The 54,139-nt window shown below is 61.4% G+C and carries 58 protein-coding genes (2 of these 58 running past the window's edge); 23 read left to right on the plus strand and 35 right to left on the minus strand.

Translation table 11 applies throughout. From position 1 onward, the window contains the following. The 6 genes from hglS to V5E99_RS05030 form a co-directional block, all read right to left on the minus strand. Positions 1 to 163, minus strand: partial view of a 2-oxoadipate dioxygenase/decarboxylase HglS gene (hglS, locus tag V5E99_RS05005; RefSeq protein ID WP_499801417.1) — the 5' portion only. The gene continues 1,217 nt to the left of window position 1, outside the view; the window shows 163 of its 1,380 coding nt (coding positions 1-163); it begins with the start codon at positions 161 to 163; its stop codon lies off the left edge, out of view. An 88-nt stretch (positions 164 to 251) separates the two neighbouring features. After that, positions 252 to 1,472 (minus strand): glycolate oxidase subunit GlcF, encoded by a 1,221-nt coding sequence (gene glcF, locus V5E99_RS05010; protein ID WP_499801418.1) that lies wholly within the window; start codon positions 1,470 to 1,472, stop codon positions 252 to 254. Position 1,473: 1 nt separating this feature from the next. Then, positions 1,474 to 2,523 carry a glycolate oxidase subunit GlcE gene (gene glcE, locus V5E99_RS05015; RefSeq protein ID WP_499801419.1) on the minus strand — a complete coding sequence of 350 codons (1,050 nt, stop codon included), beginning with the start codon at positions 2,521 to 2,523 and terminating at the stop codon, positions 1,474 to 1,476. Continuing rightward, the gene (gene glcD / locus V5E99_RS05020; RefSeq protein ID WP_499801420.1) at positions 2,523 to 4,022 is read right to left on the minus strand and encodes a glycolate oxidase subunit GlcD; all 1,500 of its coding nucleotides are present in this window, start codon (positions 4,020 to 4,022) and stop codon (positions 2,523 to 2,525) included. The genes glcE and glcD overlap by 1 nt, the downstream gene beginning before the upstream one ends. Before the next feature lie 46 nt (positions 4,023 to 4,068). Beyond that, on the minus strand, positions 4,069 to 4,995 hold the full coding sequence (locus tag V5E99_RS05025; protein WP_499801421.1) for an alpha/beta fold hydrolase: 927 nt from the start codon (positions 4,993 to 4,995) through the stop codon (positions 4,069 to 4,071). 22 nt (positions 4,996 to 5,017) lie between these two features. After that, a complete protein-coding gene (locus V5E99_RS05030) occupies positions 5,018 to 6,472 on the minus strand; it encodes a flavin-containing monooxygenase (RefSeq protein WP_499801422.1) in 1,455 nt (484 codons plus the stop codon). Positions 6,473 to 6,798: 326 nt separating this feature from the next. Between V5E99_RS05030 and V5E99_RS05035 the strand changes: the two genes are divergently transcribed. From V5E99_RS05035 to V5E99_RS05045, 3 genes are all read left to right on the plus strand, one after another. Beyond that, complete coding sequence (locus tag V5E99_RS05035; RefSeq protein WP_499801423.1) at positions 6,799 to 7,869, plus strand: diguanylate cyclase; 1,071 nt, start codon at positions 6,799 to 6,801, stop codon at positions 7,867 to 7,869. 270 nt (positions 7,870 to 8,139) lie between these two features. Next, the gene (locus V5E99_RS05040) at positions 8,140 to 9,363 is read left to right on the plus strand and encodes a M20/M25/M40 family metallo-hydrolase (protein ID WP_499801424.1); all 1,224 of its coding nucleotides are present in this window, start codon (positions 8,140 to 8,142) and stop codon (positions 9,361 to 9,363) included. 500 nt (positions 9,364 to 9,863) lie between these two features. Continuing rightward, a complete protein-coding gene (locus V5E99_RS05045) occupies positions 9,864 to 10,163 on the plus strand; it encodes a hypothetical protein (protein WP_499801425.1) in 300 nt (99 codons plus the stop codon). A 128-nt stretch (positions 10,164 to 10,291) separates the two neighbouring features. Here V5E99_RS05045 and V5E99_RS05050 read toward each other — a convergent pair whose 3' ends face one another. From V5E99_RS05050 to V5E99_RS05085, 8 genes are all read right to left on the minus strand, one after another. Next, positions 10,292 to 11,161, minus strand: coding sequence for an isocitrate lyase/PEP mutase family protein (locus V5E99_RS05050; RefSeq protein WP_123513478.1), 870 nt, complete (start codon positions 11,159 to 11,161; stop codon positions 10,292 to 10,294). Between the two features lie 338 nt (positions 11,162 to 11,499). Next, positions 11,500 to 12,534 (minus strand): arginine N-succinyltransferase, encoded by a 1,035-nt coding sequence (gene astA, locus V5E99_RS05055; protein WP_499801426.1) that lies wholly within the window; start codon positions 12,532 to 12,534, stop codon positions 11,500 to 11,502. A gap of 61 nt (positions 12,535 to 12,595) precedes the next feature. Then, positions 12,596 to 13,612, minus strand: a complete 1,017-nt coding sequence (locus V5E99_RS05060; protein WP_499801427.1) for an arginine N-succinyltransferase — start codon at positions 13,610 to 13,612, stop codon at positions 12,596 to 12,598. A 120-nt stretch (positions 13,613 to 13,732) separates the two neighbouring features. Beyond that, complete coding sequence (locus tag V5E99_RS05065; RefSeq protein WP_499801428.1) at positions 13,733 to 15,082, minus strand: APC family permease; 1,350 nt, start codon at positions 15,080 to 15,082, stop codon at positions 13,733 to 13,735. Between the two features lie 74 nt (positions 15,083 to 15,156). After that, positions 15,157 to 15,909 (minus strand): N-formylglutamate amidohydrolase, encoded by a 753-nt coding sequence (locus tag V5E99_RS05070; protein WP_499801429.1) that lies wholly within the window; start codon positions 15,907 to 15,909, stop codon positions 15,157 to 15,159. Continuing rightward, a complete protein-coding gene (locus tag V5E99_RS05075; protein ID WP_499801430.1) occupies positions 15,893 to 17,224 on the minus strand; it encodes a type I glutamate--ammonia ligase in 1,332 nt (443 codons plus the stop codon). Before V5E99_RS05075 ends, V5E99_RS05070 begins: the two co-directional genes overlap by 17 nt. Beyond that, entirely contained in the window at positions 17,221 to 17,865 is a 645-nt protein-coding gene (locus V5E99_RS05080; RefSeq protein ID WP_499801431.1) for a cysteine hydrolase family protein, read from the minus strand. Before V5E99_RS05080 ends, V5E99_RS05075 begins: the two co-directional genes overlap by 4 nt. Positions 17,866 to 17,867: 2 nt before the next feature. Continuing rightward, positions 17,868 to 18,722, minus strand: a complete 855-nt coding sequence (locus V5E99_RS05085; RefSeq protein ID WP_499801432.1) for a MurR/RpiR family transcriptional regulator — start codon at positions 18,720 to 18,722, stop codon at positions 17,868 to 17,870. Positions 18,723 to 19,127: 405 nt separating this feature from the next. Here V5E99_RS05085 and V5E99_RS05090 point away from each other — a divergent pair, with 405 nt between their 5' ends. Next, positions 19,128 to 19,700: a histidine phosphatase family protein gene (locus V5E99_RS05090; protein WP_499801433.1), complete on the plus strand. Its 573-nt coding sequence runs from the start codon at positions 19,128 to 19,130 to the stop codon at positions 19,698 to 19,700. Beyond that, the gene (gene cobF, locus V5E99_RS05095) at positions 19,700 to 20,455 is read left to right on the plus strand and encodes a precorrin-6A synthase (deacetylating) (protein WP_499801434.1); all 756 of its coding nucleotides are present in this window, start codon (positions 19,700 to 19,702) and stop codon (positions 20,453 to 20,455) included. The genes V5E99_RS05090 and cobF overlap by 1 nt, the downstream gene beginning before the upstream one ends. 106 nt (positions 20,456 to 20,561) lie before the next feature. On the opposite strand, the gene ftrA is transcribed toward cobF, so the two are convergent. Continuing rightward, positions 20,562 to 21,536: a transcriptional regulator FtrA gene (ftrA, locus tag V5E99_RS05100; RefSeq protein WP_499801435.1), complete on the minus strand. Its 975-nt coding sequence runs from the start codon at positions 21,534 to 21,536 to the stop codon at positions 20,562 to 20,564. A 100-nt stretch (positions 21,537 to 21,636) separates the two neighbouring features. Here ftrA and V5E99_RS05105 point away from each other — a divergent pair, with 100 nt between their 5' ends. Further along, positions 21,637 to 22,071, plus strand: a complete 435-nt coding sequence (locus V5E99_RS05105; RefSeq protein ID WP_499801436.1) for a rhodanese-like domain-containing protein — start codon at positions 21,637 to 21,639, stop codon at positions 22,069 to 22,071. 85 nt (positions 22,072 to 22,156) lie between these two features. Here V5E99_RS05105 and V5E99_RS05110 read toward each other — a convergent pair whose 3' ends face one another. Then, positions 22,157 to 22,789, minus strand: a complete 633-nt coding sequence (locus V5E99_RS05110) for a type 1 glutamine amidotransferase (RefSeq protein WP_499801437.1) — start codon at positions 22,787 to 22,789, stop codon at positions 22,157 to 22,159. Positions 22,790 to 23,134: 345 nt separating this feature from the next. Between V5E99_RS05110 and V5E99_RS05115 the strand changes: the two genes are divergently transcribed. The 3 genes from V5E99_RS05115 to V5E99_RS05125 all read left to right on the plus strand — a co-directional run bounded on the left by V5E99_RS05115 (position 23,135) and on the right by V5E99_RS05125 (position 26,110). Continuing rightward, the gene (locus tag V5E99_RS05115; RefSeq protein ID WP_499801438.1) at positions 23,135 to 23,917 is read left to right on the plus strand and encodes an ABC transporter substrate-binding protein; all 783 of its coding nucleotides are present in this window, start codon (positions 23,135 to 23,137) and stop codon (positions 23,915 to 23,917) included. Between the two features lie 194 nt (positions 23,918 to 24,111). Continuing rightward, positions 24,112 to 25,224, plus strand: a complete 1,113-nt coding sequence (locus V5E99_RS05120) for a succinylglutamate desuccinylase/aspartoacylase family protein (protein ID WP_499801439.1) — start codon at positions 24,112 to 24,114, stop codon at positions 25,222 to 25,224. A 169-nt stretch (positions 25,225 to 25,393) separates the two neighbouring features. Then, positions 25,394 to 26,110, plus strand: coding sequence for an alpha/beta hydrolase (locus tag V5E99_RS05125; protein WP_499801440.1), 717 nt, complete (start codon positions 25,394 to 25,396; stop codon positions 26,108 to 26,110). 10 nt (positions 26,111 to 26,120) lie between these two features. Here the strand turns inward: V5E99_RS05125 and V5E99_RS05130 are convergent, their stop codons facing one another. From V5E99_RS05130 to V5E99_RS05140, 3 genes are all read right to left on the minus strand, one after another. Continuing rightward, a complete protein-coding gene (locus V5E99_RS05130; RefSeq protein WP_499801441.1) occupies positions 26,121 to 26,684 on the minus strand; it encodes a DcrB/PsbP domain-containing protein in 564 nt (187 codons plus the stop codon). Positions 26,685 to 26,905: 221 nt separating this feature from the next. Continuing rightward, positions 26,906 to 27,577, minus strand: a complete 672-nt coding sequence (locus V5E99_RS05135; protein ID WP_499801442.1) for a glutathione S-transferase family protein — start codon at positions 27,575 to 27,577, stop codon at positions 26,906 to 26,908. A gap of 80 nt (positions 27,578 to 27,657) precedes the next feature. Then, a complete protein-coding gene (locus tag V5E99_RS05140; RefSeq protein WP_499801443.1) occupies positions 27,658 to 28,443 on the minus strand; it encodes a hypothetical protein in 786 nt (261 codons plus the stop codon). A 166-nt stretch (positions 28,444 to 28,609) separates the two neighbouring features. Between V5E99_RS05140 and V5E99_RS05145 the strand changes: the two genes are divergently transcribed. The 3 genes from V5E99_RS05145 (at position 28,610) to V5E99_RS05155 (ending at position 31,166) form a co-directional block, all read left to right on the plus strand. Then, a complete protein-coding gene (locus V5E99_RS05145) occupies positions 28,610 to 29,143 on the plus strand; it encodes a chalcone isomerase family protein (RefSeq protein ID WP_499801444.1) in 534 nt (177 codons plus the stop codon). Positions 29,144 to 29,153: 10 nt separating this feature from the next. Next, positions 29,154 to 29,684, plus strand: a complete 531-nt coding sequence (locus V5E99_RS05150; protein WP_499801445.1) for a DUF3833 domain-containing protein — start codon at positions 29,154 to 29,156, stop codon at positions 29,682 to 29,684. 159 nt (positions 29,685 to 29,843) lie between these two features. Further along, positions 29,844 to 31,166: an Nramp family divalent metal transporter gene (locus tag V5E99_RS05155; RefSeq protein WP_499801446.1), complete on the plus strand. Its 1,323-nt coding sequence runs from the start codon at positions 29,844 to 29,846 to the stop codon at positions 31,164 to 31,166. A gap of 86 nt (positions 31,167 to 31,252) precedes the next feature. On the opposite strand, the gene V5E99_RS05160 is transcribed toward V5E99_RS05155, so the two are convergent. After that, a complete protein-coding gene (locus V5E99_RS05160) occupies positions 31,253 to 32,143 on the minus strand; it encodes a LysR family transcriptional regulator (RefSeq protein WP_499801505.1) in 891 nt (296 codons plus the stop codon). A 113-nt stretch (positions 32,144 to 32,256) separates the two neighbouring features. On the opposite strand from V5E99_RS05160, the gene V5E99_RS05165 reads away from it, so the two are divergent. Then, complete coding sequence (locus V5E99_RS05165; protein ID WP_499801447.1) at positions 32,257 to 32,859, plus strand: NADPH-dependent F420 reductase; 603 nt, start codon at positions 32,257 to 32,259, stop codon at positions 32,857 to 32,859. Between the two features lie 213 nt (positions 32,860 to 33,072). On the opposite strand, the gene V5E99_RS05170 is transcribed toward V5E99_RS05165, so the two are convergent. Genes V5E99_RS05170 through V5E99_RS05180 form a run of 3 tightly spaced genes read right to left on the minus strand, consistent with a single transcriptional unit; the run spans position 33,073 to position 35,666 of the window. Beyond that, positions 33,073 to 34,254, minus strand: a complete 1,182-nt coding sequence (locus V5E99_RS05170) for an acetyl-CoA C-acetyltransferase (protein WP_499801448.1) — start codon at positions 34,252 to 34,254, stop codon at positions 33,073 to 33,075. Positions 34,255 to 34,265: 11 nt separating this feature from the next. Next, on the minus strand, positions 34,266 to 34,931 hold the full coding sequence (locus tag V5E99_RS05175; protein ID WP_499801449.1) for a CoA transferase subunit B: 666 nt from the start codon (positions 34,929 to 34,931) through the stop codon (positions 34,266 to 34,268). Positions 34,932 to 34,967: 36 nt separating this feature from the next. Beyond that, positions 34,968 to 35,666: a CoA transferase subunit A gene (locus V5E99_RS05180; protein WP_499801450.1), complete on the minus strand. Its 699-nt coding sequence runs from the start codon at positions 35,664 to 35,666 to the stop codon at positions 34,968 to 34,970. 251 nt (positions 35,667 to 35,917) lie between these two features. Here V5E99_RS05180 and V5E99_RS05185 point away from each other — a divergent pair, with 251 nt between their 5' ends. Next, positions 35,918 to 36,817, plus strand: coding sequence for a LysR family transcriptional regulator (locus V5E99_RS05185; protein ID WP_499801451.1), 900 nt, complete (start codon positions 35,918 to 35,920; stop codon positions 36,815 to 36,817). Between the two features lie 96 nt (positions 36,818 to 36,913). Here V5E99_RS05185 and V5E99_RS05190 read toward each other — a convergent pair whose 3' ends face one another. Both V5E99_RS05190 and V5E99_RS05195 read right to left on the minus strand, forming a co-directional pair. Next, a complete protein-coding gene (locus V5E99_RS05190) occupies positions 36,914 to 37,756 on the minus strand; it encodes an NAD-dependent protein deacetylase (protein ID WP_499801452.1) in 843 nt (280 codons plus the stop codon). A gap of 208 nt (positions 37,757 to 37,964) precedes the next feature. Then, a complete protein-coding gene (locus V5E99_RS05195; protein ID WP_499801453.1) occupies positions 37,965 to 39,011 on the minus strand; it encodes a class I SAM-dependent methyltransferase in 1,047 nt (348 codons plus the stop codon). Positions 39,012 to 39,411: 400 nt separating this feature from the next. On the opposite strand from V5E99_RS05195, the gene V5E99_RS05200 reads away from it, so the two are divergent. Then, positions 39,412 to 40,251, plus strand: coding sequence for an HvfB family MNIO-type RiPP peptide maturase (locus V5E99_RS05200; RefSeq protein ID WP_499801454.1), 840 nt, complete (start codon positions 39,412 to 39,414; stop codon positions 40,249 to 40,251). Continuing rightward, on the plus strand, positions 40,244 to 40,987 hold the full coding sequence (locus V5E99_RS05205) for an HvfC family RiPP maturation protein (protein WP_499801455.1): 744 nt from the start codon (positions 40,244 to 40,246) through the stop codon (positions 40,985 to 40,987). The genes V5E99_RS05200 and V5E99_RS05205 overlap by 8 nt, the downstream gene beginning before the upstream one ends. A gap of 81 nt (positions 40,988 to 41,068) precedes the next feature. Here V5E99_RS05205 and V5E99_RS05210 read toward each other — a convergent pair whose 3' ends face one another. Next, positions 41,069 to 42,361 (minus strand): ATP-binding protein, encoded by a 1,293-nt coding sequence (locus V5E99_RS05210; RefSeq protein WP_499801456.1) that lies wholly within the window; start codon positions 42,359 to 42,361, stop codon positions 41,069 to 41,071. Then, positions 42,358 to 43,098: a response regulator gene (locus V5E99_RS05215; protein ID WP_499801457.1), complete on the minus strand. Its 741-nt coding sequence runs from the start codon at positions 43,096 to 43,098 to the stop codon at positions 42,358 to 42,360. Before V5E99_RS05215 ends, V5E99_RS05210 begins: the two co-directional genes overlap by 4 nt. Positions 43,099 to 43,392: 294 nt before the next feature. On the opposite strand from V5E99_RS05215, the gene V5E99_RS05220 reads away from it, so the two are divergent. Both V5E99_RS05220 and V5E99_RS05225 read left to right on the plus strand, forming a co-directional pair. After that, the gene (locus V5E99_RS05220; protein WP_499801458.1) at positions 43,393 to 43,656 is read left to right on the plus strand and encodes a DUF2790 domain-containing protein; all 264 of its coding nucleotides are present in this window, start codon (positions 43,393 to 43,395) and stop codon (positions 43,654 to 43,656) included. A 172-nt stretch (positions 43,657 to 43,828) separates the two neighbouring features. After that, the gene (locus tag V5E99_RS05225; protein ID WP_499801459.1) at positions 43,829 to 45,028 is read left to right on the plus strand and encodes a cytochrome c biogenesis protein DipZ; all 1,200 of its coding nucleotides are present in this window, start codon (positions 43,829 to 43,831) and stop codon (positions 45,026 to 45,028) included. A gap of 17 nt (positions 45,029 to 45,045) precedes the next feature. Here the strand turns inward: V5E99_RS05225 and V5E99_RS05230 are convergent, their stop codons facing one another. The 3 genes from V5E99_RS05230 to V5E99_RS05240 form a co-directional block, all read right to left on the minus strand. Continuing rightward, complete coding sequence (locus tag V5E99_RS05230; protein ID WP_499801460.1) at positions 45,046 to 45,507, minus strand: GNAT family N-acetyltransferase; 462 nt, start codon at positions 45,505 to 45,507, stop codon at positions 45,046 to 45,048. Positions 45,508 to 45,589: 82 nt separating this feature from the next. Next, entirely contained in the window at positions 45,590 to 46,180 is a 591-nt protein-coding gene (locus tag V5E99_RS05235) for a GIY-YIG nuclease family protein (protein ID WP_499801461.1), read from the minus strand. Positions 46,181 to 46,352: 172 nt separating this feature from the next. Next, the gene (locus V5E99_RS05240; RefSeq protein ID WP_499801462.1) at positions 46,353 to 47,315 is read right to left on the minus strand and encodes an AraC family transcriptional regulator; all 963 of its coding nucleotides are present in this window, start codon (positions 47,313 to 47,315) and stop codon (positions 46,353 to 46,355) included. A gap of 182 nt (positions 47,316 to 47,497) precedes the next feature. Here V5E99_RS05240 and V5E99_RS05245 point away from each other — a divergent pair, with 182 nt between their 5' ends. Together V5E99_RS05245 and V5E99_RS05250 are read left to right on the plus strand one after the other, a co-directional pair. After that, complete coding sequence (locus V5E99_RS05245) at positions 47,498 to 47,770, plus strand: DUF4242 domain-containing protein (RefSeq protein WP_499801463.1); 273 nt, start codon at positions 47,498 to 47,500, stop codon at positions 47,768 to 47,770. A gap of 51 nt (positions 47,771 to 47,821) precedes the next feature. Beyond that, a complete protein-coding gene (locus tag V5E99_RS05250; protein ID WP_499801464.1) occupies positions 47,822 to 48,634 on the plus strand; it encodes a class I SAM-dependent methyltransferase in 813 nt (270 codons plus the stop codon). A gap of 119 nt (positions 48,635 to 48,753) precedes the next feature. Here V5E99_RS05250 and V5E99_RS05255 read toward each other — a convergent pair whose 3' ends face one another. Further along, positions 48,754 to 49,188: a GNAT family acetyltransferase gene (locus tag V5E99_RS05255; protein ID WP_499801465.1), complete on the minus strand. Its 435-nt coding sequence runs from the start codon at positions 49,186 to 49,188 to the stop codon at positions 48,754 to 48,756. Between the two features lie 99 nt (positions 49,189 to 49,287). On the opposite strand from V5E99_RS05255, the gene V5E99_RS05260 reads away from it, so the two are divergent. Together V5E99_RS05260 and V5E99_RS05265 are read left to right on the plus strand one after the other, a co-directional pair. Continuing rightward, positions 49,288 to 49,887, plus strand: a complete 600-nt coding sequence (locus tag V5E99_RS05260) for a SagB/ThcOx family dehydrogenase (RefSeq protein WP_499801466.1) — start codon at positions 49,288 to 49,290, stop codon at positions 49,885 to 49,887. Positions 49,888 to 50,014: 127 nt separating this feature from the next. Then, positions 50,015 to 51,088 carry an NAD(P)-dependent alcohol dehydrogenase gene (locus V5E99_RS05265; protein WP_499801467.1) on the plus strand — a complete coding sequence of 358 codons (1,074 nt, stop codon included), beginning with the start codon at positions 50,015 to 50,017 and terminating at the stop codon, positions 51,086 to 51,088. Between the two features lie 122 nt (positions 51,089 to 51,210). Here the strand turns inward: V5E99_RS05265 and V5E99_RS05270 are convergent, their stop codons facing one another. From V5E99_RS05270 to V5E99_RS05280, 3 genes are all read right to left on the minus strand, one after another. Further along, positions 51,211 to 51,597: a DUF488 domain-containing protein gene (locus V5E99_RS05270; RefSeq protein ID WP_499801468.1), complete on the minus strand. Its 387-nt coding sequence runs from the start codon at positions 51,595 to 51,597 to the stop codon at positions 51,211 to 51,213. Between the two features lie 6 nt (positions 51,598 to 51,603). Further along, positions 51,604 to 52,326 (minus strand): phosphatidylcholine synthase, encoded by a 723-nt coding sequence (gene pcsA / locus V5E99_RS05275; RefSeq protein ID WP_499801469.1) that lies wholly within the window; start codon positions 52,324 to 52,326, stop codon positions 51,604 to 51,606. Between the two features lie 201 nt (positions 52,327 to 52,527). Continuing rightward, a complete protein-coding gene (locus tag V5E99_RS05280; protein WP_499801470.1) occupies positions 52,528 to 52,893 on the minus strand; it encodes a VOC family protein in 366 nt (121 codons plus the stop codon). 189 nt (positions 52,894 to 53,082) lie between these two features. On the opposite strand from V5E99_RS05280, the gene V5E99_RS05285 reads away from it, so the two are divergent. Continuing rightward, entirely contained in the window at positions 53,083 to 53,808 is a 726-nt protein-coding gene (locus V5E99_RS05285; RefSeq protein WP_499801471.1) for a tellurite resistance TerB family protein, read from the plus strand. Positions 53,809 to 53,943: 135 nt separating this feature from the next. On the opposite strand, the gene V5E99_RS05290 is transcribed toward V5E99_RS05285, so the two are convergent. Then, a protein-coding gene (locus V5E99_RS05290; protein ID WP_499801472.1) for a DUF3313 domain-containing protein crosses the window boundary here: on the minus strand, positions 53,944 to 54,139 show its final stretch. 479 nt of this gene lie beyond the right edge of the window; only the last 196 of its 675 coding nucleotides appear in the window; its start codon lies beyond the right edge, outside the window; its stop codon occupies positions 53,944 to 53,946.

Consider the following 54,139-nt stretch of genomic DNA (forward strand, 5'->3'; position numbering starts at 1 on the left):
GGCGGGCGATCTGCGGATCGCTGGCCAGCACGTGGCGGTTGGTTTGCTCCACCAGTTCCATCAGCGCGCCGTACAGCGGCACTTCTTCGCGGTACATGTCGGACATCGCTTTGGAGAAGCGTTGGCGGATCAGGTCGGGGCTAACGAAGCTGGGGTGGTTCATGAAAAAAATTCCTGGCGCGGTGACAGAGAGGATGGAAGGAAAGATCGCAGCCTTCAGCGGCGACGACAAACGAAGATTCCTACGGACTTCATTCTCCCAGCGACTGGTCCACCCATTCGATCCAGTGTCTGACCGGCGTTCGCCCGGCGCTGGCGAGGTGGCTCTGGCAGCCGATGTTGGCGGTGACGATCAATTCGGGGCGGCCGCTTTCCAGGGCGTTGAGCTTGTTGTCGCGCAGTTGCCGGGCCAGTTCCGGCTGGGTCAACGAGTAAGTTCCGGCTGAACCACAACATAAATGACTGTCCGGCACGGCGGTGAGGTTGAAACCGAGCCGGGTCAACACGGCTTCCACTGCACCGCCGAGCTTCAAAGCGTGCTGCAAGGTGCAGGGGCAGTGGAAAGCGATGCGCTGATCCGTCGCGGCGCAGACCCGCTCCAAGGGTTCGTCGGCCAGCACTTGCACCAGGTCCAGCGCCAGCGCACTGACCCGCGCAGCCTTCGCCGCGTAGGTCGGGTCGCCCTCCAGCAAATGCCCGTAATCCTTGATGAACGCGCCGCAACCGCTGGCGGTCTGGACGATGGCTTCGGCGCCGTTTTCCAGGTGCGGCCACCACACGTCGATGTTGTGCCGGGCGCGATCCAGGCCTTTGGCTTGGGCGTCGAGGTGATAATCCAGCGCGCCGCAGCACCCGGCCTCCGGCGCCGCAATCACGCTGATTCCGAGCCGATCCAGCACCCGCGCCGTCGCCGCATTGGTGTTGGGCGACAAAACGGGTTGCACGCAACCTTCCAGCAGCAATACTCGCCGGGCATGCCGGGGGGCAGGGCGCACGCCGCTGGCGGGCAGGTCATGGGGCAACTTCGCTTCAACATGGCGCGGCAGCAACGGTCGGAACGTGGCACCGATCCGCAGCAGGGATTTGAACAACCCCGGATTAGGCGCCAATGCCCGCAACCCCTTGCGCAACAAACGCTGGGCGGCCGGGCGCGGCACCGCTTGATCGACCACCGCGCGGCCGATGTCCAGCAGGTTGTGATAATCGACCCCGGACGGGCAGGTGGTTTCGCAGTTGCGGCACGACAGGCAGCGGTCCAGGTGCAGTTGGGTTTTTGCGGTGGCTGGCGCGCCCTCGAGCACTTGTTTGATCAGATAAATGCGCCCGCGCGGGCCGTCCAGTTCATCGCCCAGCAGTTGATAGGTCGGGCAGGTGGCGTTACAAAACCCGCAATGCACGCAGGTACGGAGAATTTTTTCCGCTTCCTCGGCCCGTGGCAGTTTCCGCGCTTGCTCGCTGAGGGTGGTTTGCATGCTAGAGCTCCGCGTACATCCGGCCCGGGTTGAACAGCCCTTGCGGGTCCAGTTGCGCCTTGAGTTGCCGGTGGTAACGCAATAGCGCCGGGGCCAGTGGCTGGAACGGGGTTTGCGTGGCGCCGTGGCTGAAACAGGTGGCGTGACCGCCCAGTTCATGGACTTTTGACTGAATATCCTGGGCGTCGGATTTCAACCAGCGTTGCGCCCCGGCCCAGTCGATCAGTTGCTCGCCGGGCAGCGATAACGGCCCGAGGTGGTTGGGCAGCGACAGTCGCCACAACGGCAAGCCTTCATCGAAAAACCCCAGCCGTTGTTCGTTCAGATCAGTCCAGTAACACGAGTCCAACGGTTCGCCGCCCAGTCGCTGATGGGCCGCCGTCACCGAGCCCTCACCACCCTCCAGCCGCAGAAACAAACGCTGACCATCATGACTCGCTGCGCTGATCGGCAACGGTTGCTGGCCCCATTCGGCGAGTTTGCTCAGGGCCTGGGCGCTGTCGAGTTCCAGGCTGATGCTCAAGCATCGGCGGGGCTTGGGCAGCACTTTGAGCGAGACTTCGGTCAGCACCCCGAGGCAACCGTAGCTGCCCGCCAACAGCCGCGAAAGGTCATAACCGGCGACGTTTTTCATCACTTCGCCGCCGAACCGCAGGTGTTTGCCGAGACCGGTAATCACCCGTGTACCGAGGACGAAATCCCGCACCGAACCCGACCACGGACGCCGTGGCCCGGACAGCCCGGCCGCGATCATCCCGCCCACCGTGGCGCCTTCGCCAAATGCCGGCGGCTCGCAGGGCAGCATTTGCCCGGCGGCGTCGAGGGTGGCCAGCAGTTCGCTCAGCGGCGTACCGGCGCGAACGCTGATCACCAATTCTGTCGGGTCATAACTGACGATGCCGCGATGGGCCCGGGTGTCGAGCAGTTCCCCGGCGACCTCGCGGCCCAGAAAGGCCTTGCTGTTGCTGCCCTGAATCCGCAGCGGCGTAGCGTTTTCCCGGGCCTGATTGACCTGCGCCAGCAACGTTTCGCTGGCATCGAATGCCAGCATCAGAAACGCTCCAGCTCGGGAAACGGCAATTGCCCGGCGTGGATGTGCATCGCGCCGAATTCGGCGCAGCGGTGCAGGGTCGGGATGTTCTTGCCGGGGTTGAGCAGGCCTTGGGGGTCGAACGCGGCTTTGACCGCGTGAAACAGGGTCAACTCGTCGCTGTTGAACTGCGCGCACATCTGATTGATTTTCTCTCGGCCCACGCCGTGTTCGCCGGTGATGCTGCCGCCCACCTTCACGCACAGTTCGAGGATTTGCCCGCCCAACGCTTCGGCCCGGGTCAGTTCGCCGGGCTGGTTGGCGTCAAACAGGATCAGCGGATGCATGTTGCCGTCGCCGGCATGGAACACATTGGCGACCCGCAAACCGTGCTCGGCGGCGAGGCGGGCGATGCCTTCCAGGACGCCGGGCAATTCGCGGCGGGGGATGGTGCCGTCCATGCAGTAGTAATCCGGCGACAATCGACCGATGGCCGGGAAGGCATTTTTGCGCCCGGCCCAGAAACGTACGCGTTCGGCTTCGTCCCGGGCCTGGCGCACTTCAGTGGCGCCGGCCTGCTGCATGACCTCGCGTACGCGCAGGCAATCGTCATGGACATCGGCTTCGACGCCGTCCAGTTCGCACAACAGGATGGCTTCGGCGTCCACCGGGTAACCGGCGTGGATAAAGTCTTCGGCGGCGCGGATGGCCAGGTTGTCCATCATTTCCAGGCCTCCGGGGATGATCCCGGCCGCGATGATGTCGGCCACGGCGCGGCCGGCCTTTTCCACGGCGTCGAAACTGGCGAGCAGGACTTTAGCGACTTGCGGTTTGGGCAGCAGTTTGACCGTGACTTCGGTGATGATCCCCAGCAAACCTTCGGAGCCGGTGAACAGTGCGAGCAGGTCGAAACCCGGGGAATCCAACGCTTCAGAGCCCAGGGTCAGGCGTTCGCCTTCGACGGTGAGCACTTCCAGTTTCAGCAGGTTGTGCACGGTCAGGCCGTACTTGAGGCAATGCACGCCACCGGCGTTTTCCGCGACGTTGCCGCCGATGGAACAGGCGATTTGCGAGGACGGGTCCGGCGCGTAATACAAACCAAACGGCGCCGCCGCTTGTGAGATCGCCAGATTGCGCACCCCCGGCTGGACCCGCGCGGTGCGGGCGGCGGGGTCGATGTGCAGGATGTTGTTGAAGCGCGCCATCACCAGCAGCACGCCTTTGTCCAGAGGCAAGGCGCCGCCAGATAATCCGGTGCCGGCCCCGCGCGCCACCACCGGCACCTGTTGGGCGTGGCAGATTTCCAGAAGTTTTTGTACCTGCTCCAATCGCCGGGGCAGGGCCACCAGCATCGGCGTGGTGCGATAGGCCGAGAGCCCGTCGCATTCGTAGGGTTTGAGTTCTTCTTCGCGCCAGAGCATATCCAGGTCGGGGATTTGCTGGTGCAGCAGATTGAGCAGGGCGGCTTTGTCGACGTCGGGCAACGGGCCGTCGATAAGTTCGTCGTACAGAATGTTCATCGCGCTGATCCATCAATGCCTTTCCAGCCAGGCGCAGGAGTACTCATTAGTTTTTCTGCCCCAGAAACTCCCGATACAACCGCGCCGCCCGGGTCGGTTGTTCAACCATCGGCATATGCCCAATGCCTTCCCAAATGTCCACGCGCAAATTGGCAATGCCCTTGCTCCACACCGCCACGCTGCTGACATCGATCAGCCGATCCTTGCGCCCCCACAACAACAGCGCCGGGCATTTGATGTCGGGGAGTTTTGCTTCCATCGGCGGGCTGGCGCGGAAGTCCTGGAAGATTTCCGCCAGTTCGTCGCGGCTTTGTTCATAGCGCTGGGCCACGGCGTCCAGCACCACCCCCGGCACCCATGGCGGGTTGGCCATGGTCATGGCGTAGAAGTGCTGGAACTCTTCTCTGGAGTGAATCAAAAACGGGTTGTGCCCCTTGGCCAGTTGGCGCTCCAGGTCGCTGACTTCCGGGGCGGTGACGCCCGCCGGATCGATCAGCGCCACCGAGGCGATGCGCTCGGGGTAAGTGGCCGCCAGCCACGCCGCAATGTAGCCGCCCATGGAGTTGCCGATCACATGCACTTTCTCGACCCCGCAGACGTCGAGCAACTGGATCATCCGTTTGGCCTGCACGCCGATGTCGTAGCCGCCGCCAGCCTTGAACCCGGTTTCGCCATGGCCGGCGAGGTCGGGGATGATCACCCGGTAGTCGCCGACAAAGTGCCGGGCAAAGCGCAGCCAGAGGTTCTTGTCGGCGCTGTAGCCGTGCAGCATCAATATGGCGCTGGAGGCTTCATACGGTCCGCCCTGCCAGGTTGAGACGGTCATTTCGCTGATCGGCACGACAATCTTGTGCAGCCGATACAGCTTGGCCTCCAGGGCCATGCTCAGGTCATACAGCCAGTGGCCGACGGCGGGGTAACTCAACCAGCTCCAGGCCACGAAAACCGCAATTGCGACAACCAACACAAGCATCAGACGTGTTCCTTCTACGTGATCAGGACAGAATGTGGTCAGCGGGTTTCAGCGTTCGGGTCAAGCGGTGATAGCTGAAACTGAATCCCGGAAACATGGCGATCACATGACCGCTCTTGCTTTGATACCAACTGTGGCAGCCCCCGGACTTCCACACTGTGCGTTCCATTTCCCGGTGGATCATTTGAGTGTAGGTACGTTCCGCCTCGGGGCGCACCTCAATGCTGCGCAGGCCTTGTTCTTTTAAGGCGCGGATGCAGCCGAGGATGTAATTCATCTGGGATTCGATGATGAACAGCGCCGAGGTATGGCCGATGCCGGTGTTGGGCCCGGTGACGATAAACAGGTTGGGGAAGTCCGGCAGGCTGGTGCCCAGATACGCCCGAGGGTACTGGGCCCAGAAGTCTTTCAGGCGTTTGCCGTGCTTGCCGGTGACCGGGTAGGAAATCACCCCGTCGGTGGCGTCGTAACCGGTGGACCAGACGATCAGATCGACGTCGATGTGCTGGCCGTCCAGGGTGTTGATCCCGGTTTCATCGAGGGAGGCAATCCCCTGTTCGCGACTGTGCAGCGTTACATTCGGCCGGCTGAGCGCCGGGTACAGCGTGCTGGAAACCACCACCCGTTTGCAGCCGATGGTGAAATCCGGGGTCAATTTACGGCGTAATTCGGGGTCGGGCACCTGGCGCTTGAGGAAGCGCAGGGCCTGCTGCTGAACCAGATGAATTGCCGGTTTGGAGTACTTGAAGGCAATTACCCGGGTTTCGAATTGCCAGTAAATCATCCAGCGCAGCAGCTTGTAGGCCGGTTTCAATCCGAGCAGCCAGCGCTGGAAGCGCCCGAACGTGCGGTCGGCCCGGGGTAAAACCCAGTGTGCCGAGCGCTGGAACACGTGCAGGTGCTCGACATCGGGCGCAATCGCCGGGATCACCTGCGCCGCACTGGCACCGCTGCCGACGATGGCGACGCGTTTACCGCTGTAGTCGTAGGAATGGTCCCAATGATTGGTGTGAAAGGTTTTGCCTTGGAAGCGCTCCATGCCGTCGAAGTGTGGGATCACCGGTTGGCTCAGCGGTCCTGTCGCGTTAATCAGGAACTGCGCGTAGAACGTGCCTTTCGTAGCGGTGTGCACCGACCAGCGTTTTGCGGTGTCATCCCATTCAATGGCCTCGACATTGGCGTCCAGTTCCACTTTTTCGCGCAGGCCGAAGTGCTCCACCACATGTTGGGTGTAGCGGTGCAGTTCAGCCTGTTCGGCGAACATCTGCGTCCACCGGTACGGGGCGAAGGACAGCGAATACAGCGGCGAGGGTACGTCGACGGCGGCACCGGGGTAGGTGTTCTGGCACCAGGTGCCGCCGAAAAAGTCCCGCCGTTCCAACAGGCGAAAATCACTGATCCCCGCCTTGAGCAAATTGACCGCCGCACACTGGCCACCAAAACCGCTGCCGATGATCAACACCTGATAGGTCTGCATGGGTCTCCTTTTTTGTGGTTGTTTAACGAACCCTCCCATCATGTATAGCCAATCTGCGCGCCCATGCCCCCGCTTTTGTTTGTAGGAGCAAGGCTTGCCCGCGATCAACGATAACGCGGTGAACCTGATAGACCGCCTTATCGTTGATCGCGGGCAAGCCTTGCTCTTACAGGAGAATGCGGACCTCGGCAGGTGGTGTCATTGATCACAGATAGCGCGGTATTCACCGCCAGCCGGTGATGGCTATTTGCCGTCGCCCTGATAGACTCCCTTTCACACCCGCAACCCCCGGTGTTATCAGATTCCGTCAGGTGGCAGAGGCCTCTATGGCAAGAACGGGAGGAAAGGGACTTTCACTGGCCAGGAGGCTTTACACATCGCGAACCCTGGGGCTGGCCCTGGGATTGTTGTGCGTGAGCGCAGCGATGTACCCGCTCGATCCGGCGCCCTGGGTCTGGGGGCTGATGTTGTTCAACGCCGCTGTCTGGCCGCATTTGGCTTACCAGTGGGCTCGCCGCGCCACACTTCCTTATCATGCCGAGCACCGTAACTTGCTGGTGGACGCCTTTCTCGGCGGCTTCTGGGTCGCGGCCATGCAATTCAATCCATTGCCCAGCGCGACCACGATTTCGATGATGGCCATGAACAACGTAGCCATTGGTGGCTTGCGGTTTCTCCTGGCCGGGACCGTGGCGCAAATCCTCGGGCTGGGCGTCGGTTTCCTGGTATTCACCCCCGCGTTCATTCCGCAAACCAGTCCATTGCAGCTCTACGCCTGCTTGCCATTGATGTGCCTGTACCCGCTGGCATTGGGCTGGATCTGCTTTCGCCAGGCCATCACCCTTGGCCGGCAAAAACGCGAATTGCTGGCCCTGAGCCGCACCGACAGCCTCACCGGCCTGCTGAACCATGGCGCCTGGAAAGATCAGTTGGAAGTCGAATTCCAGCGCTGCCAACGGCAGAATCAGGGCGGTGCGATTGCGCTGATCGACATCGACCACTTCAAAACCATCAACGACACCTACGGCCATGTCGCCGGCGACATTGTCCTGCGCCAGTTGAGCAAAATGCTCAAGCAGAACCTGCGGGCGGCGGACGTGGCCGGGCGTTATGGCGGTGACGAGTTCTGCGTGATCCTCCCGGACTTGCCGCTCAACAGCGCCGCCGCCGCGATGGATGCGTTGCGTGATCGCTTCGCCACGTTGGGTTATGAGCAAAGTCCGGCGCTGAAAGTCAGCCTGAGTATTGGTTTGGCCGCGTTCAATCCGGCGCATATCGATGCGACGTTGTGGCTCAACGATGCGGATCAGGCGCTCTATGAAGCCAAGACCACCGGGCGTAATCGGGTGATTTGCTGCGATGGCAAGCCGCATCGTGAATTGTTTGATTCGGTCTAACCGAGTCACCACAAATCCCCTGTGGGAGCGGGCTTGCTCGCGAAGGTGCAGTGTCAGTCAATGGTGATGTCGACTGACACGACCCTTTCGCGAGCAAGCCCGCTCCCACTAGACCTGTGCCTCACTCAGATCGCTTGTGGGAGCGAGCCTGCTCGCGAACGCCGACTCTGGGTCTAAAGCCAAACGCTCGATGTCGCATCCGGTATAGAGCCTCGCGCCGTTGTCAGGTAGGGTGTTTTTCACCCCCCGACACGAAACAAGGATCGATTCATGACGTTCAAACTCACCAGTCTCGCATTGACCCTCGCCCTCGGCGCTTTCACCTCCCCAGCCTTCGCCGAACCGCACAAACAAGTCCTCGCCGATTCCGAGCAATACAAGGCCGAAGCCCTGAAGCTGCTGGAAAAACTGGTCAATATCGACTCCGGTTCCGGCTATGAGCCCGGCCTGGGCCAAGTGCGCGACATCGCCGTCGACGAGTTGAAAAAGCTCGGTTTCAGCATCGAACTCGTACCCAACACGCCGGACAAAAGCAGCCACGTGATCGCCACGCTCAAAGGCACCGGCAAGGCAAAAATCCTGCTGATGGCGCACATGGACACCGTGTTCAAGGAAGGTTCGGCTGCCGAGCGTCCGTTCCACATCAAGGACGGCCGTGCCTACGGGCCGGGCGTGATGGACGACAAGGGCGGCATCGTCGCCGGAATCTACGCGCTGAAAATCCTGAAGAACCTCGACTTCAAGGACTACGCCCAGATCACCTTCCTGCTGGACGCCAGCGAAGAAACCGGCTCGGACGTCGCCACCGACCTGATCAAGAAAACCGCCAAGGCCCACGACGTGACCCTCAACCTCGAACCGGGGCGCCCGGCAGATGGCCTGGTGGTGTGGCGCAAGGGCAGCGCCACCGCAGTGGTCGAAGTGAAAGGCAAAGCCGCCCACGCCGGCGTCGCGCCGGAACTGGGTCGCAACGCCGCGATGGAAGCGGCGCACCAGATCCTGCAATTGGGCAAACTGGGCGACGAAGCGAAAAAAACCACCATCAACTTCACCGTGCTCAAGGCCGGCGACCGCACCAACGTGATCCCGGACCAGGCCACCGCCAAGGCTGACGTGCGCGCAGCGGTGCCGGAAGAGTTCGACCGCATCGAGAAAGACCTGGCGCGGGTGTCCCAGGACAAGTTGATCCCGGACACCGAAGTCACCACCACCCTGCAACGCGGCTTGCCGCCGATGCCACAAACCCCGGAGTCCGATCGCTTGATGGCTATGGCCCAAGGTATTTACGGCGAAATTGGCCGCAAGTTGACCGAAGAAGGCAGCGGCGGGGCGGCGGATGCGAGCTTGTCTGCGGGCGTGGGCACGCCGACGCTGGACGGCTTCGGGATTGTCGGCGGCAACATCCATACGCCGGAGGAATACGCGGAAGTTGAAAGCGTGGCACCGCGGATTTATCTGTTGTCGCGGATGATTATGGAGTTGGCCAAGCACTAAGCCACAACACGCTTCCTCAGAGTGGATGCAGTCCCCTGTGGCGAGGGGGCTTGCACCCGTCGGGCTTCGAAGCGGCTCCAAAAACCTGTAGTCGCATTTTTTCAGGTAAACCGCCCCCGCCGATTTTACGACTGCTGCGCAGCCGAGTGGGGGCAAGCCCCCTCGTCACAAGAGTTTGCGCGATTGGTGAATTAGCGTTCCTACAGCGGGTGCGGGCGATCATTCGCCGGCGTACAACTTTTCAAGACGTTTCCTACAACGTACCCTGTTGCCGCGTTTTGGTATCGACCCCTATAGTTCGGGCTCGCGGAAAACACCGCGAACGACCTTGGCCGGTCGACTATCTGAAACGCAACAGCGTCATGCGTGTTATGGCGGCTGTGCGCGGGACACCTGCGGGTGTGCCGGGTCTTTCAGGTACCGGTCGGCCAACCCGCACACAGCCGCCACCTTAAATCGCTTGGCCGCGAACGGTGGAAGCTCAACCTGGAGTTGTCCCTATGTTCGAAGTTATGCCCCGTTTTCTCCCCATCGATACCTATGACGCCGAAACCCCGGTGCTCTTCATCAATACCCAAAAAGAATTAAGCGAGATGGCTGCCTGTGCCATGCACCGTTTCACCGTGGTTCGTGACCTTATGGACACTTTGTCCAGCCTCAACCTCAAGGACACGTCCGATTGCGACCTGACCCGCGTTACCCGGGCGGTACATTTGTTGGCGCGAGAAGGTTGCGCGGTGCTGAATGTGATCCAGAAGCGGGCGGTGCAGCGGGAGGAGGGATACAAGGCCTCTATTTAGCAGTGTTGCGGCTGGCGCTTTCGCGAGCAAGCCCCACATTGATCCAGTGTTGATCACTAATGATGTGTTCAGCCGAGATCCCCTGTGGGAGCGAGCTTGCTCGCGAAGGCGTCGTGACGTCCGACGCATCACTCCTTGACGCGCATAAACTCTTCCGCCCAACGGATGTAATCCTCAGGTTGGGTGTAGGTGTGCGTCAGCTCGGTCGCGCTCAAATCCGAGGCCTGGGTAAAGATCTGGCGTTGTTCGCGCAGGCTGTCGTAGGTGGCCTTGATCGCGGCGAAGTAGGCGCCGTGGCCGTCGATGGTCACCCGCACACCGAGTTCCGCGAGGCGTTTGTCGTCGCGCAGCGCCGGGTTGCCGTAGGTGACCAGCATCAGCGGCACGCTCAGGTGCTCGGCGATTTTTTCCAGTTGGTCGAAATCCTGGACGCCGACCATGCAAATCCCGTCGGCCCCGGCGTTTTGGTATTGCTGGGTGCGGCTGATGATTTCCTGGATTGGCAGGATGCCGGCGTTGGTACGGGCGATGATGGCCATTTCCTTGTCGACCCGGGCTTCCAGCGCCGCGCGAATCTTGCCGACGCCTTCGGCCACGCCGATCAAGTCGGTGGACTTGCGGCCGAATTGGGCCGGCAGCAGGGTGTCTTCGATGGTCAGGGCGGCGATGCCGGCGCGTTCCAGTTCGACGATGGTGCGCATCACGTTGAGGGCGTTGCCGTAGCCGTGGTCGGCGTCGGCGATTACCGGCAATTGGGCCACGCGGCCGATGCGGGTGGCCTGTTCGGCGAATTCGCTGAGGGTGATCAAGGCGAAGTCAGGGGCGCCCAGTACCTGCAACGAGGCGACCGAGCCGCCGAGAATCCCGACCTCAAAACCCAGGTCAGCGGCAATGCGCGCCGACATCGGGTCGAACACTGAGGCGGTGTGGTAGCACGTGTCGGAAGCCAGCAATTGGCGAAAGTTACGGCGCAAATCTTGATGAGAAAGCCTGGACATATAAGTTCCACCACTGCATTGGAATGGAAGGGCTTGAGCAAAAGTGTCAACGCCGAAGGAACAAAAGGCTATCACGCGAGCGGGGTCAGGAGGATGACGAATTTTCGGACAGGTGAAACGATACCGCACCCTATGGCAGGGGGCTTGCGCTGAAAGTGATCGTGCGAGCGCTGAAATACCGGTGGCGAGGGGGCTTGCCCCCGTCCGGCTGCGAAGCCGTCGTCAATCAGGCGATGCGGTACAACAGTAAAAATGGGGTGGCAGGTTTTGGGGCCGCTTCGCAGCCCAACGGGGGCGAGCCCCCTCGCCACAGGGATGTGGGAGGCTTCAGAAACTAATCAGGCCGCCACGGCTTGCTGCTGCTGATTCAACAACGGCACCGCCCGTACCGAATCCCCCGGTTGCAACTGCAAACGCTTGGCCGTGAGGCGGTCGACGATCAGGCTGTTGCCCACTAGCCGGGCCCTGGCGGCGGTGATGCGGCAGTTTTCCATGCGGCGGTTGTGGATCAGCCACACCGGGGCCTGGTCGTCCGGGGTGCCGATGGCCAGCGCCAGCGGCTGGCTGTCGCGCACCGCACGGATTTTCGAGACCTGGGCTTCTATCACGGGCCCGCCGTCGAAGATGTCTATGTAATCCTTATGGGCAAAGCCTTCGGCATTGAGGATTTTCAGCGCCGGTTCGGTGTTCGGGTGCGCCTTGCCGATCACGGCCTGGGCCTGTTCGGTGAGCAGGCAGGTGTAGAGCGGTTGACGGGGCATCAGTTCGGCGATGAAGGATTTGTTGCCCATCCCCGACAAATGATCGGCGTAGCTGAAGTCCATTTTGAAAAAGTGCCGCCCCAGGCTGTCCCAGAATGGCGACCGGCCTTGTTCGTCGGCGCTGCCGCGCAGTTCGGCGATGAGTTTGTCGCCAAACAGTTGCGGGAACTCGGCGACGAACAGCAAGCGTCCCAGCGACAGCAATCGACCGTTGCAACCTTCGCGCTGATCGGGCCGCAGGAACAGCGAGCAGAGTTCCGATTGGCCGGTCATTTCGTTGTTCAGGAACAGGGTCGGAATGTGCCGCTGAATGCCCAGGTCCGCCGACGAGCTGACCGTCAACCCGACCCGGTAGTTGTACCAGGGCTCGCGCATGCCGACGGCGCCGGTCAGGGCGCTGACCCCGACCACGCGCTGATCGTCGTCCTCAAGCACGAACAGGTAATCGGCGTCAGCCCGCTCGACTTGTTCGGCGAAAGTCCGTTGCGCCCAGCGCACGCGGTGGGTCAGGCGATCTTCATTGGCCGGCAGGGTGGTGAACCCGGGGCCGGCCTGTTGCACCAGCGCCAGCAGGGCAGGCAAATCAGTGATTTGAACCGGACGAACGATCATGAGGCAGTTCCTTTTGCGCGCCTGTTCGGGCGCTGTCGTTGGGCGCGGGGCCGGGCGTTGCTCACAGGGCGATCAGCCGGATCGGGCTGCCATCGGTCACGTTCAGGGCGGCACACATCTCGGCGCTCAAACCGACCGGTTGTCCGGCGTTGTAATCCAGTTCGGCGACGATGGCTCGAAAATCCTTGAGTGAATCGTTGCTCACCAGGTAACTGCCACGGGCGTCGATGCCCTCGGCCAACTGGGCAACTGCGGTGTGGCTGCGGGCGATGGAACGAATGTTCGAGGTGCGCGCGTACAGGGTCGGGCCACCGTCGAACAGGTCGATGTAGCTGTTGGTCTCAAAACCTTCGCGCGCCAGGATGTCGAACGCCTCCTGGCCATCGGGGTGAATCCGGCCGATGCAGGCCTGGGCTGCGGGCGGCAGCATCGGCACGTAGATCGGGTATTGCGGCATCAGTTCGGCGAGGAAGGTGCGGCTTTCCAGGCCACAAAGCCGTTCGGCCTCGACATACGGCAGGTCGAAAAAATGCTTGCCCAGGGCATCCCAGAACGGCGACTGGCCCTGCTCATCGCTGTAGCCGACGATTTCCGTGATTACCGCCTCGGCAAAACGCGGCGCATGGGCGGCGATGAACAGCAACCGCGCCCGCGACAGCAACTCGGAAAACGGCGTGCCCACCCGTTCGGCATCGATGTGAAAGCCGCGCAGCAAGGTGTGGCCGCTGAGGTCGTGGCACAAGGACAGCGCCGGCACGCCGTGCTCGATGTTCAGTTCCCGGGAGGCGCTGGTGAAGTGGCGGTTGCGCAGGCTGTAGAACGGCTCGCTGAACCCGGCGGTGGCGAGGACTTCCGAACACCCGGCCAGGCGTTGACTGGCCAAATCTTCGAGGACGAAAAAGTAGTTCTCCGGGCCGTTGCCTTCAACGTCTTTGTCGAACGAGGCGCAGGAATCGAGGATCTTCTCGCGCAGGCGTTCGCTGTCATCGGGCAGGGACGTGACGCCCACCAGGCTGTCACGGGCCAGTTGTTGTAACTGGGGCAGGTCGGTTAACTCGACTGGGCGTAAGACCAGCATGGATGTACTCCTGTATCAAAGGGTTCGGCGGCGTGCCGTCGAACCTGACTATCACTGTCGGTTTCCACGCATTAAAGCGGCGGTCGCCTGATTTTGTGTCAGACGCCGCCCTTTTTGTTGTCAGACGTTGCTTGGGTCGGGCAGCGTCGTGCTGGCGCCGAGCTTGTTCAGGAAAAACAGGTAGACCAGACCCAGGGCAATCCAGATCAAGCCGAGTTTTTGTGCATCGACGCCCATGTTGTACATGATGGCTGCGACGATCACGAAGCCGATCACCGGGCACAGCAGGTGACGGATCACCTGGCCGGACTTCTGCCGGCGCCAGTAGTAATTGATCACGGTCAGGTGCAGCAGCATGAAGCCGCTCAACGCGCCGAAGTTCACCAGCGAGGTGAGGGTGTCCACCGAGTTGATGAACAGGTAGCAGATCACCAGCGACAACACGGCCACCAGGTAAATGCTGATGTACGGTGTGTTGTGTTTCGGATGGACCTTGGCCAGTACTTTCGGCAGTTTGCCGTCCCGCGCCATGCCGAACAGCAGCCGCGACACCGCCGCTTGCGAGGTGATGGCCACCGCCACGCCCCAGGCCAGCGCAGTCGCCACGCCGGTGAGCGTCGCCAGCCAACTGCCGGCGGCGATTTCGGCGATTTCATAGAACGCGGTGTCGGCGGACTTGAAGCCCATGCCGGCCGCCAGGTCCGTGGCAATCCAGGTCTGTACGACGAAGATCACGCCCATCACCACCAAGGTAATCAATGCAGCCTTGCCGACGCTGCGGCCCGGGTCGCCCTTGATCTCTTCAGCGAGGGTGGAAATCGCATCGAAGCCAAGGAACGACAGCACCGCAATCGACACCGCTTGCATCAGCAGGGCAAAGTTGAAGGTTTGCGGGTTGTACAGCGGTGCCAAGGTCAGCTCACCGTGACCGCCACCGTTGTGCAGGGCATTCCAGGCGTAGAACAGGAAAATCCCCAACACCACCAGTTGCGCCAGCAGAAACACGATGTTCATCCGCGCGGTGAAGGTGATGCCCCGCAGGTTGACGAAGGTCGCGCTGACCAGGAACGCCAGGATGAAACCGACTTTCGGGATGTCCGGGTACAGGTGATTCAGCGCCATGGCCGCGTACACGTACAACAGCGGCGGGATCAACAGGTAATCAAGCAGCATCAACCAACCGGCGATAAACCCGACGTGTTGATTCAGGCCCCGTTGCGCGTAGGAATACACCGAGCCGGCAATCGGAAAAGCCCGGGCCATGCTGCCGTAGCTCAGGGCGGTGAACAGCATGGCGACCATGCCGATGATGTAGGCCAGCGGCACCATCCCCGGGGCCTCGGCGTTGACATAGCCATACACGCCAAACGGGGCGATGGGGATCATGAAGATCATCCCGTACACCACCAGGTCCGTCAGGCTCAGGCTACGTTTCAACTCCTGCTTGTAGCCGAATTCTTCTATTTCCATGAAGCCGCTCTCCTTGCCATCACATCGGTCAGTTTTGGTTTTTATCGCGTACTGCGCGCAGCGCTTTTGTTTGCCTACAGCAGCGGGGCCAGGTAATCGGCCCAGCGTTTAATTGTTTCGGGGGTGCGCAGCAGGTCGTTGCGCACCTCGATCAACACCGATTCGAGCCCGCGAGCATCACCGTGCACCGGCACGGTCATGTCCCCCAGCGGGTCGATCTTGTACGGCTGATTGCCGGCCACTTTCAGTGGATGGCGACTCAGCCCTTCGATCACCCGTTGGGCGTACTCCCTGGCTTCGCCGAACAACACGCCGGCCTCCAGGGGCCGGGGCTGGCCGTAATAAACCGGAGTAAAACTGTGAATGCCCACCACGCGGACCGCACGACCCTGCGCGATACGCTTGTCGATCAAGGTTTGCAGCCGCGTATGAAACGGCTTGAACAGCGTCTGCCGCCGGTATTCCCGGGTGGCTTCGTCCAGTTGCTGGTTGCCCGGTACCTGATAAATCTCGCTCTGGGGCGGAATGCTATCCGGTGCATGGCGCGGTCGATTGAGGTCGATCAACAGTCGCGAGTAATTCGCCGCCAGCAGCGTCACGCCGAGGGTTTCGGACAGGCACTCAGCCAGCGCCAGGGCGCCGATGTCCCAGGCAATGTGCTCGCGGGCAGCCTCAGCGCTCAGGCCCAGGTCGTTCAATGCCGGCGGAATGAAATGGCTGGCGTGTTCGCACACCAGAATCAACGGGTGCTCGGAGGTTTCCCGGCTCAGGGTGTACGGGGGCTGCGTGAAAAGCCCCTGTTCAACGGAATCAGTAGAGACGCGCATAGTGCTCACAAAGGTCGGCGGGCGAGAGCTGTTCCGTCAGCGTCAGTTCCTCGGTTTTCAGGGCGAAATAGGTGTCGAGCAAGGCCTTGGGCAACGCTTCGATCAGCGCCTCGCTGTGGCGCAGGCAATCCAGGGCCTGGGGCAGTGAGGCGGGTAGGGCAACAATGCCGCGAGCCCGGCGTTGTTCGTCGTTCAGCGCATCGGGGATTTCATCGGTGATTGCGTTCAGCGCCAGGCGTTGTTCGATGCCCAGTCGGCCGGCAATCAGGACGGCGGCCATGGCCAGGTGCGGCGAGGCGGTGGCGTCCATGGCGCGGAATTCGAGGTTGTACTGCGCCGCCACGGATTTGCCGCCCAGGCTCACGGTCGGGCAGATCCGCAGCGCCGCTTCGCGGTTGCGCTGGCCGAGGCAGGCATAGGAAGCGCTCCAGTGATGGGGCTGCAAGCGCTCGTAGGACACCGGTGTCGGCGCGGTAAATGCGCAGAGTGCCGGCAGATATTGCAAGACCCCGGCGGCCCAATGCTGGCCCTGGGTCGACAGGCCATTGATGGTGCCGGCGTCGTACAGCAACGGCTGCCCTTCCAGGTCTTGCAGGCTGATGTGCAAGTGCACGCCGTTGCACACCGCGTGTTCGGCCGTTTTGGGCGCGAAGCTCAGGTCCAGGTCCATTTGCCGGGCGATTTCCCGGGTGATCTCGCGCACGTTCACCGCGCGGTCGGCGGCCGCGACACCGAGTGTCGGGCGGCAGGTGATTTCGTACTGATGCTTGCCATATTCCGGCAGAAACATTTCCGGCTCGACGCCCCCCGCGCGCAAGGCGCTGAGCAGCCAACCGCCGAATTCGGCGCCCTGGCGCTGGGCTTCAAGGGTGAACGCCAGGTGTTCCGCCGCCCCGCAGGCTAGATTGAATTCATGTTCAAACGCCGCGTTGACCTGCACCCCGAGTTCCGCTCGATAGCGCTCCACTTCATTACGCAGCAACGTGCGCGGGCAAGCGCCCCACGGTCGGCCATCGGTTTCGCAAATGTCGCCGTGAATGAAATCCAGCGCCGGGGCGTTGGCATCGGGGCCATTGGCGACGATCACCCGGCTGCTCAAGTCCGGGATCAGCCGCAAGTCACCGTAGGCGCCCCACGGATTGGTCGAGGCGATGATGTCTTGCGGGGTCAGCGCACTGTTGGCCGGCACCCAACCGCAACCGGCGGCGAGGTAATGCTCCAGTTCGTCGGTGGGAAAGGAACGGCCACGGGTCACGCCGATCAGGTCGGTGGTGACAATCGTGGTCATCGGCACCGGCACCAGGCGTGCGCTCATGGCTGCAGCTCCTGCAAACGGCCGAGCACGGTTTGCGTGTCGGTGATCCAGCAATAACCTTTGATCGCGTTGAGGCAGGCCTGATGCCGTTGCGCGCTGTAGGTGGCGCAGGCGTCTTCCACCAGCGTCACCAGGTAACCACGGTCGGCGGCGTCACGCACCGCCATGTCCACGCATTGGTCGGTGACGATGCCGGCGATGACCAGATGCCGCACCTCCAGGTTGCGCAGCACGTAGTCAATGTTGGTGGAGTTGAAGACCCCGGACGACGTCTTGGGCAGCACCACTTCGTTTTCTGTCGGCGTCAGGTCGTCGATGATTCGCGCTTGCGGGCTGCCCTTGGGCAGGTGCATGTCCGAGAGTTTGTGGTCCAGCGAGCGGTCGCGGCCATCGGCGGTGAGGCTTTCGATCAGGGTGTGCAGCACGTTCTGCCCAGCGCCGCGAAACGCGCTGAGCAGCCGCCGTTGATTGGGCACCACTTGCATGTGGGTACGGGTCAGAAAGTATTCGGCATCGGGGTCATTGAGGTGCGGGTCGAACTGCGGTTCGAGCCAGGCCCGTTGCATGTCGACCAACAGCAGCGCGGTGTGATCGGTGACAAACGGCAGGTCGCGAGGCGAGTGGTGGGGGAGCGTAAACATCCTTATTTTTCCTCCAGCAAATGAGTGTCGAAGTCGGTGCGCAGGGCATCGATGCCTTCCAGGCGATCGGCCAGGTCCGGGCTGCGCAAGGTCAGGCAGGCAATCAGCGCTTCAATCTGCGCCAGCGCCGGGACCATGCTGTCGAACGCCGACACCGATTCCACCGGGGCGCTGATGATCAGGTCGGCCATTTCCCGCAATGGCGAAGAATAGATGTCGGTAAACAACACCACCCGCGCATAACGATTTTTCGCCGCACTGGCCACGCGCATGGCCTGGGACTGGTAACGGCGATAGTCGAACACCAGCACCACGTCCTGGCGCTGCACGTCGAACAGGCGATCCGGCAATTGCGCGTTGTCTTCCAGGGCGCAACAGCCGGGGCGCAGCAGGCGCAGATGGTTGAGCAAATAGTTGGCGAGGAAACTGCTGAAGCGCCCGCCGAAGCAATGCACCTGATGGCGGGCATCAAGCAGCCATTCCACGAGGATGCGCACATCTTCGGGTTGGGTCAGGGCCTGGGTTTCCACCAGGGAACGATGGGTTTCCGCCAGGTAATGGCTCCACGGATCGTCTTTTTGCGAATGGGCGCGCGGCTGCAACAAGGTACTGGGGGAGCGCAGGCGATGGTCCATGTCGCTGAGCAGGGCATCCTGGAATTCGGCGTAACCGCCAAACCCGAGTTTTTTCACCAGCCGCACAATCGTCGGATCGCTGACACCGGCATGTTCAGCCAGACGCGACATCGGGCCCAGTCCGTTACGCGGGTACTGGTCCAGCAAGGCGCGGATGACTTTGCGTTCCGACGGCGTGAGGTCCAGGCCGGGATCGGTGATCAGGTCTCTAAGAGGGGGCATCCGGGCTCCTGCTGGATGGATGTGTCGGTTTCATTTCACAATTCGCTAAAACAGTATTTATGTAACTCACGCTACATGTCTAGTGAATTTTTACACGGGATGGCGAGGCTCCAAAATGGGGCGAAAGGCCCGTGCCATAAGGGCTACACGGATGTCGACTGAGCGTGTAGGACATTGCCCATAGCGATGTCGGAGATCGCCGTTTAAATGACCTGAAATCTCTGTGGAAGCGAGCTTGCTCGCTAATAGGCCGTTTCAGCCAGCATGGGGATCGCCTGACACACCGCTTTCGCCAGCAAACCTGCCCCCACAGGTTTTGCGCCTTAACCGATCGTCTTGCGGCACAATCGGGCAATTGTTTGCGGCATGTTGCCGTTTTGCCTTCCAATGAAAGAGTGATTGCCCGTGCAGGCGACCCGTTTGACCCTGATTTGCCACGCCCGAACCGTCGCACAAAAACTGTCGCGTTTTCCTACGGATGAGCCGGTTGAAATGGTTTGGCAGTCGGCGAAGTGTTCCCGTCGTGGCACCTCCAAGGTGGCGCCGCGCCTGCTGTGTGGTCCCGAAGCCCGGACCCGTCAGACCGCCGAACTGTTCGGCAGCGATGCGCAGGTGGTCGAGGCGTTGAGGGACTGCGATTTCGGTCGTTGGCGAGGCCTGCGGATCGGTGATCTGCAAAAGAATGAACCCGACGCGCTCCAGGACTGGATCGAAGACCCGCATTCCGCACCCCACGGCGGTGAGTCGGTGATGCAACTCGGCGAACGGGCGGCGGCGTGGCTGGCGACGCTGGAGGCCACACCGGGCCATATCATCGCCATCACCCATCCTTACGTTATTCGCGCGGCGTTGACCCACGTACTGCAAAGCCAGGCGTTCAACCTGATCGATGTCGAACCGTTGTCGGCCATCGAACTGCGGTTCACCGGACGCTGGCGGCTACGCTTGATGAGCACCGAGCCTGAAGGAGCGTTTTGATGAAAACTTTGCTGGTCATCGGTATTGGCGCCGGCAACCCGGACTACATCACGATGCAAGCCGTCAAGGCGTTGAACCGGGCCGATGTGTTTTTCCTCATGGACAAGGGCCAGAGCAAGGACAAGCTGATCGACCTGCGGCGCGAGATCTGCGAGCGCTACATCACTGATCACGCCTATCGTTTCGTCGAAGCCCACAGCCCGGAGCGGGAACGCGGCGACGTGGACTACAAGGCCAGTGTCGAAGATCTGAACCTGGCCAAGCAACAAACCTTCGAACGCCTGATCAACGAGGAAATATCCGACGGTCAGTGCGGCGGTTTCCTGATCTGGGGCGACCCGGCGTTGTACGACAGCACCGTGCGGATCTTGCAGTCGATCCTGGCCTCGGGGCGTTGTGCGTTTGAGTTCGAGGTAATCCCCGGCATTACCAGCGTCCAGGCGTTGGCGGCGCAACATAAGGTGCCGTTGAATCGCATTGGTCGCTCGATTGAAATCACCACGGGCCGGCGGTTGGCAGCGGGGCAGGTGAGTGAGGCTGACAGTCTGGTGGTGATGCTCGACGCCGAAGATTCCTACCAGCAGGTGGCGGATAAGGAGACAGAGATTTACTGGGGGGCCTACTTGGGCACGTCGGATGAAATCCTGATCAGCGGCAAGCTCAAGGACGTGGCGGATGAGATTGAGCGGGTGCGCAAAGCGGCACGGCTGGCGAATGGGTGGATTATGGATACCTATTTGTTGCGCAAGCCTTGAAGTTGGCGGCGTCTGGGCGGACGCTTTCGCGGGCAAGCCTCGCTCCTACAGGTCGAGGTGATCCGTAGGAGCGAGGCTTGCCCGCGAAGGGGCCAGTGGCAACACCTCAAGAAATGACTTGGGCTTCACGACCAAACCGCTCCCGATACACCGATGGCGGCACCCCGACCACGCTGCGAAACGCCACCCGGAAACTTTCCACCGACCGATAGCCGCAATGCTCGGCGATCTGCTCGGTGTTCTGGTTTGTACTCTCCAGTAACTCCCGGGCCCGGGCCAGGCGTTGATGCTGCAACCAGGTCTTGGGTGACTGGCCGCTGGCTTCAGTAAAACGCCGCAGGAACGTGCGTTCACTCATCGCCGCCTCACTGGCCAGGTCACGCACTTCCAGTGGTTCGTGCAAGCGCTCCCGGGCCCATTGCATGACGCGGGACAAATCGCTGCGGGGCGTTGGACTGACGGGTGTAGGAATAAACTGCGCCTGACCGCCGGTGCGTTGCGGCGACATCACCAGTCGCCGCGCCACCGAGTTGGCGACTTGGGTGCCGAAGTCCCGTGCCACCAGGTGCAGGCAGGCGTCGATCCCGGCGGCGCTGCCGGCCGAAGTAATCAACTGACCCGAATCGACGTAGAGCACGTCCGGGTCCACCAAAATATTCGGGAAACGTTCGGCCAGCTCCGAGGTGTAGCGCCAATGGGTGGTGGCGCGATGACCGTCGAGTAAACCGGTAGCCGCCAGCACAAACACCCCTGAACAGTTCGAAAGCAATCTCGCACCTCGGGCATGGGCCTGGCGCAACGCGACGAGCAACGCCTCGGGCACTGGGGCCTCACGGTCGCGCCAACCGGGAACGATGATGGTCCGAGCGGTTTCCAACAGTTCCATGCCGCCGTCCGCCAGCACTTGAATGCCGCCCATGGCGCGCATTGGGCCTTCATCCACGGCGGCGATTCGATGCTCATACCACGGGAAATCAAATTCCGGCCGGGCGAGCCCGAAGATCTCTACGGCGATGCCGAACTCGAACGTACAGAGGCCGTCGTAGGCCAGAATCGCGACTAATCCAGGGCGGGGCTGCATTTGGCGGAAAGTTCCCGGTAGGTGTCTTGTGCGCCACTGTAGCCGCAAGTGCCGGGCAGATAAAGTTTGCCTACACCCACCGAGACGATGGAGTACACCCATGACCAGCCTGGTTCGCGCCATTCCTGCAGCACCGTCGGCCATTGCCCTGATGCATTTCAGCAATCGCCTGACCTTTGAAACCGATTGTTCCGACGTCTATGGCAGCCAACAGGCCGGGGAGGTGGACTTTGTACTGGTGGACACCCGGGGCCCGCAGGCCTTCGAGCGCGGGCATGTACCGGGAGCGATCAACATTCCGGGGCGGCTGATGAGCGCTGACACATTGGCGATTTATCCCACGTCCACGGTGTTCGTGGTCTATTGCGCCGGCCCGCATTGCAACGGCGCCAACAAGGCTGCGGTGAAACTGGCGGCGCTGGGTTACCCGGTGAAGGAGATGATCGGCGGGGTGACGGGGTGGCTCGATGAGGGGTTTGAGTTGAGTGTTGAGGTGGTGCGACCGGCCAGCGCGGTGGTCAGTTGCGAGTGTTGAGGTAGCCGCTGTAGGAGCAAAGCTTGCTCGCGATGTCATCCTTGAGATCGCCATCGCGGGCAAGCCTTGCTCCTACAATGACTTTTCACACTGCAACCCACCACTGATCCAGCGTCCCCCGCAACCACTCAAACACCGCCGCATGGGCGGCACTGTCATCCTGATCCCGTGGCAACGGCGATTCCTCGGCAAAGTGCTGGTTAAGCATCGCCACCGAACCGGCATCCCACTCCGGATGAAACTGCAACCCCACCCGCGTCGGTCCGACCCGATACATCTGCTGCGCGCACGCCGCGCTGCTGGCGAGTAACTGCGCGCCGGGCGGCAAATCGATCGCGTCTTCGTGCCATTCCAACACGTTCAATGCCTGGCCATCCGTGAAGCTGACGGTGGTCCAGCCGGTTTCGGGACGGGCCATGCGCCGCACCGTCCCGCCCAGGCTCAGGGCCAACAACTGCGCCCCCAGGCAAATCGCAAACACCGCCGCGCCTTGCTCAAGGGTGGCCGCCAGCCACTGGCGTTCCGCTTCCAGCCACGCCGGCCCCGCGTTGGATTCATAAGGCCCGCCCAGCACAATGACGGGCTCCGCACCCACGGGCGGCAACTGCCCGAGATCGGCGCGAAAAACCTTCAGCGTGATCCCGCGCAGGCTCGCCCATTTGGCAATCGCCCCCGGACCTTCGGCAGGGTGGTGCTGGATCAGGTTCAACTCGGGCATCACGGTTCTCTGGCGGATGGAAGAATGGCGACCAATGTGCCGCAAAACCACTGCCATCGCCAGCGACAGGTCGGCGGTGTTTTTGCTGCGACTGTTCAGTCAGATCAGCGCCAAAACCTTGTAGGTTTTATCCGAAACAGAGTCTTGTCCTACAGTCCTTGCACTGCCGTGGCGCACAGGTCTAAACCGCACAATCCGCAGGCCACTTTTCTATAAGTATTTGTCGCTTAAACACAATTTGCCCTCCAGCCACCGCTCTAGACTGCCGGCCACTTCGGTTTTCACCCGACCGAAAGCGACCAATCGAAAGCTGCCAATAAAAGCCTCCGCACACAGGAGTTATAAATGAAGAAGCTAGTGATGTTCGGTGCCCTGGCACTGTCGATGTTGTCCCTGACCGCTGTGGCCGAAGACGCCAAGCCGATTCGCATCGGTATCGAAGCCGGTTACCCGCCATTCTCGATGAAAACCCCTGACGGCAAACTCACCGGTTTCGACGTGGACATCGGCGACGCGCTGTGTGAGCAGATGAAAGTGAAGTGCGTGTGGGTCGAGCAAGAGTTCGACGGCCTGATCCCGGCCCTGAAAGTGAAGAAAATCGACGCGATCCTGTCGTCCATGACCATTACTGACGACCGCAAGAAAAACGTCGACTTCACCATCAAGTACTACCACACCCCGGCGCGCTTCGTGATGAAGCAAGGTTCCGACGTCAAAGACCCGCTGACCGAGCTCAAGGGCAAGAAAGTCGGTGTGCTGCGCGCCAGTACCCACGACCGCTACGCCACCGAAGTGCTGGTTCCGGCCGGGATCGAGCTGGTGCGCTACGGCTCCCAGCAGGAAGCGAACCTGGACATGGTCTCCGGTCGTATCGACGCGATGCTGGCCGACTCGGTCAACTTGAGTGACGGTTTCCTGAAAACCGACGCCGGCAAAGGCTTCGAATTCGTCGGCCCGACCTATGAAGACGCCAAGTACTTCGGCGGCGGCGCCGGTATCGCTGTGCGCAAGGGTGACACGGCGCTGGCTGACCAATTCAACACCGCCATCACCGAGATCCGCGCCAACGGCAAGTACAAGCAAGTGCAGGATAAGTACTTCAACTTTGATGTGTACGGCGGCGAGTAATCCAGCCGGATAAAAAAGTGGCTACCGTTGACGCGGTGGCCATTTTTTTTATGCCTTCATGATCTATCCTGCGAACACATTTCCCCTGTAGGAGCTGCCGAAGGCTGCGATCTTTTGATCTTGTTTTTAAAAGCAAAATCAAAAGATCGCAGCCTTCGGCAGCTCCTACGCTTAGGCATCGACAGGACCCGTATATGCAACGTATCGACCATCCATTGCCGTGGAGCCATTTGGGCACCGAACGCACCCTCAGCGTGTTTCGTTATGGCACGGGCACCCGCAAGGTTTACATCCAGGCCAGCCTGCACGCCGACGAACTGCCGGGCATGCGCACGGCCTGGGAGCTGAAAAAACGCCTGGCCGAACTCGAAACCCAGGGCCAGTTGCAGGGCGTGATCGAACTGGTGCCAGTGGCCAACCCCATCGGTCTTGACCAGCACCTGCAAGGCGCGCACATGGGTCGCTTTGAACTGGGCAGCGGCAAGAATTTCAACCGTGCGTTCGTCGAACTGAGCGCACCGGTCTCCGCATTGATCGGTGCTCAGTTGGGCGATGATGCCGAGGCCAATATCGCGCTGATTCGCCAGACCATGGGCCAGGTGCTCGACGGTCTGCCGGCGCCGGCCTCGCAACTGGAAGCCATGCACCGTTTGTTACTGCGCCACGCCTGCGAAGCTGACATCACCCTGGATTTGCACTGCGACTTCGACGCGGCGATTCACCTGTACGCGTTGCCGCAACACTGGCCGCAATGGCAGTCCCTGGCGGCGCGGTTGAAGGCGGGCGTGGCGTTGTTGTGCGAAGACTCCGGCGGCAGCTCGTTCGATGAGTCGTGCTCGACACCGTGGTTGCGCCTGGCGCAGTTGTTCCCGGACGCGGCGATTCCACCGGCCAACCTGGCGACGACGCTGGAGCTGGGCAGCATGGGCGACACCCGCGTCGATCAGGCCCAGGCCAATTGCGAGGCGATTCTGGGGTTCCTCGCCGAACAGGGTTTTATCGCCGGCACCTGGCCGGCGGCCCCGAGCGAGTGCTGCGAAGGCATGCCGTTCGCCGGCACCGAGTACCTGTTCGCCCCGCACCACGGCGTGGTGAGTTTTCTGCGTGATTCCGGCGAATGGGTCGAGCAGGGCGATGCGCTGTTTGAAGTGGTCGATCCGTTGAACGACCGGGTCACCACCGTGACGGCCGGGACCAGCGGCGTGTTGTTTGCGATTGATCGTGGGCGCTATACCCAGCCGGGGACGTGGCAGGCGAAGGTTGCCGGGCGTGAGGCGTTTCGCGTCGGCAAATTGACCAACGACTGATCCGGGATTTTCGCTGCTTTTGAAGGCCTCTTCGCGGGCAAGCCTTGCTCCTACGGATCAGCGGTAACCTGTAGGAGCAAAGCTTGCTCGCGATGGCGGCATCAGCCACACCAAAAATCCCCAGGTGTTAGGGTGTCCCCCGAATCCTGAGCCCCGTGAAGGAAGGTTTATGTTGAAGTTTCTCGCTCTGTCCATGCTGCTGGCATCCGCCACGGCCTACGCGCAAACCCCGCTGCAAGCTGATCTGCCGCTTAAATACCTTGAGCAGGCCAACCCTGATTCGCACAACCAGCCGCTGGTGATTTTCCTCCACGGCTACGGCAGCAACGAGCAGGACCTGTTCGGGATCAAGGACGACTTGCCGGCGCAATACACCTTCTTGTCGGTGCAGGCCCCGGTGGCGCTGGATGCGGACAGTTATCAGTGGTTTCGCAAGAAGGGCGAAGGTGCCTACAACGGTGAAACCGATGATCTGAAGACTAGCGGCCAGGTGTTGCTGGATTTCATCGCCCAAGCGGCGAAGAAATATCACACCGAGGCCAACAAGGTTTACCTGGTGGGGTTCAGCCAGGGCGCGATCATGTCCTACGAAGTAGGCTTGCGCCATCCCGAGGCGGTGGGCGGGATTGCGGCGTTGAGCGGGCGGATTCTGCCGGTGCTCAAGGCTGAGCTCAAACCGGACGAAAAACGCCAGAAACTGGCGATTTTCATCGGCCATGGCACCAAGGACCCACGCTTGCCTTATGTCGACGGCACGGCTGCTGACAGCCTGTTGCAGAAGCTCTCACTCAAGCCGGAGTTTCATGGCTACGAGGGTTTGGGCCACAACATCAGCGCCGCCGAAATCGCGGATCTGGACGCCTGGTTACAACGCCTCAACCCGTGAGTCGTGCGGGTTACTTGCCGGTGATCTGGTTGACCAACGTATCGTGGCCAGCCTTGTCGTTCGGACGGGAGATGATCTGAATCACCGCCATCCGGCTGCCGGACCCGGCCATCAGTGTGGTGGTCAGGGTCTTGCCGCCGCCCTGGGTGGCGGTGCTGTCCACCTGGCGCAGGCCCAGGCCGGTGCTTTTCTGGGTCAGGCTTTTTTCGCTGAGTTTGTTGAAGTCCGGCAGGGCCTTGCGTTGCGCGGCATCGAATTCGGACACGGTGTTGTCGAGGAATTCGCCGTCGTTGTCCTTGACGGTAACGCCGGGTGGCAACGTGTTTTCGGCGGCGATGACCACGGTTTTGGTGGCTTCGTTGGCGTACATGGTGCCGGAAGCACCGGTGGCGCCGGATGGCAGCGGGTTGGCCACGAATCCCTTGGGCAGGGTGAAACTGAATTTGCCGCCGAGCATCGAGACTTTGGCAGGCGCGTCGCCGCCAGTGGCTTTGGCGGCATAAGCATTCACGGCCCCCAGGCTGGCAACCGCCGTTAACAACAGGACAACGGCTTTTTTACTGAACAGTGACATGGGAAATTCTCCAGGGGTGGTCGCGCTAGGGGGCGATCATCCCACGGAGGTTGCAGGTCACTCCAGCCCGAATTCCGCAGCCTGTCTGATCAAATGCAAAATCTGTGGGAGCGGGCTTGCTCGCGAAGAGGCCGTGTCAGTCAACATCATCGTTGGCTGATACACCGCTTTCGCGAGCAAGCTCCCACAGTGGCATGGGGTGGGTCAGTTGAATCGGGTTACTACGCCTGATTTTGCGGAAACAGATTGCGGCGGGTTTCTTCGTCGAATTCAGCCTTGAGCACCAGTTTTTCCTTCAAACCGTGAGCACGCTGGGCCGCCGGGCGGGCGCTGATATCGTCGAACAGGCGCTTGACGTTGGGGTACGCCGCCAAACCGTTTTCCCCGAGGATGTACGGCGCGTAGTTGGCCCAGCCCCACAGCGCCATGTCGGCGATGCTGTAGGTGTCGCCGGCCAGGTATTGATGGTCGGCCAGGCGCTGGTCGAGCACACGGTAATGACGTTCGACTTCTTTCAGGTAACGGTTTTTCGCGTAGGCCAGGTCTTCCGGGGCGTGGTGCAGGAAGTGCACCGCTTGACCGGAAAACGGCGACAGACCGGTGGCGATGAACATCAGCCAGGACAGCAACTCAGCCTGACCGGCGACCGAGGTCGGCAGAAAACGCTGATGCTTTTGCGCCAGGTGCAGCAGGATCGCTTGGGAATCGAACACCGTCGCGTCGCCGTCCACCAGGGCCGGGACCTTGGCATTCGGGTTGATCGCCAGGAACGCCGGCAAATGTTGCTCGCCTTTGAAGGTGTCGACGCCGATCAGCTCGTAAGGTGTTTGCAGCTCTTCCAGCAGCAGGGCGACTTTCATCGGATTCGGCGAAGGGTGGAAAAAGAATTTCATGGGGTAGGCCTCAGTCAGTGGGTAGGAACTGAGGCTGATGGTGGGCCAAACTTGTTCGATTGACGTACGAGGTTGTTGGTCTACTCGTTCGAAGATATCGAACGAGTGGCGGGTGCCGGTTTGGCCAGCAGACGTCGTGTTACCCCAAGCATGCCCACGGACACCGCCACGCCAAGGGCAAACGCCGTCAAACCGATGCGCGGCAAGGTCAGCGCCAACACCAGGCAGAACGCCGCGAACGAATACATGCCGGTGGCGGTGGCGCGCAACAACGCGGCAGTGAAGGCCGGGCCACGGGTTTGCTGGGAGAACACCGCCATCACGCTGCCCAACACCGGGAACACCGCCAGCAAACCGCTCCAGCGCTCACCCACGGTGCTGGCCAACAGCGTGACCGCCAGGGTCAGCAGGGCGCCGGCCGCCATGCGCAGCAGCAGTTTGTCGGACTTGGGTTTGGGCCCTGAAACCATCGGTTGTACCGACGGAAACAGATAAGGCGCGGCCAGCAGGGCGGTGGCGGCGGCGATCACCGAGAAAGTCAGGGACGGAGGGATCACCGACAGCACGATGGCCACCAAGGCCCACACCAGCAGCGACACCGCCAGCGCCCAGGGCCACGGGGCTCGTTGCGCGACTTGGGCGTAGGTGACGAAGAAAGCGATCATCGCGAACATTGCCGAGAGGGCGGCGGTCGCGGCTTGGGCGGCGAACACCTGGCCTTGTTCGATGGCGAGGAAAAACAGAATCGGCCCGACCACCACCGGCAACCCCGACAGCCAACCGGCCACGCTCGGCCCCCACCGTTTGCCCGCCAGGGAAATCAGCAGCAGGAACCCGGGAATCACCAACAGCTTGAGCATCAGCACGCACGCACCTCCGACCTGTGTGAGGCGGCCACGTTAGCATTGCCCACGATGGATTGCTCTAGGAATGGGAGGGTTTTGTATACAAAATTTCAGACTCTTTAAAATTGTACAGAGTGACCTTTTGCGTATAGGTTTTAGGAAGGATTTCAGCGCAAATCGAGCCGCCATGAACAGATCACTTTCGCGCCTTCGTCACGGCCTCTGGCTGCTGCCCCTGCTCGCCACCCAAGCCCTGGCCAATTGGCAGGAGGGCGTGCCCGGCGCGCAGATCATCGGTACCGGTGAATTTCGGGTGTTTGGCTTCGATGTCTACAACGCCCGGCTCTGGAGTGCCGCGCGACCGCTGGCGACGGATCAGCCGTTTGCCCTGGAGCTGATCTACCAACGCACCATTTCCCGGGATGACCTGGTGCAGGCCAGCGTCGATGAAATCAAGCGCTTGTCCGGCGCGTCGGTCAGCGCCGGGCAACTGGCGGATTGGCAGGCGCAGATGCAGCAGTCGTTCGTCGATGTGCAGGCCGGCACGCGGATCACCGGGGTTTATTTACCGGGGCAGGGGGCGCGGTTCTTTGTCGGCCAGCAGTTGCAACATGAAGTGAAAGACCCGCAATTCGCCCGGGCCTTCTTCGACATCTGGCTCGACCCGCGTACCCGTAATCCCGAGTTGCGCCAGCAATTGCTGGGCAGCGCCAAACCTTGAGGAGGTCGCCATGCTGAAACGGCTGATGCTGGTGTTGTTCGTGTGCCTGGCCGGTTGCGGCGGCGTCGATGTGCAGCGCTATAAAGAGCAAAACCCGAAGCTCGATTTGCCGGGGTTCTTTATCGGCCGGGTCGACGGCTGGGGTATGTTCCAGAAACGTTCGGGGGAGGTGATCAAACGCTTTCATGTGCTGATCAACAGCCGCATGGACGGCCCGAATCTGATCATGCATGAGGACTTTACCTACAGCGACGGCAGCAAACAGACCCGGGTCTGGACCCTGCACCCGGACGGACCTGGACGTTGGCGTGGCACGGCGGGGGATGTGGTTGGCGAGTCCAGCGGTGAAGTGGCCGGCAATGCGTTGCACTGGCGCTATGTGCTGAGCCTGCCGGTGGACGACAAGGTCTATCAGGTGCATTTCGATGACTGGATGTACCTGCTCGACCCGGACACCATGGCCAATCGTTCGGCCATGACCAAGTTCGGCTTCGAACTGGGTCAGGTCACCCTATTCTTCCGCCGCCACGGTACCCCGTAGGAGCTGCCGAAGGCTGCGATCTTTTGATCTTGATCTTGATCTTGAAAAAACAAGATCAAAAGATCGCAGCCTTCGGCAGCTCCTACGGGGGGTGGTGTGTAGCCTGTAGGGGGGTGGAACGTCTAAGCTGCGCCTTTCCAATTGTTTCTGGATGTTTGCGTGAAATTCAGTTTTTTGCCTAAAGTCGCCACGGCGCCGTTTTGTCCGCCGGAAGTGGCCGGCAGTGTCGTCGTTGATCCGAGCGCGTCGTTCTTCAAGCGGATGCTGCGTTTCGCCGGCCCGGGTTTGCTGGTGTCCATCGGCTACATGGACCCCGGTAACTGGGCGACCGCCATTGAAGCGGGTTCGCGATTTGGCTACAGCTTGCTGTTTGTGGTGTTGCTGGCAAGCCTGGCGGGGATGGTGGTCCAGTGTTTGTGTTCGCGCCTGGGCATCGCCACCGGGCGGGATCTGGCGCAATTATCCCGGGATCGCTACAGCACCCGCACCGCACGCACCCAATGGGTACTGGCGGAAATCTCGATCATTGCCACTGACCTCGCCGAAGTGCTCGGCTGCGCCCTGGCGTTCCATTTGCTGCTGGGCTGTTCGCTGACGTTCGGTATCGCGTTGACCGCGTTTGACACGCTGCTGGTGCTGGCCTTGCAGAACCGTGGCTTCCGTCGTCTGGAGGCGATCATGCTGGTGCTGGTCGCCACCATCGGCGTGTGTTTCTTCGTCGAACTGATGTTGATCAAACCTTACTGGCCGGACGTCGCCCGTGGTTTCACCCCGTCACTGTCGGCCATTGGCGATGCGGCGCCGCTGTACATTGCCATCGGTATTCTCGGGGCCACGGTGATGCCGCATAACTTGTACCTGCACACCTCGATTGTACAAACCCGGCTGATCGGCAAGGACCTGGCCAGTAAGCAGGACGCGGTCAAACTGGCGCGCATCGACACCATCGGCTCCCTGGCGCTGGCGCTGCTGGTCAACGCGGCGATCCTGATTCTGGCCGCCGCCGCGTTCCACACCACCGGGCACAGCGATGTGGTGGACATCCAGGACGCCTATCACTTGCTCGATCCGCTGGTGGGCGGCGCGTTGGCCAGCGTGCTGTTTGGCGTCGCGCTGCTGGCCTCCGGGCAGAGTTCGACCTTCACCGGGACCATCGCCGGCCAGGTGATCATGGAAGGCTACCTGAACCTGCGGATTCCTTGCTGGCAACGGCGCTTGATCACCCGTGGGCTGGCGCTGATCCCGGCGTTTATCGGCGTGTGGCTGATGGGCGACAACGCGATTGGCAAGTTGCTGGTGCTGAGCCAGGTGGTGCTGAGCCTGCAATTGCCGTTTGCGTTGTACCCGTTGATCAGCATGACCAACGACAAAAAACTCATGGGGCCGTTTGTGAACCGGTGGCCGACGCGGGTGTTGGCGTGGGGATTGTTTGGGGTGATCAGTGCGGCGAATGCCTGGTTGATTTTGCAGTTGGTGGTTTGAAGATCAAAAGATCGCAGCCTTCGGCAGCTCCTACAGGAGAACGCATTCCCATGTAGGAGCTGCCGAAGGCTGCGATCTTTTGCATTTCACGCAAACGCCTCCATCACAAAATCGATAAACACCCGGGTCTTGGCCGCCATCAGCGTGCGGCTCGGGTAGTACAGCGAGATCGGCCCCGCATCGGCATGCCAGTCCGGCAACAGCCGCACCAGTTCACCGCGCTGGATCTGTGTGACCACGTCCGGCAGCACCAGCAGCGTCACCCCCAGGCCCAGCAACGCAGCCTCGCGCATCGCCGCCGGGTCATTGAGCACGATGTGTTCATTCAGGCGTGCGCTGGCTTCCAGGCCTGCGCCATCGCGCATCATCCATTGCCGAACCCGTCCGGTGCGAATGCCGCGCATTACGATGCCGGTATGGTCGAGCAAGTCCGTCGGGTGGACGGGCAGGGTGCGTCCGGCCAGGTAGGCCGGTGAGGCCACGGCGACGATGTCCGCCGCTGCCAACCGTCGCGAGATGACCCCGGGCGTCAATTCGAAACCGCCACCGATGGCCGCGTCGTAGCCTTCGGCAATCAAGTCCACCTGACGATTTTCGAAGTGCCACTCAGGCTTGATCAACGGATAACGCGCCAGGAACCCCGGCAGCAGCGGCAGCATATGGCCGATGCCGAAGGTCGGCGCCAGGCTGACCTTGAGCACGCCGGCCGGCTCGCCATGCTCGTTGCTCACCGCACTGATCGCGGCCTGCAACGATTCCAGATTGCCGCCGATACTCGCCAAAAAACGCTCTCCGGCTTCGGTCAGCGACAACTTGCGGGTCGAGCGCTGGAACAGCCGCACGCCAATGTTGCGCTCCAGCATCGCCACGTTGCGACTGACCGCCGCCGGAGTCAGTGCGAGCAATCGCGCGGCGGCGGAAAAGCTGCCGGTTTCGGCGCTGCGCACAAAGGATTCGAGGTTGGCGAGGGTTTCCATGGCGATTACCTGATAGCAATACTTGAAGATCATTCAAATCATTACCGGCTAATCAAGCCCTAATGGCAAGCGCAGTATTCGCTCCAACGACAACCCACTTGGAGTGAACAACCATGAGCACTATCGGAATCATCGGCGCTGGCGCCATCGGCTCAGCCTTCGCAAGAGCCCTGTCCCGTCAGGGCATTGAATTGGTCATCGCCAACAGCCGTGGGCCGCACACCCTGGCGGCGCTGGTGGAAGAACTCGGGCCCACCGCCCGTGCCGGCACCCGCGAAGAAGCGGCTGCCCAGGACATCGTGCTGGTGGCGGTCAATTGGTCGAAATTGCCGACAGCATTGGCCGGGCTGCCGGATTTTGCCGGGCGAATTGTGCTCGACGCCAACAACTCGATTGAGGCGCCATCGTTCAAAGCGGTGGATTTGCAGGGCCGCACGTCCAGTGAAGTGTTCGCCGAATGGGTGCCGGGGGCACGGGTGGTGAAGGCGTTCAATCATCTGGTGGCGCGGTTGCTGGAGAGCGATCCGGCGGCGGAGGGTGGCAAGCGGGTGCTGTTTTTCTCGGGCGACGATGCCGAGGCGAAAGCAACCGTGGCAGAGCTGATCGAGCGGCTGGGGTTCTGCGGGATTGACCTCGGAACACTGAGCGTTGGCGCACGGCTGGCGCAATTCCCGGGCGGGCCGCTGCCGATCCTGAATCTGGTCAAATTCGGCTAACGAAACAACGACACCCCCGTAGGAGCTGCCGAAGGCTGCGATCTTTTGATCTTGTTTTTGAAGAGCAAGATCAAAAGATCGCAGCCTTCGGCAGCTCCTACGGGGGGCGTATTTTTAGAGATGTGTATGACCCGGTGTGACGTCAGTCGCACCGGGTGTTTTGCCAGGCAGTGAACGGATATTCGTGGGTCCCCGCACCGTCTGTTGAACGCGTTAAGCCCGTTCGATCGCCAATGCCACGCCTTGACCACCGCCGATGCACAGGGTGGCGAGGCCTTTTTTGGCGTCACGCTTGATCATTTCGTGCAGCAAGGTCACCAGCACCCGGCAACCCGACGCACCGATCGGGTGGCCCAGGGCAATGGCGCCGCCGTTGACGTTGACCTTGTTCAGGTCCCATTCCAGGTCCTTGGCCACGGCCAGGGATTGCGCAGCGAAGGCTTCGTTGGCTTCGATCAGGTCCAGTTGGTCAATCGACCAGCCAGCCTTGCTCAGGCAGCGACGAGTCGCCGACACCGGGCCGATACCCATGATCGCCGGATCGACGCCCGCGTTGGCGTAAGCCGCGATTTTCGCCAGCACCGGCAGGCCCAGGGCCTTGGCTTTTTCGGCGCTCATCAGGATCACGGCAGCGGCGCCGTCGTTCAGCGACGAGGCGTTACCGGCGGTCACCGAACCGTCCTTCTTGAAGGCCGGTTTCAGTTTGGCCAGGGCTTCGGCGGTGGTGCCGGCCCGTGGTTGTTCGTCGGTGGCGAAGGACAGCGGATCGCCCTTGCGCTGCGGGATCAGGATCGGCGTGATTTCATCGACAAAACGCCCGGCTTCGATGGCTGCCGAGGCTTTTTGCTGGGAGGCGGCGGCGAAAGCGTCCTGTTGCTCGCGGGTCAGGTTGTACTTGTCCGCGACGTTTTCGGCGGTGATGCCCATGTGGTAATCGTTGAACGCATCCCACAGGCCGTCGCTGATCATGGTGTCGACGATTTGCGCGTGCCCCATGCGCAGACCGGTGCGCGCGCCCGGCATCACGTAGTTGGACAGGCTCATGTTTTCCTGGCCGCCGGCAATGATCACCTCGGCGTCGCCACAGCGAATCGCCTGGGTCGCCAGGTGCAGGGCCTTGAGGCCCGAACCGCAGACCTTGTTCAGGGTCATCGCGGGCACGCTGAACGGCAGGCCAGCCTTGATCGCCGATTGGCGCGCAGGGTTTTGCCCGGCGCCGGCGGTCAATACCTGGCCCATGATCACTTCATCGACTTGCGCCGGGTCGAGCCCGGTTTGCGCCAGCAACTGACGGATCACCGCAGCACCCAGGTCAACGGCGGACACACCGGCCAAGGCACCCTGGAAACTGCCAATGGCGGTACGGGTGGCGGCAACAATAACGACGTCTTGCATGGAAAGATTCCTCACTGGGCAGCGAACTGCATTTCCGGAACGTTATCCGGCACGATCAACTTACCGGCGGTTTTCGCGACGATTTCTTCGACGCTGACGCCTGGCGCGCGTTCTTTGAGAATGAACGCGCCGTCCTTGATTTCGAGGTAGGCGAGGTCAGTCAGCACGCGCTTGATGCACCCGGCGCCGGTCAGCGGCAGGCTGCATTGGGACAACAGTTTGGACTCACCGTCCTTGGACGCGTGGGTCATGATCACGATGATGTTGTCGGCGCCCGCCACCAAATCCATGGCGCCGCCCATGCCCTTGACCAGTTTGCCGGGGATCATCCACGAGGCGATGTTGCCGTGTACATCGACTTCGAAGGCGCCGAGCACGGTCAGGTCGACATGCCCGCCGCGGATCATCGCGAAGGACTCGGCCGAGGAAAAAATCGACGCGCCGATGCGTGCGGTCACGGTTTGCTTGCCGGCGTTGATCATGTCGGCATCAATGGTTTCTTCAGTCGGAAAAGGACCCATGCCGAGCAAGCCGTTTTCCGACTGCAGCATGACTTCCATGCCTTCGGGGATGTAGTTGGCGACCAGGGTCGGAATGCCGATGCCCAGGTTCACGTAGAAGCCGTCCTGCATTTCGCGGGCGACGCGTTGAGCCATTTGTTCGCGGGAAAGTGCCATTGTTGTTATTCCTTCATTCGGTCCGGGGGCAGGGGATCACTTACGCACGGTGCGCTGTTCGATGCGCTTCTCGAACGTGCCGCAAATGATCCGGTCGACGTAGATGCCAGGGGTGTGGATCTGCGACGGGTCCAGCTCGCCGGGTTCGACGATTTCTTCGACTTCGACCACGGTGATCTTGCCGGCGGTGGCGGCCAGGGGGTTGAAGTTCTGGGCGGTGTGGCGATAGATCACGTTGCCGAAATGGTCGGCTTTCCAGCCTTTGACGATGGCGAAGTCACCGGTGATGGATTCTTCCATCAGGTACTTGCGACCCTTGAACTCACGCACTTCCTTGCCTTCGGCCACCGGAGTACCGACGCCGGTGGCGGTAAAGAACGCCGGGATGCCGGCACCGCCTGCGCGCATTTTTTCGGCGAGGGTGCCTTGGGGGGTCAGGTCGACTTCGATGGCGCCGCTGAGCAGTTGCTCCTCGAACATCTTGTTCTCGCCCACGTAAGAGGCGACGACTTTGCGAATCTGCCGGTCTTCCAGCAGCACGCCGAGGCCGAAACCATCGACGCCGCAGTTGTTGGAAACCACGGTGAGGTCGCGGGTGCCTTTGCGCTTGATCTCGGCGATGAGGTTTTCCGGGATACCGCACAGGCCGAAGCCGCCAGCGATCACGGTCATGCCGTCTTCAAGACCTGCAAGGGCTTCCTCGTAGGAACTCACGCGCTTGTCGAAACCTGCCATATGCACCTCTTTTATTCTTTATGGGCGGCTGGCTAGCCGTAGTGGGGATGAGTGTCGCGCCGGGGGATTCATTTGTTAAGTTGATTTTTAAGGTTGATTGATAGATAAAACTCACCAATCAACGCCGTAGGAGCTGCCGAAGGCTGCGATCTTTTGACTTTGATCTTTTGTGAGCTTCAAACCGTCGGAAATCAAGATCAAAAGATCGCAGCCTTCGCAGCTCCTACGCTTATAACTGGAGCGAAGCGACCATGACCGTCAAGCAGATCCGCGCCTTCCTGGCCGTGGCCCAGAGCCTGAGTTTCGCCGTGGCCTGCGAGCGCTTGCACCTGTCGCAATCAGCGCTGAGCCTGACCATCAAGGCCCTGGAAGAAGGCCTGGGCGGGCGCCTGTTCAGCCGCAACACCCGCAACGTGGCGCTGACCCCCGAAGGCGAATCCCTGGTGCCGCTGGCCCGGCGCCTGATCGCCGATTGGGACAACGCCGAAGATGAACTGCGTCAACGCTTCACCCTGCAACGCGGCCGCGTGACCCTGGCGGCGATGCCGTCGTTTGCCGGCAACCTGCTGCCGCCGATCCTCAAGACTTTCCGCGCCCGTTACCCGAAGGTCAACGTCACGGTCAACGACGTGATCAACGAGCAAGTGCTGGAAATGGTCCGCGACCGCCAGGTTGAACTCGGTGTGTCGTTTGAACCGGCCCACAGTACTTCGCTGGAATTCACCCCGTTGTACATCGACCGCTTTGTCGCGGTGGTGCCCCATGACTCGGCGCTGGCGAAACTCGACGACATCGACTGGCAGACCTTGTTGAAGGAACCGTTTATCACCTTGCAACGACCGTCCACGGTGCGGGTGATGCTCGAAGAACACTTGCAGGCCCGGGGCATGAAATTGCCGGTGGAATTTGAAAGTCATCAACTGGCAACGGTCGGGCGCATGGTCGCCAGCGGTTTGGGTGTGAGCGCGGTGCCGGCGTTGTGTGTGCGGCAGATGCAGGAACTGGGCGCGCACTGCATCACCTTGCGCGACCCGGTGGTGGAACGGGCGATTGGCGTGCTGACCAAACCGGGGCATGAACTGTCGGCGGCGGCGCAGGCGTTGTTCGATATTTTCAAGGAAGCCAACCTCGGCCAGCGCCTGACACCCTGAGTTAACGACAAACCCCCGTAGGAGCTGCCGAAGGCTGCGATCTTTTGACTTTGTTTTTTAAGATCAAGATCAAAAGATCGCAGCCTTCGGCAGCTCCTACGGGGTAAGGCGTTGTGTCAGGAGCGGCAGGAGTTGTTCGCAGGAACCTTCGATTTTCATATCCAGGATGTCATCCGCCCGGGTCTTGCCCAGGTTGATCGCAATCAGCGGTTTGCCTTGATCCACCACCGCCCGGCACAACCGAAACGCCGAATACGCCATCAACGATGACCCCACCACCAGCAACCCCGCCGCGTGCTCAACCGCCGCCATGGCTTTGGCCGCTGTCACCTGCGCGACGTTCTCGCCAAAAAACACCACGTCCGGTTTCATCCGTTCCTCGCCACAATGGGGGCAGTGTGGCACTTGGAACCGCGCTTCAAATGCCGGGTCGAGCAGGGTGTCGCCATCCGGTGCCTGCATCGCATCGACCCCGGCCAGGTACGGGTTTTGTGCTTCCATCACGCGTTGAATCGCATCGCGCTCGCTGCGCTGGCCGCAATCCAGGCACAGCACCCGGTGCAGGCTGCCGTGGAGTTCGATCACGTCATGGCTGCCGGCCTGGTCGTGCAAGGTGTCGACGTTCTGGGTGATCAGCCCGCCAATCTGTCGCGAACTCTGCAGGCTGGCCAGCGCCTCATGGGCCGCGTTCGGGCTGGCCAGGCGCACCCGTGGCCAACCGAGCATCGCCCGCGCCCAATAGCGGCGCCGGGACTCCGGGGCAGCGAGGAATTCCTGGTACATCATCGGCTGGCGGCCACGGCGCACGCCCTGGTTGTCGCGGTAGTCCGGAATGCCCGATGGGGTGCTGATGCCGGCACCGGTCAGGACAGCGAATGGCTGGTCGGCCATTAACTGCTGGAGGCGGTCGAGTTGTTCGCGGATGAGGCTATCGAGCATGTTCAACACTCCGGAGGGGCCTTGAGTGTGTGCAGGGTAGCATTTGCCGATCACCCGGACCGTTGCACAATCGTGACGCCCCCCCAACCTCACCACGCACCCGTCCGTAGGAGCTGCCGAGTGAAACGAGGCTGCGATCTTTTGATCTTTTTTTTTCACAATCAAGATCAAAAGATCGCAGCCTTCGGCAGCTCCTACGGGGGTGGGGTTATTTGCGGGCTTCCAGAATCAGGTTGAACGGGGTTTGCGTGGCCCGGCGGAAATGCTTGAACCCGGCCTCGGTAAACACCTTTCGCAATCGCGCTTCACCCGCCTGGGCGCCGAGCCCGAGGCCGACCTCCTGGGACAGCGAGTTCGGGGTGCAGATGAAGGTCGATGCGGCGTAAAACAGCCGTCCGACCGGGTTGACGTTATCGTCCAGGGCATCGTTGGCGTAGGGTTCCACCAGCAACACCGTGCCGTCCGGCTTCAGCGAGTCGTAGGCATGCCGCGCCGCACCCACCGGGTCGCCCATGTCATGAAGGCAGTCGAAATAGCAGACCAGGTCATAGTCGGTGCCCGGATAACTTTTCGCCGTGCCCTGGAAGAACCGCGCCCGGCCGGCGACGCCGCCTTCTTCGGCGCGCTGGGTGGCCACGGTCACGGAGGGGGCGTGGTAGTCGAAGCCAACGAACCGTGAATCCGGGAAGGCCTGGGCCATGATCACGGTCGAGGCGCCATGGCCGCAGCCGATGTCCGCCACTTTGGCGCCGGCCTCCAGTTTTTCCACGACGCCTTCCAGCGCCGGCAGCCATTCGGCCACCAGATGCGCCTTGTAGCCAGGACGGAAGAACCGTTCGGTGCCGCTGAACATGCACGGATGATGCTCGCCCCACGGCAAAGCGCCGTTGCCGCGAAAGGCGCTGATCAGTTTGTCCTTGTCGTGGAAAAACGACGCCACCACCCCGATACCGCCGGCGATGTACACCGGCGAGTCTTCGATGGCCAGCGCCAGGGCTTGTTCTTCGGGCAGCCGGAACTGGCCGTCCCGGTGTTCCATATAACCGGATGCGGCGTGGGCGCTGAGCCATTCGCGCACCAGGCGCGGGTGGCAACCGGTCTTGTCGGCAAGTGCTTCGGGGCTGACGGGCTGACTGTCGGCCATGGCCCGGTACAGGCCCAGTTCTTCGCCAAGAATGACATTGGCCAGCATCGCCGCGCCGCCCATGTCGTTCACCAGTTTGCCCATGAAATCGTTAAGTCTGGCCTCGTCCATCACGTGTGCTCCTGTGGCAGGATCACGGTCCAGAGGCAGTGTTTAGCGAGGCGTGCGTCCCTGGGCGGTGGTCGTGGGAATGAACCCCTGCGGGGTAATTATCAAGTTTAGTCCGCTGCTCGTGCGGTACTGCCCAAGGCGACGAAAGTGACATGGCCTGATTCCCTGTAGGAGCGAGGCTTGCCCGCGAAGGCGCAGTGTCAGCCAGCATTGATGTTGAATGTGCGGGCCTCTTCGCGGGCAAGCCTCGCTCCTACAGGGGCAGCGTCCGTGTATTGCAGTGTGTATGGATTGGTTGGGGATACATCGGCTGACGTTTTGTGCTGAAACCGCACACAGCCCTGATACACCCCGGCGCTTAACTTGGCTCATCTATTTCCCACTGGATGAGATCAACACCATGCCAATTGCTCCTCTATCCGCGAAGGCCAGCGTCGGGCTGGGCCTGCGTCGCGGTTTATTGAAAGACCTTGAGGCCGCACCGTCCGGTGATTTCGACTTTCTGGAAGTCGCCCCGGAAAACTGGATCGGCATCGGCGGTGCTCATGGCGCGGCGTTGCGGGCATTGGCCGAGCGCTATCCGTTGTCCTGTCATGGCTTGTCCCTGTCGCTGGGCGGGTCGGCGCCGCTGGACGTCGGGTTTTTGCAGGAAGTCCGGGGTTTTCTCGATCACTACAACGTGCCGACGTACAGCGAGCACCTGAGTTATTGCAGCGATGACGGGCATTTGTACGACTTGCTGCCGCTGCCGTTCACCGAAGAAGCGGTGCAGCACGTGGCCGCGCGGATTCGCCAGGCCCAGGACATTCTTGGCCGGCGGCTGGCGATAGAGAACGTCTCCTATTACGCCGCGCCCCGGCAGGACATGGACGAACTGACCTTCACCAACGCCGTACTGCGCGAGGCCGATTGCGACCTGTTACTGGACGTCAACAATGTGTACGTGAATGCAATCAATCACGGCTTTGACCCGCACGCGTTTCTGGCCGGCATTGATTCGGGGCGTGTGGTGGCGATGCATGTGGCGGGGCATTTCGATGAATCCGACACCTTGAAAATCGACACCCACGGCGCTTCGGTCAAACCCCAGGTCTGGTCGTTGCTCGCCGACGCCTACGCCCGGTTCGGCGCGCAACCGACATTGCTCGAGCGTGACTTCAACTTCCCGGCGTACTCGGAACTGGCGGCAGAGTTGCGGACCATTCGCCGCTTGCAAGGTATCGAGGTGAACCATGGATAAGCCGTCGTTGCATCAGCAGCAAGATGTCTTGACCCGCTACCTGCGCGATCCCGAACATTGCGCGCCGCCGGCCGAAATGGACGCCGCACGGGCGCAGGTTTATCGCGACCTGGTGCTCAACAATCTGTCGACGTTGCTCAGCGGGACGTTCCCGGTGTTGGTGAACATCCTCGGTGACCACGATTGGCGCCTGCTGGTGCGGGCCTTCCTGCGTGACCACCGCGCCCGCACGCCGAAATTTGGCGAGATTGCCGAGGAATTTGTCGCGTTTCTGGCGTGCGAACCGCAAGGTGTCTGGCCGTTGTTCATGGCCGAGCTGGCGCATTACGAGTGGGTTGAGATGGCGTTGCAGCAGTCTGATGAGCTGCCGTTACCCGTTAGCGATGCCGGGTTGCTGCTGGAGCGCCCGCTGCGGGTTTCGCCCTTGGCCTGGCCGTTGGCGTATGCCTGGCCGGTGCATTTGCTCGGGCCGGATTATCGGCCTGCTGCCGCGCCGGTTCAGCCGACGTTGTTGCTGGTGCGACGGGCTGAGGATTTCAGTGTGAAGTTTTCCGAATTGAGCCCGTTGGCGTGGCGGTTGTTGCAGCGGATTGGCGAGTTCCCGGAGATGGATGGGCAGGCGCAGTTGCACGGGGTGGCGGTGGAGGCGGGGGCGGTCGGGTTGAGTGAATTTATGGAAAACGGTTTGGCGTTGTTGCGGCAGATGCACCGGGATGGGGTTTTGGCCTTGGCATGAGATCAAAAAATCGCAGCCTTCGGCAGCTCCTACGGGATCGGTGTAGGAGCTGCCGCAGGCTGCGATCTTTTGACGTTGCTTCTAACCCGGCAACCGGAGTTCCGCGCACAACCCGCCACCCTCACGATTGCTCAGCGTCAACGTCCCGCCAATCGCCAGCGCCAACTGCTGGGCAATCGCCAAGCCCAACCCGGTTCCGCCGGTGCTGCGGTTACGCGAACTCTCCACGCGATAAAACGGCTCCATGACCTGCGCCAGTTCGTCCTCGGCAATCCCCGGTCCGCGATCCAGAACCTTGATCGACAACCCGCCACCCGCCAGCGTTTGCACCTGCAATTCGGCGGCTCCTGCGAATTTCAGTGCGTTGTCGGTCAGGTTCACCAGCACCCGGCGCAAGGCGTGGGGCCGGGTGTCGATCACCGCTGAGGTTTTGCCGCCCAATTGCACGTCTTTGCCCATGTCCTGATAGTCGAACACCAGGCTGTCGAGGAATGAATCCAGGTCGGTGCGCCGGGCCTCTTCGGTGGCGCCGTGGATGCTGCGGGCATACGCCACGCCTTCGCGCACCAGGTGTTCCATCTCGCCGAGGTCGTTCCAGAGTTTGTCTTTCTCCGTGGAATCGTCCATGAATTCGGCGCGCAGTTTCATGCGGGTGATCGGGGTTTGCAGGTCATGGGAAATCGCCGCCAGCAGTTGCATGCGCTCTTTCAAATAAGCGGCAATCCGCGCCTGCATGGCGTTGAACGCTCGGGCGGCGTGGGCGACTTCAGTCGGGCCTGTTTCGTCCAGCAGCACCGCATGGGTGTTGGGATCTAGGGTTTCCGAGGCCAGGGCGAGGCGGGTGAGGGGGCGGATGGCGATGCGCACGGCCAGCCAGGTGCAGGCAAGCATCAGCGCCAGTTGCCCGAGCAACACGATCGGCAGCCAGGGCGACAACGGCACCATTGCCGGCCGCACGTCGATCGTCACCGGGCTGCCGTCCGCCAGTTTCAGGTGCACCTGAAAGTGTTTCTGCGGGCCGGGGAGGTCGGTCACGGTCAGCGGGTAGTCCTTGCCGATGGCGTCCTGGATCGAGGTCACCGCAATCGGCGTATCGCCCATGGCCGTGCCCGGTGAGCCTTCGTTCAGCAGGTAACCGTAATTGCGCCGTTCCAGTTGTTGCAGCCAGCCCGCACGTTCTGACGCCGGCAAGCGATTGAGGATGGCGATGGAGGTCGAAACGTCGGTTTCCAGATTGCCGAGCATCGTGTCTTTGGCGCTTTCGTAACGCTCGTAATACTGCGCGCCGAAGGACAGCGCCTGGGCGAGGATCAGCCCGATTAAAAAGATCAGCGACAGGCGTGACGCCAGCGTGCGCGGCCACTGCAGCTTCATGAAGAGGCACCGAGCACTTCCACCGGCAGGGAAAACACATAGCCTTCGCTGCGCACGGTCTTGATGTACGCCGGCTCGCGGGCGTCGTCGAGCAGGCGCTGACGCAAACGGCTGACCAGCAAATCGATGGAGCGGTCGAACAAATCGGCGTCGCGGCCCTGGGTCAGGTTCAGCAACTGATCGCGGTTGAGCACCCGCTGCGGATGATCGAGGAACACCCGCAACAACCGATACTCCGCGCCGCTGAGGGCGACCATGGTGCCGTCCTCGTCGAGTAAGTGCCGGGCCGAGGTGTCCAGCCGCCAGCGGCCGAAGGCCAGCAGGCGACCGCTTTCGGTGACCACCAGATTCGGTGGCAGCATCCGTGTGCGGCGCAACACGGCGTTGATTCGGGCGAGTAATTCACGGGCGGCGAAGGGCTTGACCAGGTAATCGTCAGCGCCCATTTCCAGGCCGATGATGCGGTCAGTTTCGTCGTTGCGGGCGGTGAGCATCAGCACCGGCGTGGCCTTGTGTTTGCCGGCGCGCAGCTCGCGGCAGAGCACCAGCCCGTCGTCCCCCGGCATCATGATGTCGAGCACGATCAGGTCCACCGGCGTGGTCTCCAGGAACGAACGCATCTGCCGCCCATCCGCCACGACCGTGGTGCGCAACCCGTTCTTCTTCAGATAGTTGCCCACCAGCTCCCGAATCTCGCGGTCATCGTCAACGATAAGAATGTGATCGACATGTTCCATGGGGCCAGGCCTCTAATCAGTGGGGGATGTTGCGCAGTCTATCGAGCCTTGGCCCGTTCGCCCGCTGCCCTTTGTATTGCAGTGTATCTGCCGTGTAGACGGATACACGCAGACGCAAAAACCTCGGTTTTCTCAGGTTTTGTATCGCTGTGTATCGGGTGGCGGCGCTGATACGTAGCGATTTATTCAGGCGTTTTCCCGACACAGAGCGGATACCTCACAGGCTTTTAATGGGTTCCATCGAGGCAAGCCCAACCGCCTCGGCCCCACCCACGAAGCCTTGAGGAAACCGCCATGAACACCAAAGCCGTCTGCGCCGCGTGCCTGTTTGCCGCCCTGAACATCTGCACCGTGTCGGCTCGTGCCGAAGCCGCTGTCACCCCGCAAACCTACACCTACGGCACGCATCTGGACATCCAGAAAGTCGTGTCGATGCAACAGGACGCCGGTCCGGCCTGCGGGGTTGTGAATGCGCAACTGACCTACCTCGATTCCCGGGGCGACACCCAGGTTCTGGACTACCGCAAGTTTGCCGATGATTGCCACGACGGCAATTAACCTGCCACCCAATTCCCGTGAACATCCCCGATTCCTGTAGAAGCAAAGCTTGCTCGCGAAGAGGCCGGCCCATTTAACTTTGATGGCGCCTGACCCAGCGCTATCGCGAGCAAGCTTTGCTCCTACAAGGGATCGGGGGGTGTCTGGTCTATCAATTTTCAGGTGAAGCCCCATGCTCCTCATCGCATTCCTGGGCGGCATTTTGACCGTCCTCAGCCCCTGCATCCTTCCGGTCGTGCCGTTCCTGTTTGCCGGCGTCGAGCGCAACCGTTCATCGATCCTGCTGACCCTGGCCGGCATGGCTTTGACCTTCGCGCTGATCTCCAGCCTGGCGGTGGTCAGCAGCGATTGGGTGGTGCAGGCCAACAACACTGGTCGCCATGTTGCGTTGATCGTGATGGTGTTGTTCGCTCTGTCGTTGATTTCTGCGCGCATCGGCGCCTGGCTGGCACGGCCGTTTGTGCGGCTGGGCAATCGCCTGGCCCCGAACACCCGAAAAATGTCCGGGTCGCTGCGTTCGCTGATGATCGGCATCGCCACTGGTTTGCTCTGGGCGCCATGCGCCGGGCCGATCCTCGGCGTGATCCTCACCGGCGCAATGCTGCAAGGCGCCAACGCCAACACCAGTCTGTTGCTGGTGGCCTATGGTCTGGGCAGCGCATTATCCCTGGGCACGTTGATTTTCGCCGGTTGCGGGCTGGTCAATCGCTTGAAGCCGTCAATCCCGGTAACCGGTTGGTTGCGCCGTGGTGCCGGTGTCGCGGTGCTGGCCGCTGCTGCGGTGATCTCCACGGGGGCTGACAACTCGCTGCTGGCCGGCGCCTCGTCCGAAGGCGTCAATCGCGTCGAACAAGGGCTGTTGGAAACCGTGCCCAAGGTGCTCGACTACTTCGTCAGCAAGGCCCGGGCCGACACCGCCCAAGGCGCAATGCCGTCCCTCGATGGCGCCGTGCAATGGCTGAATTCGCCGGCCCTGAACAACGAAGCCCTGAAAGGCAAAGTGGTGCTGATCGACTTCTGGACCTACGACTGCATCAACTGCCAGCACACCGTGCCCTATGTGAAGGACTGGGCGCAGAAGTACGCCAATGACGGTCTGGTGGTGATCGGCGTGCACACCCCGGAATACGGCTACGAACGCATCATCGACAACGTCAAGGATCAGGTGCAAAAACTCGGCATCACCTACCCGGTGGCCATCGACAACAACTACACGATCTGGCGCAACTTCAACAACCAGTACTGGCCCGCCCACTACTTGATCGATGCGAAGGGGCAGGTGCGTTACAGCAACTTTGGCGAAGGTCGCTACGACGCTCAGGAACAGATGATCCAGCAGTTGCTGCAAGAGGCCAACGCACCCGCCGCGTAAGGCATTGCCTCAATGGCTCACAGGTTTCGGACCATGAGCCATTGTTCTTTGTCCCACGCCTGAAAACGTTCCAGCACTGCCCAGCCACGCTTGGCGTGATAGTCGCGCTTGTCCTGGGTGTGCAGATAAAGCGTCGCGACACCGTTGGCTTTGGCTTGCGCGCAAATGCCCTCGATCAACTGTTCCGCCAGGCCTTGGCCCCGCGTCAGGGGAGTGACAAACACACAGGCCAGCCACGGGCCGAGGTCCGGTCGACGGGCCAGATCGGCCTTCGCCAGGGCCGCGCCGCCCAACAATTGATCCCCGTCCAGGGCAATCAGGCCTTTCCAGTCGCCACTGGTTTGCCCGTCGGCAAACTCCCGTTGCCAGTCGGTCAACGGTTGCTCGGCGTATTCGTAATGGAATTGCTGATGAATCCACCCGGCGAAGGTGTCGCAGTGCTGCGGGTGATGGGCGAGCCAGTCGAGGCGCGGTTGCATGGGTTGAGTCCTTTCTGTAGGTCGATTATCAAGCGGTTAAACGCAGGCTTAAGGTAATGACTGCGCAAGGTTCAGCGTCTGGCTACTTGTCTCCCTTCCTCCCGAATAAAGGCTTGAAGTGCGTCCAGAGACCTTCCTCCAGCGCCTGAACATGAAGATTGTCCAGTGCGTCAAATTGATAGAAATCTATTTCGATTCTTGCCTGGATTGAGGTTGCCCAACGAAGCATATGCATTGCATACGTACCCTTGTTCCCGTCAGAAAGGTGTTGTTTCAACCGGCTTCGAAGTTTTTGGGAACGGCCTACATAAAGAGTACTGGACTCATTGACATTGCCATTGACTCGACAGAAATCTTTTTTTCCTTCGTGCTCATTTGATTCTTGCGCTGCACGGGCATCACGAAATGCCCGATCAATACTTGGAATGAGCGAATAATCCTCATCGAGAATCCTGAGGACATAGATGAAATCAGTATCTGCCATTGCCAATGCATGACCCGCCGGAACAACGTCAAGTTTTTCCTTTATGTAAGTTTCACTGAGTTGATTGGTTTCAATCATCACACTAGTCGGTTCAGGAAACACCGTGTTCTGAATCGAGGAGAGAACTCGTTGAAGGGAGGCACTAGCATCTCCAAGCGCTGCTTGCAGGTCAGACGGGTGAATTGGCACTGAAGGCTCCTGAAGAAGTATTTATTGCCCGTTTCGGGGCCGCAACTTTGAAATAGTCGGCTGATAGCTAACGTTCTGTTATTGGGTTGCGCAGTTTAAATCGCTAATGCGGTTTCACTGATTTTTTAAGTCAATTTGCCTGAGGTTTATATCAGGTGGCGCTGGTGGCTACTTAATGAGCGCCACTCTGACCGCGCCGCCATGCCGCCGGCGGAGCCCCGAACTCGCGGCGAAACGCGCGGCTGAACGCGGTGTCGGTCTGGTAGCCGACCTCTTCGGCAATCCGCGCCAATGACGTGTTGCTGCGACGTAACAGGTTGGCAGCCAGCAGCATTCGCCATTGGGTCAGGTACTGCATCGGCGAGCTGCCGACCAGTTGCTGGAACCGCTCGGCCAGTACTGAACGCGAGGTGTTGGCGGTGCGCGCCAGTTCATCCAGGGTCCAGCAGTGAGCGGGTCTTGTGTGCAGGGCATTCAGCGCGGCGCCGACGATCCGGTCGCCCACGCCCGCCAGCCAACCGGTGCGGCCTTCGCTTTGTTCGTTCATGTACAAGCGCAGGACTTCGATAAACAACACCTCGGCCAGTTTCGCCAGCACCCCTTCGCCCCCCGGCCGTGGCGACCGCGCTTCGGCCAGCGCGTAACGCACCGACGACTCCAGCCAGACCCCGGCATTGGAGCCGCGCACATTGACCCGGATCACCGCCGGCAGCCCGGTCAGCATCATGCCCGCCAGGCGCGTATCGCACGCCAGATAACCGCACACCAACCGCGTGACCGCGCCGCCCCCGCCATAACTCAATTGCCGTGGACGCCGCGCCAGCACCGCGTCCAGCCGCGCGCCCGTGGCCGGATCGAGGCCCGGTTCGGAACTCATGCGATGGGCGTCGCCTTGGGGGAAAACCACCACATCCCCCGCCGTCAACCGCAGCGGCGGGGCGTTGCTGAGTTCCACGTAACACTCGCCTTCGGTGATCAGGTGAAAAATCACCACCCGTTCCGCGCCGGGCTCCAGGAACGGTGCCGCAGAATCAGCGCTGGGCGATTGATAGCACCAGGGCGCGGTGAATCGTGCGTTGATGAAAATCGCGCCGATCAGACGCACGACTCGCAGGGTTTGTGACAGGGCGTCCATGGTGATTTCCCGGGTGGGCGAGGGCTGTTTGATTGTGAGCCGGTTGTCCCTCGGCGCGAAAGCTCCGGACGATCGGGCAGCGTTGGCCGACGATCGGGCAGGACGCCGGCCCGCGCTGGCGCGATAGTTGACGAACGGGGCCACTGCCGGCCCCATGCCCATAACAAGAAAGAGAGGTTGCCATGCCGAAGTTCGTCATAGAGCGGGAGATTCCGGGCGCCGGGTCGCTGTCGGAACGGGATTTGAAAGCCGTCTCGCAAAAGTCCATCCGGGCCTTGCGTGAAGTGGGGCCCGAGGTGCAGTGGCTGCAAAGTTACGTCACCGGCGACAAGATCTACTGCGTCTACATCGCGCCGAACGCAGAACTCATCCGGGAACATGCCAGGCAGGGCGGTTTTCCGGCCAACAGCGTCTCGGAGGTCGTGAACATCATCGATCCCACCACGGCGGAGTAGCTGTCCGTCAAAACCTGATCCGTGTTCCAACCCGCGAGGGAGCCACACTTCATGAGTACACCTATTGATCTGACTGCCCTGAAAAATCGCCAAATGGTCGCGTGGGCCAGCGGCGACTACGCCGTGATCGGCACCACGTTGCAGATTGTCGGCGAGCAACTGGCCGAAGCCTGCGACCTGCGCTGCGACGAGCGTGTGCTGGACGTCGCCGCCGGCAACGGCAATGCGACGCTGGCCGCCGCCCGCCGGGGCTGCGACGTGACCTCCACCGACTACGTGGCCGCGCTGCTGGAACGCGGCCAGGACCGGGCGCGGGCCGAGCATCTGGAGGTGACCTTCCAGGTCGCTGATGCCGAAGCGCTGCCCTTTGACGACGCCAGTTTCGACGCGGTGCTGTCGACTTTCGGCGTGATGTTCGCCCCGGACCAGGCCAAGGCGGCCACGGAACTGGCGCGGGTCTGTCGCCCCGGTGGGCGCATCGGCCTGGCCAACTGGACGCCGGAAGGGTTTGTCGGGCAGATGTTCAAGACCCTCGGCCGCCACGTCCCGCCACCGCCCGGAGCCCAGCCGCCCTCGAACTGGGGCGATGAAGCCTGGTTGCACAGCCACTTCGACGACCACGACTTCCTGACCCAGGTCACCCGCCGAACCTTCAACTTTCGCTACCGCTCGGCGGCACACTTCATCGACACCTTCCGCGCCTGGTACGGGCCGGTCCACAAGGCGTTCGCGGCGCTGCCGGTTGACGGCGCGATGGCACTGGAAAGGGACTTTACCGAACTGCTGAACCGGACGAACCGCGCCGCGGAGGCATCGCTGGTGGTGCCAGGTGAATACCTGGAAGTGGTCATCACCCGACGCTGAATAAGGCCCCCCGGTAGGAGCTGCCGAAGGCTGCGATCTTTTGATCTTGATCTTTTGAAGGTCAAGGTCAAAAGATCAAGATCAAAAGATCGCAGCCTTCGGCAGCTCCTACGGGGGGCTCAGTTCGGGATGTTCGCCTCTAGCTTCTTGCCCATGCTGATGCGCGGCTCGACCGCGTAGCCCAGCGACGCATAAAAACCTTTCACGCTGTCATTGCTGCTGACAATCTGCAGGTTGATTTTCAGGCACCCGCGCGCTGTCAGTGCCTGCTCGGCATGGCGCACCAGGCTGGCGCCCAGGCCTTGTCGGCGTTGCGCCGGATCCACCGCAACCGAGTAGAGCCAGCCACGATGGCCGTCGTATCCCGCCATGACCGTCCCCACAACCACGCCTTGCATCAGCGCCACAAAAAACAGACTGTCAGCGGCAGCCAGTTTCTTGTCGATCACCAGGCTTGGGGTGTTGTGCGCGGTTTCGTAGCCGAACGCGGTTTCCCAGAGTTGGATGACGGCGGCGCGGTGGTGCGGGTTGCTGTACTCGACGATGAGGGGCATGGTGGGGCCTTCAAATGGAAGGGGCGACGCTACCTGCATGGGACGGGGCCTGTCCACTCTGCTTTAATCGGTGTTCCGCAAAATCAGGATGCACGTGCAATGGATGCTTTGACGACAACAGCCCTGCTGAGCCTGCTCGCCCGTCGGCGCAGTATCAGACATTACACCGGTGAACCTGTCCCTTTGAGTGCCTTGCTCAATATCCTGTCTGCCGGGCAGGGGCGCACTTCTTTAGAGGGCAAACGTGCGGCGCCCTCGGCACATGCTCTGTATCCATTGACCCTGGGCGTTATCGCTCGGCAGGTCTCAGGGCTGCCATCCGGCTTCTATACCTTCGACCCAGAGTTGGCACAGCTCACGTTGTCCGGCCCTCACCTGGAGGCCGGGGTTCTGAATTCAGCCGCGCTGGGCGATGAAACCTGGCTGGAAAACGCCGCCTTCGTGGTGGTGATCATCAGCAATCGCGATCTGGCACTCCAGCACTTTGCCGAACAGCAAGCGGATGGCCTGAGGGGCGCGCGTTATGTCGACTTCGAGGCCGGTGCGGTCACGCAAAACATGTACCTGGCCGTGACGGCGCAAAGGCTGGGCTCTGTCGTGGTAATGGGGTTTGACGATGCGGCAATGAAACGTGCACTGGAACTGGGTGAAAACCGTCAGCCGGTAGCGCTTTTTTGTGTTGGTCAGCCGCCAGTCTGACCGGCGCCCGGTTGCAGCGTCGGCCCCCATAACCATTGACATCGATCAACCTCCGGTCCGCTACCTCGGCGCAGTCTGGGGTTCGTGCTGAACTCAAGCGCAGGCGCAACCACTGGAGGGCATCATCATGGCGAAGATGAAAGCGGCGATATTCGTTGAAAAGAACCGGATCGTGCTGGAAGACAAACCGATCCCCGAGGTCGGTCCGCTGGATGCACTGATCCGAATTACCACCACCACGATCTGCGGCACGGACGTGCACATCCTGCGCGGCGAATACCCGGTGGCCAAAGGCTTGACCGTCGGTCATGAGCCGGTGGGCGTCATCGAACGCCTGGGTTCGCAGGTGCGCGGGTTTGTCGAAGGTCAGCGGGTGATTGCCGGGGCCATCACCCCGAGCGGGCAAAGTTACGCGTGCCTGTGTGGCTGCGGTTCTCAGGACGGGCCGGACACTCGGCATGGCTTTCGCGCGGCCGGTGGCTGGAAGTTCGGCAACACCATTGATGGCTGCCAGGCTGAGTACGTGCTGGTGCCGGATGCGTTGGCCAACCTGTGTCCGATCCCTGATGGCCTGACGGATGAGCAAGTGCTGATGTGCCCGGACATCATGTCCACCGGGTTTTCCGGGGCGGAGCGCGGCGAAGTGAACATCGGCGATACCGTCGCCGTATTTGCCCTCGGGCCGATCGGGCTCTGCGCGGTGGCCGGGGCCCGGCTCAAGGGCGCGACCACCATCATCGGCGTCGATGCCGTGGCCGAACGAATGACCGTGGCCAAACGCCTGGGCGCGACCCATGTGGTCAACTTCAAGGACGGCGACGTGGTTGAGCAGATCATGGCGCTGACCGATGGGCGCGGTGTGGACGTGTCCATCGAAGCGCTCGGCACCCAGGGCACTTTCGAGTCGGCGCTGCGGGTTCTGCGCCCGGGCGGACGTCTGTCGAGCCTGGGGGTTTATTCCAGCGACCTGCGCATTCCCCTCGACGCTTTTGGCGCCGGGCTCGGGGATTTCAGCATCGTTTCCACCCTGTGCCCCGGCGGCAAGGAGCGTATGCGCCGGTTGATGGCGGTGGTGGAAAGCGGCGGGGTCGACTTGTCGCCGCTGGTGACCCACCGCTTCAAACTCGATGACATCGAAGCCGCGTATGAACTGTTCGGCCATCAGCGCGACGGCGTGATGAAAGTCGCGATTACCCCATAATCCCCGCAACCTGACTCGATCCCCGTAGGAGCTGCCGAAGGCTGCGATCTTTTGATCTTGATCTTTTAGGAGCCGTCGAAGATCAAAAGATCGCAGCCTTCGGCAGCTCCTACAGAGGGGAGTCAGATGATTTGTGCGCCCCGGGCTTGCAGCAATTCGCGCAGCACCGAGCGGTGGCAGTGTGCCTCGTCTTCGCAGTAACAGCCCAGGGCCAGCGACGATTGGTGAGACAGCGCCGCCAGCAGGTCGAGCAATTGGCTGGGGGCCGGGTGGTTCATTTCGGTCTTGAACTTGCGTTTGAACGAGGCCCAGGCCTTGTCGTCTTGGGCGGCTTTCGCTTCGGCGACCAGTTCCGGGCTGGGGGACAGCAGGGGTTGCCAGACGTCATAAAAATCCCGACTGGCGAATTCGGCTTTCGGCACGCCGCGAGGCGGGCGGCGTACCGTGCCCAAACGCAGGCCTTCATCGGGCCCACGGGGTGAGCCCAGTCGCACGATATGAATGGCCATGGGCGCTTACTTGTGGCGGGAGCTGTCGAACCACTCCAGCGCCGTGCGCCAGATACAGATCCCCAGGAAATATGCCGACATCAGCAGCCAAAGCCCCATCACCAGCGGGTTGATCAGCGGGTGATTGATCACCAGCGACAAACTGCACAGCAACCAGATGGCGGTCACGGCAATGTTGATCGGCATGAACTTGCGCACCCGAAACGGGTGCAGGAATTTCATCCGGGTCACGGTCAGCAGCGCCAGGCCAATGACGGTCAACAGCGTCACCCATGGCGACGGGGCGATGATGTAGAGGCACAGCGCGACGACGTTCCAGGCGGCGGGGAAGCCCTGGAAGTAGTTGTCCTTGCTCTTCATGTTGACGTTGCAGAAGCAGAACAGCGACGACACCAGAATCAGCGACACGGTCAGCAGCAGCGTGTAATCCGGCAGCGGCACGTAACGATAGATAAACAGCGCCGGAATAAACACGTAAGTCAGGTAATCGATGACCAGGTCGAGGATCGAACCGTCGAAACTCGGCAGCACCGATTGCACATTGACCTTGCGCGCCAATGCACCGTCCAGTCCGTCGACGATCAGGGCCACGCCCAGCCACAGCAGGCAATTGGTCGGCTGATTTTCCAGCAAGGCGAGGGTGGCCAGGAAAGCGGTGACCACGCCGGTGGCGGTAAAACCATGGGCGCCCCATGCTTTGAGCCTGGCGATGTGTACGGTCGATATCACGGGGGCGTTCTCCAAAAAGTGAAGCAAGCCAGTCAGCACCCTTCTATTGGGGGCGTCGGCAAACCGGGTCGGGTTGCAGGTATCGACCGGGAATCCGGGGATAAGGTTCACCACCTATAGATCTTAGCTCTGCCGCCAAGAAATACCCCGGATAAATCTGCATGGCTGTTTACTGGATGCAAGGCCCCTCGTGCAACCGGTTTAGCGAGGAAAGAACACGCGCAACCGATGCTCATCCGGGTCCAGCGCAACGAAGGTGCGGCCGAAATCCAGCTCGGTAGGTGGTTGCAGAATACTCAAGCCGAGACTGGACCATTTGCCGAACAGCTCATCAACCTGTTCGGCGGACTCTGCGGGAAACGCCAGCTCCATGCCGCCGCCGGTCATGTTTACGGCGGGTTCGGCGGTATGCCGCGCCCAGAGGCCGAGTTTGTAACCACCATCGAGCACGAACAGGGCAAAGGTCGGGGATTCTTCCACGGGTTTGAGGTCCAGCAGAAACTCGTAGAAACGTGCGCTGACGGCTGGGTTTTCGACAAAAAGCAGCAGGTAGCGAGGCGTGATCATGGGGCGGCTCCGTGATGGGTTTGGCGCAGCATAGAAGAGGGCAGTGTCAGTTTCTGTCAGGAGTGTGAGCGCGGGTTCAAGTCGGCCCGACGGTGCTGGCGCAATGGCTGGCGGGGACTATTGTTGCTTGACTGATTTGCAGCTGACTTACAGCCGATTTAAGCCATGCCTATTGATGAGGATGTCGTCATGAACACCACTGATTTGCTCGAACAACTTCTGCGGGCCGGCCAAGGCTCGATGTCGCAACAGGGCGGCGGTGCTGGGTCTTCCCAGGGCGGCTTGGGCGGTCTCGGCGGTTTGCTCGGTGGCCTGTTGGGCGGTGGCGCCGGTTCCGGTGCGGGCGGCGGCGGGCTGGGTGGCTTGCTCGGAGGGTTGCTGGGCGGTGGCTCTGCCTTGGGCGGCTCGACCCAGAGCCGTTCTTCGGGCGGCACCAATTACGCGGCGCTGGCGTCCCTCGGGATGATGGCATTCCAGGCGTATCAAACCTGGCAGCGCAGCCAGGCGTCCGCGCCGCAACAGCCGCCGCGCACCGCCGATTTGCTGTCCGGCCCGGAAATCGAGGACCACAGCCACGCCGTGTTGCGCGCCTTGATCGCCGCCGCCAAGGCTGACGGTCGGATCGACGACAAAGAGAAGCAGATGATCAGCACCGAAATCGGTCGCCACACCGACGATCCACAATTGCAGCAATGGCTCGACGACGAAGTCGCCCGCCCGTTGGACGCCGCCGATGTGGCGCGGTCGGCCACCGACCCGGCCATCGCCGCCGAAATGTACCTGGCCAGCGTGATGGTGGTGGACGACCAGCAAGACGCCGAGCGCAACTACCTGGATGAACTGGCCGCAGCGCTGAAGATCGACCCGCAGTTGCAAGTGCATCTGGAGCAGCAGGCCAAGGGCCCCGCCGCCTAACCACAAACCTCCCCCGCGTAGGAGCTGCCGAGTGAAACGAGGCTGCGATCTTTTGATCTGTTTTTTCACAATCAAGATCAAAAGATCGCAGCCTCGTTTCACTCGGCAGCTCCTACGTGGGGAGCAGTGCTGTTGTTAGCGGATGAATGCCTGCAAATCAGCGGTCAGTTTGTTGATCGCCGCTTTGAAGTCATTGACGGTGATTTTCTGGCTGGAATTGCTCAATTGTTCGCCGAACACCTTGCGCACGACTTTGGCCACGACCTGATTGTTGCTGGCATCAACCAGCTCGGCTTCCAGGAACAGCGTGGTGTCTTGGGTGCGATGGCCG

This window comes from Janthinobacterium sp. LPB2021202312-11-4, from assembly GCF_037049705.1.
Lineage (GTDB): Bacteria > Pseudomonadota > Gammaproteobacteria > Pseudomonadales > Pseudomonadaceae > Aquipseudomonas.

Bases quoted from the DNA above. Each gene is read 5' to 3' on its own strand.
- V5E99_RS05220 (WP_499801458.1), top strand. From the start codon at position 43,393: ATGAACACCAAAGCCGTCTGCGCCGCGTGCCTGTTTGCCGCCCTGAAC.
- V5E99_RS05060 (WP_499801427.1), bottom strand. From the start codon at position 13,612: ATGCTGGTCTTACGCCCAGTCGAGTTAACCGACCTGCCCCAGTTACAA.
- V5E99_RS05030 (WP_499801422.1), bottom strand. From the start codon at position 6,472: ATGCAGACCTATCAGGTGTTGATCATCGGCAGCGGTTTTGGTGGCCAG.
- V5E99_RS05130 (WP_499801441.1), bottom strand. From the start codon at position 26,684: ATGTCACTGTTCAGTAAAAAAGCCGTTGTCCTGTTGTTAACGGCGGTT.
- V5E99_RS05040 (WP_499801424.1), top strand. From the start codon at position 8,140: ATGACGTTCAAACTCACCAGTCTCGCATTGACCCTCGCCCTCGGCGCT.
- V5E99_RS05280 (WP_499801470.1), bottom strand. From the start codon at position 52,893: ATGATCACGCCTCGCTACCTGCTGCTTTTTGTCGAAAACCCAGCCGTC.
- V5E99_RS05110 (WP_499801437.1), bottom strand. From the start codon at position 22,789: ATGCCCGAGTTGAACCTGATCCAGCACCACCCTGCCGAAGGTCCGGGG.
- V5E99_RS05085 (WP_499801432.1), bottom strand. From the start codon at position 18,722: ATGCCCCCTCTTAGAGACCTGATCACCGATCCCGGCCTGGACCTCACG.
- astA (WP_499801426.1), bottom strand. From the start codon at position 12,534: ATGATCGTTCGTCCGGTTCAAATCACTGATTTGCCTGCCCTGCTGGCG.
- V5E99_RS05200 (WP_499801454.1), top strand. From the start codon at position 39,412: ATGCCAATTGCTCCTCTATCCGCGAAGGCCAGCGTCGGGCTGGGCCTG.
- V5E99_RS05185 (WP_499801451.1), top strand. From the start codon at position 35,918: ATGACCGTCAAGCAGATCCGCGCCTTCCTGGCCGTGGCCCAGAGCCTG.
- V5E99_RS05115 (WP_499801438.1), top strand. From the start codon at position 23,135: ATGAAGAAGCTAGTGATGTTCGGTGCCCTGGCACTGTCGATGTTGTCC.
- V5E99_RS05080 (WP_499801431.1), bottom strand. From the start codon at position 17,865: ATGTTTACGCTCCCCCACCACTCGCCTCGCGACCTGCCGTTTGTCACC.
- V5E99_RS05050 (WP_123513478.1), bottom strand. From the start codon at position 11,161: ATGTCCAGGCTTTCTCATCAAGATTTGCGCCGTAACTTTCGCCAATTG.
- V5E99_RS05255 (WP_499801465.1), bottom strand. From the start codon at position 49,188: ATGCCCCTCATCGTCGAGTACAGCAACCCGCACCACCGCGCCGCCGTC.
- V5E99_RS05210 (WP_499801456.1), bottom strand. From the start codon at position 42,361: ATGAAGCTGCAGTGGCCGCGCACGCTGGCGTCACGCCTGTCGCTGATC.
- V5E99_RS05160 (WP_499801505.1), bottom strand. From the start codon at position 32,143: ATGGAAACCCTCGCCAACCTCGAATCCTTTGTGCGCAGCGCCGAAACC.
- glcD (WP_499801420.1), bottom strand. From the start codon at position 4,022: ATGAACATTCTGTACGACGAACTTATCGACGGCCCGTTGCCCGACGTC.
- V5E99_RS05240 (WP_499801462.1), bottom strand. From the start codon at position 47,315: ATGGACGCCCTGTCACAAACCCTGCGAGTCGTGCGTCTGATCGGCGCG.
- ftrA (WP_499801435.1), bottom strand. From the start codon at position 21,536: ATGCAGCCCCGCCCTGGATTAGTCGCGATTCTGGCCTACGACGGCCTC.
- V5E99_RS05070 (WP_499801429.1), bottom strand. From the start codon at position 15,909: ATGCGCGTCTCTACTGATTCCGTTGAACAGGGGCTTTTCACGCAGCCC.
- V5E99_RS05125 (WP_499801440.1), top strand. From the start codon at position 25,394: ATGTTGAAGTTTCTCGCTCTGTCCATGCTGCTGGCATCCGCCACGGCC.
- V5E99_RS05205 (WP_499801455.1), top strand. From the start codon at position 40,244: ATGGATAAGCCGTCGTTGCATCAGCAGCAAGATGTCTTGACCCGCTAC.
- V5E99_RS05150 (WP_499801445.1), top strand. From the start codon at position 29,154: ATGCTGAAACGGCTGATGCTGGTGTTGTTCGTGTGCCTGGCCGGTTGC.
- V5E99_RS05035 (WP_499801423.1), top strand. From the start codon at position 6,799: ATGGCAAGAACGGGAGGAAAGGGACTTTCACTGGCCAGGAGGCTTTAC.
- V5E99_RS05180 (WP_499801450.1), bottom strand. From the start codon at position 35,666: ATGGCAGGTTTCGACAAGCGCGTGAGTTCCTACGAGGAAGCCCTTGCA.
- V5E99_RS05245 (WP_499801463.1), top strand. From the start codon at position 47,498: ATGCCGAAGTTCGTCATAGAGCGGGAGATTCCGGGCGCCGGGTCGCTG.
- V5E99_RS05075 (WP_499801430.1), bottom strand. From the start codon at position 17,224: ATGAGCGCACGCCTGGTGCCGGTGCCGATGACCACGATTGTCACCACC.
- V5E99_RS05270 (WP_499801468.1), bottom strand. From the start codon at position 51,597: ATGGCCATTCATATCGTGCGACTGGGCTCACCCCGTGGGCCCGATGAA.
- V5E99_RS05195 (WP_499801453.1), bottom strand. From the start codon at position 39,011: ATGGACGAGGCCAGACTTAACGATTTCATGGGCAAACTGGTGAACGAC.
- V5E99_RS05065 (WP_499801428.1), bottom strand. From the start codon at position 15,082: ATGGAAATAGAAGAATTCGGCTACAAGCAGGAGTTGAAACGTAGCCTG.
- V5E99_RS05120 (WP_499801439.1), top strand. From the start codon at position 24,112: ATGCAACGTATCGACCATCCATTGCCGTGGAGCCATTTGGGCACCGAA.
- V5E99_RS05105 (WP_499801436.1), top strand. From the start codon at position 21,637: ATGACCAGCCTGGTTCGCGCCATTCCTGCAGCACCGTCGGCCATTGCC.
- V5E99_RS05045 (WP_499801425.1), top strand. From the start codon at position 9,864: ATGTTCGAAGTTATGCCCCGTTTTCTCCCCATCGATACCTATGACGCC.
- V5E99_RS05225 (WP_499801459.1), top strand. From the start codon at position 43,829: ATGCTCCTCATCGCATTCCTGGGCGGCATTTTGACCGTCCTCAGCCCC.
- V5E99_RS05175 (WP_499801449.1), bottom strand. From the start codon at position 34,931: ATGGCACTTTCCCGCGAACAAATGGCTCAACGCGTCGCCCGCGAAATG.
- cobF (WP_499801434.1), top strand. From the start codon at position 19,700: ATGAAAACTTTGCTGGTCATCGGTATTGGCGCCGGCAACCCGGACTAC.
- V5E99_RS05265 (WP_499801467.1), top strand. From the start codon at position 50,015: ATGGCGAAGATGAAAGCGGCGATATTCGTTGAAAAGAACCGGATCGTG.
- V5E99_RS05145 (WP_499801444.1), top strand. From the start codon at position 28,610: ATGAACAGATCACTTTCGCGCCTTCGTCACGGCCTCTGGCTGCTGCCC.
- V5E99_RS05285 (WP_499801471.1), top strand. From the start codon at position 53,083: ATGAACACCACTGATTTGCTCGAACAACTTCTGCGGGCCGGCCAAGGC.
- glcE (WP_499801419.1), bottom strand. From the start codon at position 2,523: ATGCTGGCATTCGATGCCAGCGAAACGTTGCTGGCGCAGGTCAATCAG.
- V5E99_RS05170 (WP_499801448.1), bottom strand. From the start codon at position 34,254: ATGCAAGACGTCGTTATTGTTGCCGCCACCCGTACCGCCATTGGCAGT.
- V5E99_RS05230 (WP_499801460.1), bottom strand. From the start codon at position 45,507: ATGCAACCGCGCCTCGACTGGCTCGCCCATCACCCGCAGCACTGCGAC.
- V5E99_RS05190 (WP_499801452.1), bottom strand. From the start codon at position 37,756: ATGCTCGATAGCCTCATCCGCGAACAACTCGACCGCCTCCAGCAGTTA.
- V5E99_RS05135 (WP_499801442.1), bottom strand. From the start codon at position 27,577: ATGAAATTCTTTTTCCACCCTTCGCCGAATCCGATGAAAGTCGCCCTG.
- V5E99_RS05025 (WP_499801421.1), bottom strand. From the start codon at position 4,995: ATGCTTGTGTTGGTTGTCGCAATTGCGGTTTTCGTGGCCTGGAGCTGG.
- V5E99_RS05215 (WP_499801457.1), bottom strand. From the start codon at position 43,098: ATGGAACATGTCGATCACATTCTTATCGTTGACGATGACCGCGAGATT.
- V5E99_RS05165 (WP_499801447.1), top strand. From the start codon at position 32,257: ATGAGCACTATCGGAATCATCGGCGCTGGCGCCATCGGCTCAGCCTTC.
- V5E99_RS05250 (WP_499801464.1), top strand. From the start codon at position 47,822: ATGAGTACACCTATTGATCTGACTGCCCTGAAAAATCGCCAAATGGTC.
- V5E99_RS05260 (WP_499801466.1), top strand. From the start codon at position 49,288: ATGGATGCTTTGACGACAACAGCCCTGCTGAGCCTGCTCGCCCGTCGG.
- glcF (WP_499801418.1), bottom strand. From the start codon at position 1,472: ATGCAAACCACCCTCAGCGAGCAAGCGCGGAAACTGCCACGGGCCGAG.